Raw genomic sequence first — 55,279 nt, forward strand, 5'->3', positions numbered from 1 at the left:
AGCGCGGCGCGACCGCGAAGTGGGTGCCCGCCAGCATCAGGGTGTTGATCAGCAGGATGAAATACATCATGGGCAATTGGCGAGACAGAGCGAGGTATTGCGCCTTGACCAGACCAGGATTGTCCTTGGGCACGGACATCAAAGTTCGCACGCCGAGCAGTGTTTTGTTCATCAGGCGACGCTCTGAAAATAAGACCAGATAAATAACCGAGCGGATCATCCTTTCCAGCCTGTATCGAGCAGGGCTAAACGCTGCTCTCATTGGGATCGTGTCGGCCGATCCCCAGGTTTCTGCAATCTTTACGACTAGTGGCACTTTGCTTTCGTTCCGTCAGCCGGTCGCGGTAGGTGTAAGCGAGGCAAGCGCCGGTGGCGAATTCAAAAGGCGAACTAGACGTTTTAGTCAGTCGCTTTGCAGGAGCATGCAACCTGACCGGCGTCTGCCGCTTATCGGCAGCGATTAGGAGAAAACGCAAAGCCCGCTTGATTGCGGGCTTTGTGCATTTTGAACCCGCATTTCGACGGGGCCCCGCATGTGTGAGCGGCGCTTTTGATGACGACCTCAGCGTGTCGACCTAATGAAGTTTTATCTGCTCCTATCCAACCGACTCGGTTTTATGTAACAGCTGGGAACTTTATTGATAATGACTATCGTTGTGATAGATGTTTTCGAATATCATCGTTGTACGACCTCTGCCGATGCGTTGCGAAAAAGCTAAAAGGGCTAACGGCGGAAGCCTTAAAAACAATCAAGGATCTTGAGCATGACTCATTGCAAACCCAGGGCTATCCCTACAACTGTGTCCTGGCAGCGAACTGCTACGGCCGCTCTGTTCTGCGCTCCGCTGGTTGCTGTTCCTCTGGGCGCGAATGCTCAGGAGGCGATTACCATCGGTGAGGAGGAGAGCTATCGCCTTGCGCCGATCATCGTTAATTCCCAGGCTGCAGCAAGTGATGACGCCAGCACTGTAGTTGCTCAGGAGCTCTGGGTTGGCGGCAAGGTCGCCACCAGCATTCTCAACACCCCGGCCTCGGTTTCGGTCGTTACCGAGAAGGAAATCGAACAGCGTAGTGTCAACACGACTGAAGAGCTCCTGCAGTACACGCCGGGAATCATCACTGATTACTACGGTTCCGATGATCGGAACGACTACTTCAAGATTCGTGGCTTTCAGGCAACCACCTATCGTGATGGCCTGACTCTGGGCTCGATGCGTGGCGTGCGTGAGGAACCATTCGCTTATGAGCGTGTTGAAGTCCTGCGTGGCGCCAACTCTACGTTGTTTGGCGCGGCTGATCCGGGCGGTTCGGTCAATTTCGTAACCAAGAAACCGCGCTTCGAGAAGCACGGTCAGGTCTACGCGACTTATGGTTCTTTCAACCACAAGGAAACTGGCATCGACGTCGGTGACTCGCTGAACGCGGACCAGACTGTTGCTTACCGCTTCACTGGCAAGCTGCAAGACAGCGACCGTGAATACGATCATTCACGTGACGACAACGGCTTCGTCATGGGTGGTCTGACTTGGGCGCCAACAGCTTATACCTCGGGTACCTTGACTCTGGACCACCTCAAAACCAAGAGCTCGCCCAACAGCGGCGGCTATCCGTTGGATCGGGAGTACGACCGCAGCGATTTCTTCGGTGAGCCTGATTACAACTTCCATGATGTTGAGCGAACCAGCATCAGTGGCAACTTCACCCATGATTTTGACAATGGTTTCGTTTTGCGTAGCAATCTGCGCTACAGCGAGCTGACTGATGACTTTGCCTACCTGTACTTGAATGGCACCGGTACCGGAACCGTGCGCAATCGTGACGCGTTTGGTACTGATACCGACGCCGAGCAGATCAACGGCAACCTGATGCTGCAGTACGACGCCCGTTTCGAAAATATCGACAGCAGCACCATGGTAGGGGTGGAGTATGGAGACTCTACAACTGACGCTAGCTCTATCTACCTTCAGAATGTAGCGCCCATTGATATCGCCAATCCGGTTTACAGCGGTGCTCCGATAGGGTTGCAGCCTTATCGTCTTGAGAAGCGTGACTACACCACCAAGTCGGTATTCTTGCAGCAGAACCTATCGCTCTATGAGCGCTTTATTATCACTGGTGGCGTACGTAACGACTCGATGGACTTGTCCAGTAAAGGGGCAGATATCTTTAATGGCACATCCACGGCTTTCAATAACAACGACAGCTTCTCTGAAACCTCTTACCGTGGCGCGCTGACCTATATCGTTACCGACGAGGTTTCTACTTACGTCAGTATGGTGGAATCCGTTTCGCCGCCTGAAATTGGCGCTACTCCAAAGCGCGGAAAGCAATATGAAGTTGGCGTGAAATATTCCCCAATGGGGATGAATGCGCTGTTCTCGGCTGCCGTCTACGACCTGACGCAAGAAAATGTCACCATTGCTGTAGTCGTGCCTGGTGGTGGTATTCAGCAGCAAAATGTCGGTGAGACAAAGGTGCGAGGTCTGGATCTGGAAGCCAAGGCCGAACTTACTCAGAATCTGAGCCTTGTCGGCGGCTACTCCTATATGCAGTCTGATGTTGTTCGCGGCACGCTCCGGAGCGGCACTTCCTTAAAGGGGAATGAATTTGAGGTTACACCCCAACATTCCGCGTCCCTTTGGAGCTATTACGACCTGCCAGGCACTGCCATGAGCGTAGGGTTGGGCGCACGTTACGTTGGCTCCTATTACTTTGACGCAGCCAATACCAGCAAGAGCGATGGCACGACATTGTTCGATACCGCCTTCAACTACAACATTGCCAAAGGCACCGATCTTGCCGTCAACGTCAGCAACCTGCTGGACGAGCAACACGTGGTCGGTTCTGGTACTGCCAACTACTACAACCCTGGTCGCGAAGTTACTGCCAAGGTGAGTTACAACTGGTAAGTCGGTGCATATTCGCCCGAGCGGCTTTGTAACGCTCGGGCGACATTTCATGATTGCCGCTGGCTTCTTCTAAAGCGCGGCAAAATAGGAATGCACCTCTCTACAAAAAAAGGCGCAAATCGTTAATCGTTTCGCGGCTTTTTCATTTTTTGGTTGCTATCAGCGGCGTTAACAGCCGCCAGCATCAGCCAAAAACATGCGCAGAGATAAGCTTGGAAATTTCCACGATCGCCGTTTTGCCGGTGAACTCGAACTTCACTTTGCCAAGTGACGAAAAATGGATTTCCAGTTCCGAGTCCAGATCGAAAGTGCCGGAGGTTTCGATCGAATAGGCAACGATATTCTTGTAGGGCAGGGAGGTGAAATCCTTCTTGCTGCCTGTGAGGCCCTGCACGTTCACCGCGATGATGCGCTTGTTGGTGAACACCACGCCGTCGCGCATGGATTTGTAGGCGTCGATGACGTGCTCGTTTTCAAGCAGCAAGGCGCTTACGCGCTGGGCGTACTCGTCGTTTTGTTTGAGTTTGAAAAAGCCTTTGTTGTTGAAATCGATCATCCAGGGATATCTCTGTGAGGTGGGAACACGTCTGAGTCTTCCCGCCTAGAAGACCGCTGCGGAGAGCTTTTGGCAAGCTGCAATGCAGGGCCCTGCGAGAGTCACTTGGGCGTCGGCTCTGACCCTCTGAATGTTCATAAGGTGTCCGGTGCTTCCCGCTCTCTCTGGTCGCCTTAATGACTTCGCTCGACCAACCCTAGAATGATCGCCTGCAGTTCATCCTGAGCCTGTTCTTCGCTGATGTCGCCGGCAACGGCTGCGTCCGAGAGTGAGTCGGCCGCGCCGAGCATGGCCCACATGCCGGCTGACGAAGCGCCCTTGGGGGAGCAGAAGGGCGCCAGGATCGCAGCACACTTTTCGATGAAGGCATGCTGGTACTGCTTCTTCACGGCTGCCAGCTCCGGGGAACCGTTGAGGGCTGCCACGACATCGGATATCTCTCGTCCCTGGGTCAGTACGCAATTGACGTAGCTGGCTGCGATGACGCGACTCTTCTCCTGCAGATCCGCGGCCGCTGCTTCGATGGCGGCGTCGAAGACCCAGGTCTGGCGCTCGTCGTAATCCTGATAGAGCGCCGCCAGCAGCCCGTTGCGGGTGCCGAAGTGGTCGTATACCACCGGTTTGGTCACGCCCGCTGCTTCGGCCAGCCTGCCCAGCGTCAGGGCATCGGTGCCTTCATCACCGATCAGTTGCCATGCCACCTCCAGAAGCTGACGCGTGCGCTCCTCCCGTGGCAGGCGGCGACGTGGCGAGGCGGGTGGCTGCGAACTCATTGATACTCCAGGGCGTTTCAGGATTGCTCGGCGAACAGCTTACGGCCTATCGCCTGTGCCGTCTCCAGATGTGCTTCCGGGAAGCCGGGGTCGGAGGCGAGCAGAAACTGCGATGTGGCCACCGGTGCGCCGCAGTAGTCGAAGATGCCGTGGTCGATCTGCGTCTTCATTGCTTCGTCATAACCGTGACGCGTGAATGTACCTGCGTCCGCACCGCCAACGGCCACCAGGTGAACCTGCAGGCGCTGAAGCTTCTTCACTACTTTGCCGTTCTCGGCCTCTTCATAGGCCCAGCCGTTGGTGAATACCCGGTCTATCCAGCCTTTGAGCAGGGCAGGGAAGGACCACCAGTAGATCGGGTAGACCAGTACCAGCGCGTCGGCCTGCTCGAGCCGCGCGTGTTCGGCGGCGACGTCTGCCGGTGCTGGCGCCTTTTTCTGGAACAGGGCGATGTCTGCCTCATTGAAACGCGGGTCGAAACCTTCGGCAGCCAGATCAGCGATCTCGGCCGAGTGGTTGGACTCCGTGCTGGCAAGCCCATCGGCGATACCTGTAGCGATCGCGTGGGTCAGGGAGTATTTGTCCGGGTGTGCAACGACGATAAGGGCCTGCATGGGTTAGCTCCAATAATGAGTTCCTACTATTGGTAACTTACTTTTGGTAGGTTGTCGAGCGATGGTTGATTCTTGCCGTCGGTGCGCGTCGATGCATGCATTACTTGAGAATCAGCTGCAGTTGGCCCGTATAATCGCCGGTAACTTTTTGTTTCAGAGGAAGTGGTCAATGTCAGCTCATCGAGTAACCGATCTGGCGCGCGCGATTGCCGCGGGTCTTCTGTCCTCCCTGCTGTTCGCCGGTGGCGTACAGGCTGACGATGCTGTGACCCTGACGCTGTACAACGGCCAGCACGAGGCTACCGGCAAGGCTGTTGCGGCTGCCTTCGAGAAGAAGACCGGCATCAAGGTGCTGATCCGTAAGGGCGGTGGCGGCCAGTTGGCCAACCAGATCGCCGAAGAGGGCGAGCGCTCGCCGGCAGACATCATCTACACCGAAGAAGCGCCGCCGCTGATCAAGCTCGGCAGCCAGGGCCTGTTGGCCAAGGTGGATGAAAGCACCTTGTCGCAGATCGATGCCAAGTTCTCTGACGACAACGGCAACTGGCTCGGCATCACCTCACGCGTGCGCGTGCTGGCCTATAACCCGGATCTGGTCAGCGAAGCCGAGCTGCCGAAAAGCGTGCTGGAAGTGGCCGACCCCGAGTGGGCCGGCAAGATTGCCTTTGTGCCGAGCAGCGGTGAGTTTCTTGGGCAGACGGCAGCGGTCATCCGTATCAATGGTCGCGAGGCTGCCGAGGAATGGCTGACCGGCCTCAAGGCGTTCGGTGGCACCTACACCAATAACGTCATCGCCATGAAGGCCGTGGAGAACGGTGAGGTCGGTGCCGCGCTGGTCAACAGTTACTACTGGACGGCGTTGAAGAAAGAGAAGGGCGACCTGAAGTCCAAACTGCACTATTTCGCCGATGGCGATGCGGGCGGCCTGTCGAGCGTGTCCGGCGCGGCGGTGGTCAAGGCCAGCAAGCACCCGAAAGAGGCCCAGCAATTTCTCGCCTTCATGATCAGCGAAGAAGGGCAACAGGCCATTCTGAGCAAATCCGCCGAGTACCCGGTCAACCCCAAGGTGCAGGCCGATCCACTGCTCAAGCCCTATGACCAGCTCAAGCCGCCGGCTATCACCGCCGCGCAGATCGGCCTGGCCGAGGATGCGCTGGAGCTGCAACGCGAAGTTGGAATGAACTGAGCATGCAACCTCAGGCGGTAACCCCTGAACTGCCGCCACCTCCGGTAAGCGTCACCACGCGGCGGCGCAAGGCACCACCGATCTGGCTGCAGATTCCGATCCTGGCCCTGCTGCTGCTTGCCGCACTGCCGCTGTTCTTCGTGGTCGCCCGCGCCACGCAGGTCGGGCTGCACGAAGCCTTCGCGTTGCTCTGGCGGCCGTTCGTATTCGGCCTGCTGGCCAACACCTTGAAGTTGATGGTGCTGGTGACCCTGGGCTGTGTGCTGCTCGGTCTGGCGCTGGCCTGGCTGGTGGAGCGCAGCGATCTGCGCTGGCGCCGACACTGGAACGTGCTGCTGTGCCTGCCGTTCGCCATTCCCTCGTTCGTCAGCGGCTTCACCTGGGTGTCGATCAGCTCGATGTTCGAAGGCCTGGGCGGCACAGTGCTGGTCATGGTGCTGTCGAAGTACCCGCTGATCTACCTGCCGGTGGTCGCCGTGCTGCGCAATCTCGACCCGGCCATGGAAGAGTCGGCGCGGATGCTCGGCTGCAGTCGCCGGCAGGTGTTCTGGCGGGTCACGCTGCCGCTGCTGCGCCCGGTGCTGATGGCCACCAGCCTGCTGGTCGCCGTGCATATGCTGGTCGAGTTCGGCGCGCCGTCGATCATGCGTTACCAGACCTTCACCACCGCCATCTACCAGCAGTTCGAGCTGGAGTTCAGCGGCAGCAACGCGGCGATGTTGTCCGCGCTGTTGCTGGCGCTGTGCATGCTGTTGCTGTGGGGCGAGTTTCGCCTGCGCGGGCGCGGCTATGCGCGCACCGGCCAGGGCGTGGCACGCAGCGCGGCACGGCTGCGCCTGGGGCGTTGGAGTGTGCCGGCTCAGGCGCTGCTGTTGGCGCTGGTCGCCATCGGCTGCGGCGTGCCGCTGGTGATGCTGGGGTTCTGGATCGTCGAAGGCAGCTCGGCCAGCTTCCCGGTGGTGGAAATCGCCGAGACGCTGTGGTCGTCGCTGACCTATTCCTTTGGTGGCGCCTTGCTCAGCTGCCTGCTGGCGCTGCCGGTATGTCTGGTGGTGGTGCGCTACTACGGTCGCATGGCCACGCTGGCGGATCGTTTGCCGTACCTGCTGCACGCTTTGCCGGGCCTGGTGATCGCTCTGTCGCTGGTGTTCTTCGCCCTTGGCTACGTGCCTGCGTTGTACCAGACCAGCGTCCTGCTGCTGGTGGCCTATGCGCTGCTGTTCATGCCCATGGCTCAAGGGCCGATCCGCGTGGCGTTGGAGAAAGCTTCGCCGCAACTGGAAGAGGCTGCACGCACCCTGGGGCATACCCCGATTACTACTTTTCTGAGAGTCACGTTGCCGATCATCTCGCCCGCCATCGGCGCTGGCTTCGTACTGGTATTTCTCGACTGCATGAAAGAGCTGACCGCCACTCTGATCCTTGGGCCGACTGGTCTGGAAACCCTGGCGACCAAGGTCTGGTCGCACACTGGCAACCTGGAGTACGCCGGCGCCGCGCCCTATGCAGCGCTGATCGTGCTGGTGTCGGGGTTACCGGTGTATCTGCTGACCACGCGTGCTTACCGGCGTTCTTGAACTCGGGCCGGGCGGTATGTCGCGGCTTAACGCCCCCGCGTTCAAGGTGTATCGTGCGCAGCTCTCCAGCGCCCGCAGAGGCGTATTCGATCAGACCTGGTTAGCGTTATCGCAGTCCCGCTTCAGGAGCAGGCTTCATGAGTTTCACCCGTAGACAGGTGTTGGGCGGTTTGGTCGGTCTTGGCGTCGTTGGCCTGGGAGCTGGCGGCGCACGTTATTGGCTGGGGCGCCCGTTTGATCGCAAGACTCACGACTACGAGTTGATCGCTGCGCCCCACGATATCGAGCTGGTGCCCGGCCATGTCACGCCTGCCTGGACGTTCGGCGGTCAGGCCCCCGGTGTCGAGCTGCGCTGCCGTCAGGGGGATGAGCTGCGTGTACGCTTTATCAATCACCTGCCCGAGGCCACCACCATTCACTGGCACGGCATTCGCCTGCCACTGGAGATGGACGGCGTGCCCTACGTATCCCAGTTGCCGGTGCTCCCAGGCGAATATTTCGATTACCGTTTCGTCACCCCGGATGCGGGCAGCTACTGGTACCACCCCCATGAGTCGAGCGCCAAACAGCTGGGGCGCGGCCTGGTCGGCCCGCTGATCATCGAGGAGCGCGAGCCCACCGGTTTCCAGCACGAGCGCACCTTGTGCCTGAAGAGCTGGCACGTGGACGAGCAGGGCGCCTTCACCGCATTCAGCGTTCCCCGAGAAGCTGCCCGCGAGGGCACCCGTGGGCGCCTGTCGACCATCAACGGCGTCTCGCTGCCGACCCTGGAACTGCCGGCTGGGCAGGTGGTGCGCCTGCGCCTGATCAACGTCGACAGTACCATCACCTACCGCCTCAACCTGCCCAAGGGCGATGCCCGCATCTACGCGCTGGACGGCAACCCGATCCAGCCGCGCCCTCTGGGTAAGGAATACTGGCTGGGGCCGGGCATGCGTATCGACTTGGCGCTCAAGGTGCCGGACGTCGGCAGCGAAGAACTGTCGTTGCGCAACGGGCCGCTGCGCCTGGCCACCATCAAGTCCGTCGCCAGCAATGAGCCCGCCGCCGAGTGGCCGCCCGCGCTGCCGCCAAACCCGGTGGCCGAGCCGGATCTGCAGCGCGCCGAAACCCTGCGTTTCAACTTCGAGTGGGCGGCGTCACTGGCATCCCCGGCCGATGAAGCCGCTGGCCGTTACAAGTACTGGCAGATCAACGGCCAGGCCTGGGACATCAACGACAAGACCTGCGCTGACCGGCCCATCGCTAGTCTGAAGAAGGATGGTCACTACATCTTCGTGCTGCGCAACATGGCTCAGTACCAACACCCGATCCACCTCCACGGGCTGATCTTCAAGGTGCTGGACTCCAACCGCCGCAAGATCGAGCCGTACTACACCGACACCTTTCTGCTCGGCAAGAACGAGACCGCGCGTATCGCCTTCGTGGCCGATAACCCCGGTGTGTGGATGTTCCATTGCCATGTTATCGACCATATGGAAACCGGCCTGATGGCCGCTATCGAGATCGCCTGACGTGAGTGCCCTTACTTGGGAGCGTTAACTTGAGAGCCCCGTTGATCATCGACCGCAGCCACGACGAACGCTTTATGCGTGAAGCGCTCGAACTCGCCGCTGAAGGCGCTCTGCGCGGTGAAGTGCCGGTCGGTGCCGTGCTGGTGCAGAACGGCGAGGTGATCGGCCGCGGCTTCAATTGCCCGATCTCCACCAACGACCCCAGCGCCCATGCCGAAATGGTCGCCATCCGCGCCGCTTCCCAGGCCATCAGCAACTACCGCCTGCCAGGCAGCACCCTGTACGTGACCCTGGAGCCTTGCGCGATGTGCGCAGGCCTGATCGTCCATTCGCGGGTGCAGCGTGTGGTCTTCGGGGCCAGCGAGCCGCGCGCGGGCATGGCCGTGAGTCGCGGCCAGTTCTTCGACCAGGGCTTTCTCAACCACCGCGTGCTGGTTGAGGGTGGGGTGCTGGCGGAGGAGTGTGGGGCGATGTTAAAGGCCTTTTTCAAGGCGCGGCGGGGGTAGGCCTGCTCGGCTGCTGTCTTTGTGAGCGGCGCTACAGGTTTGCCGCAACAGGCTGCCAATCCATGATCTTGGGATAGGCCTGCTCGCGACAGGGGGGCTGCATGGGGGCGCGGCAAGAGTGCTGCAAGGCAGGTCAGCCGCACACCTGAAGTGGCGGCTGACGAATCTCACCTCACCAGCTGAAATTTACCGAGCCGACCAATTGGCGCTCGTCGCCATAGGTGCAGGTGGCGAACTCGCAGTAGGTGTACTGCTTGTTGGTAAGGTTGTTGGCGTTGAGGCTGACGCCCCAGTTCGCGTCGAGCTGGTAGCTGACCATGGCATCGAACAGGGTGTAGGCGGGCATCGCCGAGTCCATTTCGGAGGCCTGGGTGGTGCCCTTGTAGCGGGCGCCGGCGCCAAGGGTGAGCTGTGGCAGGTTGAGGCGCATGAAGTTGTAGTCGAGCCACAGCGCCGCCTGGTGATAGGGCGTGTCCTCGCTGCGCTGGCCGACTTCGCCGGGGATCACGCTCTCTGTGATGCGCGCATCGATATAGGCATAGGAGGCGATCAGGCTGAGGGCTTCGCTGAGGTCGGCCTTGGCTTCCGCCTCGAAGCCGCGCGAGCGCACTTCCCCAGTCTGCGAGGCGATGTTGGTGGCAGGGTTCTGCTTGAACACGTTCTGTTGGGTCAGCTCGAAAACCGCGGCACTGAGCAGCAGGTTGCGGCCGTCGGGCTGGTAGCGAATCCCCGCCTCGTATTGCTTGCCTTCGGTGGGCACGAAGCTCTGGCCGCCGGCAACGGCCACTGACACCGGGAAGAACGATTCGCTGTAGCTCAGGTAAGGCGCCAGGCCGTTATCGAACTTGTACACCAGGCCGGCGCGGTAGGTGGTGGCTTCATTGTTCTGGCTGGTGCGTACGCCGTTACGATGTTGCTTCTGATCCTGGCCGGCCCAGTCGTGACGCACGCCGAGTACGGCAACCCAGCGGTCGTCGATGTTGATCTGATCCTGCAGATAAACGCCCTTTTGCAGGGTGTCGATCTGTGAACCGCGGTCCAGGCTGCGATCCTTGTTCACCACCACTGGCTGCCCGTAGTTGTAGCGGCTCAGATCCAGTGCCGGCGCGACGCCGCGAAAGTTGTGCGAGTCGTAGGTTATGTCGTAAGCATCGAAGCCCAGCAGTACGCTGTGCTCGGCGCCACCAAGCTGCCATTTGGACTCGATATTGGTGTCGCTGGCCAGGCCGCGGGCGCGCTCGTGGCGGTCGCTGTACTGGCGGCGCAGGATGCCCGTGGTGGCTGCCTGATTGATGGCCGCGGCAGAGGTTTGTATCTGCAGGTACGTCCATTCCACGTCGGTCTGGTAGTAACGCAGCTTGTGGTTGATGCGCAACTGCTCGTTGAAGTGGTGCTCGAACTCGTAACCCAGCGTCGACATCTCGCCGTTCATCTCGTTGTAGTCGGGCTCGCCGATAAAGTCGTGACGGCCTATCTGGTACGTCGCGTCGCCCACACCCTTGACCAGCTGATAGGGCAGCGGCGCGGAGAAGCCCGTTTCGGTCTTCTGGTAGAACGACAGCAGGGTCAGGGAGGTGTCTTCGTTCGGGCGCCAGGTCAGCGACGGGGCAATATATAGCCTGTCGTCATTGATATGATCCTGCGGCGTGTCGCTGTCGCGCGTGAGCATCGTCAGGCGGTAGCTCAGCGTATCGCTTTCACCGAGCGGGCCGCTGAAGTCAGCGGACAGCTGCTTGCGGTCGTTCTGGCCGACCTGCAGGTTCAGTTCGCGCAGCGGCTCCCGAGTCGGCCGCTTGCTCACACCGTTGATCATTCCGCCCGGCGACAGCTGCCCGTAGAGCACAGACGCCGCGCCGCGAATCACCTCGACACGCTCCAGGCCATAGGGCTCCTGAATGCCGTCATAGGAGTTGTTCTGCAGGCGCAGGCCATCGCGTAGCGAGCCGCCGGTGGCGGACTCGACATCGAGGCCACGGATACGAAAACGGTCCGCCGTGCGGTTGAAACTGGTCGGCTGGCTGGTGACGCCCGGTGTATAGCTGAGTGCCTGGGACAGGGTTTCCGACTGGCGATTGCGCAGCTCGTCGCGGGTTACCACCGAGATCGACTGCGGGGTGTCGACCAATGCTGTATCCGTTTTGGTCGCGCTGCCGTTGCGCAGGGCCACGTAACCGGCGAGCGGCTCACCCGGTGCCTCGCCACTGCCCAGCGCGCTTCCAGACACAGTGGTGCTATCGAGCTGCAGCACGCCGCTGGCTGGCAGCGGGCGTAGCACGTAGCCGCTGCCGCCCTGAGCAACGGCTTCCAGGCCGGAGTTCTGCAGCACCAGGGCAAGCCCAGCGGATACCGAGTAGCTGCCATTCAGGCCGGGGCTGTTCTTGCCCGTCGCCAGGTCGTTGTGCCCGGCGAGGTAGATGCCCGCCTGGGCCGAGAACTGATTGAGCACGTTGGCCAGCGGGCCTGGCGCGATGCTGTAAGTGCGCACCTCGCGGCTTTCCTGCGCCGCTGCCGGTAGCGAAACCAGCAAGGCCGGAGCGAGGGACAGCGCCATTGGCAAGGCCAGTGCGAGTGGTCGCAGGGATTGGAAGGAGTGCGCGGTTGGCAAGTGCATGGTGTCCCCTGGAGTTGTTCGAATAGTTGGCTTCTCAGGGATTACCGAGCGAGATTGCAGAAAGGGAACCGCGTCGATGATTTTCTTTTCAGTCAGGCACTGGCTGGCTCGACGCTCACCCACCAGTCGGTGAGCCGTTGGATACGGATCGGTAGGGCCGCTTGCAGCAGCTGTAGTGTTTGCTCGCTGTCGTCCAGCGGGAAGTAGCCCATCACCGGCAAGCTGGCTATGGTCGGATTACAGCCCAGGTGCCCACGGCGGAAGTGCGAGAGTTCTTCGAGCAGTTGCCCCAGCGGCATGCCCTCAGCCGCCAGCACATGGCGCGTCCACGACTCGCGAGCGCTGGCGGCGGGTGTTTGGTCGCCAACCCGCTGGGCATTGAAGCCGACCTGCTGACCAGCCTCGACCCGTCGCGTCTCGCGGCTATCTGCGGTGCAGATTTCCACAGTGCCATCGAACACCGTCAGCCAGGTTTCTTCAGGCGTCTGGCGCACGCTGAAGCGGGTGCCCAGGGCCTGCATGCGGCCATGCCTGTTGTCGATGAACAAGGGCCGGGCGTCTTTCGCGGTGTCGATCAGCACTTCACCGAAACGCAGATGCAGCAGGCGCAGGCTGGTGCTGAATTGGGCATCCACCGCACTGGTTGCGTTGAGCCACAGGTGGGTGCCATCAGCCAGCCTGGTTTCACGCACCTCGCCGGTGCCGGTGGCGAAGTCCGCCGTCCAGCCAGCCAGCAAACGCGGTAGCGGAGTACTGCGCCAAGTGCCCCAGCCAAGCACGCTGCCGGCGCCGATAATCAGCAGGCTCTTGAGGCCCTGACGACGACTGAAGCCCGTCCGGCTTTCCTGACCTAGAGCCTGGCGCAGGGCCAGGGGATCGTCCTGTTGCTGCAGGTTGCCGAAACGCTGGCTGACCCGTTCCACATAGTGCCAGGCGTCACGATGCTCGCTGTGTTGCTCGAGCCACTGCTGCCATTGCTGGCGCGTCTGGCTGTCTGGTTGTTCGTCGTGCAGCAGCACGTACCAGTTGGCGGCCTGTTGCAGGCTGGCATGGCTGAGCGTGCGGTCTGGTTGGGTATGCATCGCCGTCACTCGACCAACAGGCCGTCGAGCTCCGCTTCGAGCAGGGCGCAGTGCAGCAGAGCCTGGGCCAGGTACTTCTTGACCATGCGTTCGGATACGCCGAGCTGCCGGGCTATCTCGCGGTAGGGCAAACCATCGAGCTGAGCCAGTAAAAACGCCTCACGCACCCGGGCAGGCAGGCGCAGCAGCATGGCGTCCACTTCGTGCAGGGTTTCCATGATCAACGCCGCCTGTTCTGGCGAGGGCTGCAGCGCTTGCGGACGGTTGGCGAGCGCACTCAACCAGGCCTGCTCCAATTGCTTGCGGCGCCAGTGGTCGATGCTCAGGCCGCGGGCAATGGTCGCCAGGTAGGAGCGCTCGCCACTGTGACTGTCGAAGCTGCGTGGGCGCAGCAGCAGACGCACGAAGGTGTCTTGCACCAGGTCGGCGGCATCGGCGCCATCGCCCAGGCGGCGGCGCAGAAACTGCTGCAGCCAGCCGCTATGGCTGGCGTAGAGGCTATGCAGGTGGTTGGTATCGAGAGGCGTCATCGAGAGCACGTACCCGTTGGCGTTTACGCGCCTCAATGCAGATAAGAATTAGTCGCAAATTAGAACAAGATGCGCTGATTGCTGCAATGGGTGGTGCTCAATTCAGTTTGCAGGCGCGGGCTGCCGACTTCGCGCAGCAGCCCGTGATGGCTTTGGTCGTGCGTCAAACGATGCGGATCAGGCCACTACTGGAGTCAGCGGGTCGGCCGCTACCAGGGCGGTTTCGCGGATCGCGGCGGGCGGGTAGATCCACTGTGTGTTGATCTCGGTTTTCAGCTGCTTGCCCTTGGTGCCGGTCAGCACCACTTTGCGCTCCCAGCCTTCGGTGAATAGCGCGCCCCATTCGCCGAGATCCAGGCAGGTGACGTACTTGGGCTGGCTGTAGGTAATGGGTGCGACACCGAGCAGGTCGGCCGCAGCGTTGTTACCTGCGGAGCGGCCCAGAGCGATGGCGTGCTGGCAGGACATCAGCGCATGGTTGCCGTGCTCGTCGGCTGCCGCGTAGGCGGTATCACCGGCGGCGTACACGCTCTCCAGCCCGGAGACCTTGAGGTTACGGTCAACATGCAGGCGACCCTGAGCGTCCCGCTCGGCAGTCAGCTCTCGGGTCAGCGGTGAGGCCTGCACGCCAACTGTCCAGATGACCGTCTGGGCGTCGATGCGTTCGCCGTTGGTGAGCGTGACGCCGCCCTTATCTACCGCGCCCACTGCACTGCCAAGGTGCCAGGTAACGCCCTGCTGGGCGCTGGCTTCGGCAACAATGGGGGCGACGTGTTCGCCCAGGCTGGCGCCGATCCGCTCGCCACGGTCGACCACGATCACGCGGATATCAACCTCGTCGCCCAGGATGCTGCGCAGGCGAGCAGGCAGCTCGGTCGCGGTTTCGATACCGGTGAAGCCGCCGCCCGCTACCACTATGGTGTTGCGCGCTGGGCTGTCTGGCAGATCGCGCAGGCTGTGGAGATGACGCTCCAGGGCCAGGGCCTGCTCCAGGCTGTCGACATCGAAGGCATGTTCGACGCCGCTCAGGGCGGGGCGCACCACCTGGCTGCCGCTGGCGAGGATCAGGCGGCTATAGCCCAGCTCGCTGTCGAGGCCGTGTTCGCTTCGGTAGGTCAGGGTTTGCCTGGCGCTGTCGATACCCGTGACCCAGCCTTGCACGAAGCGGATGCCGACCACGGCGAACAGCTCGTCCAGCGGTGCACTCATCCGCGCCACATCCGCCTCGTAAAAGCGTGGCCGCACGTGCAGTTGCGCCTTGGGAGCAATCACGCAGACCTCGATATCCTCGCGTGCCTGCAGGTCGAGCAGACGCGCCGCGCTCAGGGCGCTCCACAGACCGGCGAAGCCGGTGCCGATGACTAGAATTCGTTGCTTCATCAGGTGTTCCTCGAAAGCGGTTGCCTGGCCGCAAAGTACGGCGCAGGAAGGGCGATACGCTTGGAGCGCGATCGCTGCAGTTGACGAGGCGATTCTCTGCTTGAAGTGGATCAGCGTATTGATCCATAAAGTGCCAAATGGATTGATCCAAGAGAGGCGTTCATGGCAGCCAAGAATCAAGGGCCGTTGGTGGTATCACTGCCGCTCGGCGAGCCGCAGCCAGGCGAGAGCCTGCAGCGTTGGCTATACACCGCGCTGCGCGAGGCGATCCTCAGCAGTCGGCTGCCATCTGGCAGCCAGTTACCCAGTACGCGAGCGCTCGCTGAGCATTACGGCATGGCGCGTGGTACGGCGCAGGCCGCCTACCAGCAGTTGCAGTCCGAAGGCTATCTGAATACCGACAGCGGCTATGGCACGCGAGTCTGCGTGGTGTTGCCGGATGCCACGCTGAACGCGGGCTATGTAAGGCGGCCAATCGCCCCGCAGGTAGAGCAACCGCGTGACGCGCCAGATACGCTCTGGGCGCAGCGCCTGCAGGCAGAGAAGCCGGTGTTCATGAGTGGTGGAGCACAAGCTGGATTGCGCCCGTTCTTTCCGCACCGCGGCGACGTACTGGCATTCCCTATCGACCTGTGGCGCAAGCTGCACACCGGGCACCTGCGTTCGTCTCGCCTGCTGGATATGCTGGATGCAGACCCAGCGGGCTTGCCCGTATTGCGCAATGCCATTGCCCAGTACCTGTCAATTGCCCGTGGCGTGCTGGTGGCAGCCGAGCGCATCGTCATTCTTGGCAGCGTCCAGCAGGCGCTGGATCTGACCCTGCGGCTAGTGGTTGCACCTGGCGAGACGGTGTGGATGGAAGACCCCGGCTATCCCGGCGCCCGGCAATTGATGAAGGCCAGCGGCGTGGACATGGTCGATGTGCCCGTTGACCGTGAAGGCCTACAAGTCGAGGAAGGGATTCGCCTGGCACCGGGTGCGCGCATGGCCTATGTCACCCCATCGCACCAGGCACCGCTGGGCGGCGAGCTGTCACCAGCACGGCGTCTTGCGTTGCTGCGTTGGGCCAGTGAAAACGGCAGCTACATCTTCGAGGACGATTACGACAGCGAGTACCGCTTCGTCGCCAAGCCCATCCCGGCGCTGCGCAGCATGGCCAACAGCGACGCTCAGGTGATTCTTGCCGGGACTTTCAGCAAGCTGCTGTTTCCGTCTCTGCGCCTGGCCTACGTGGTATTGCCGCCGCAGTTGGTGGAGCGCTTCACGCGCTTGGTTTCGCTGACTGCGCGGCACGCCAACAGCCTTTCACAGGCGGTATTGGCCGACTTCATCGCGCAGGGGCATTTTGACCGCCACCTGCGGCGCATGCGCAAGCTCTACGCGGTGCGGGCCGAGGCCTTTGCTCATGCCGCCGAGCGACATTGGCAAGGGCTGATCGACGTTCCGCCAATACGCGCGGGGCTGGATGTGGTGTGTGGTCTGCTGGCGGGCGATGAGCTGGACGTGCAGGCGAGGCTGGCCGCGGAAGGCATCGACGTGATGCCTTTGCAGCGTTACTGCGTGAAACCTCGCGCGCCTGGGCTGGTGATGGGCTTTGCGGCCTATGACGAAGCGGCCATCGAACGTGCCGCCAAGGATGTGGCGCGGTTGCTGCAATCGATGAAAGTGCGCTAGCGGGCCACGATGATCACGGTGATGCAGATCATCGCCACCACGCCAAAAACCATGCGGGCGATCCATGGTGCTGTGAGCCATGCCGTCGTGGCGCCGGCGACCTGGCCGACGTTCTTTTCCGACAGCCAGCGATTACTGACCGGCTGGCTCATCGGGTTGCCACATTGCGGGCAGGCGTGAGCCTTGTCGGAAATACGGTTCTGGCACTCGGGGCAGTCGATAAGGCTCATGTCGCTCGTCCTCTGATCAGTGGCGATGGCGAACGTGAGACTTGGCCGGCGCAGCCGAGTTCCACCACAGGGCACAGTTGGCGCGGTCTGTAGCGTTTTCGTGGAGGAGATCACAAAGCGCCCGCAGCGTGCTGCGGGCGCTCCTGGCGGTTACTTGCGGCGCCACTGACCCTGCTGCTGGATGTACTGGCCCGCAGGGGTTTTGTCGATGGCTTTTTGCCCAGCGATGGTTTCCACGTCGCTGAGCTGGATACCGTTTTGCTTGGCCAGTTTCTGGTACTCGGCGCGGCGCGCGTCGTTGATCAGCTTGGCGATCTCGTCGGCCTGGCCGGCGGATTTGACCACGCCGAGGTAGCCGTTGGGCTGCTCGCCGAGTTGGCCGCTGGCCTTGGCATCGCTCAGGGCGGACATCGCCTCGTTGAGGCTGATAGCGTGGGCCGGCAGGCTCAGGCTGAGCAGCAGCAACAGGCCGGCGAAGGGTTTGATCAGGCTCATTTGCGTTTCCTCAGAACAGTCCGCTGGATTCACTGAACATGCTGTCCAGCGCCTTATCCACCTTGATATAGATCTCGTGCTCGATCTTCACATTCAGGTTGATGTTGATCGGCTCGTTGGGCATCGCCAGTTGTACCGTGGGGGTACAGGCTACGCTCAGTAGCCCCAACAGCAGGGCGGTGATGCAACTACGCAAGCGCATGGCGCTTCTCCTCGTCAAGGCTCCTTGGGTGCGGTGTTGCGCTGCAGCATTCGCTGCTGCACGCGCCGCGTGATGATCTCGTTGACCCTGTCCGTCAGTTGCAGGCTGGCGAGCAGGTTGGGGATGTCCTCCTCCAGGTTGATGTTGAAGTGAATCGGTCGGCCATTCTCGATGGCCGGGTTCTGACCTTCCAGGCGCATGGCCAGGCGCAGTTTGCCGTGCTGATCATAGTCGACCGAGCTGTTCAGGGTGGTGAAGTTGAAGTCTTCCAGGGACTTCGTCACCAGCTGCATCGCCGGGTTGCTGCGGCCCAGGGCCTTGATCTTCTCCGAGCTGAATTGCAGGCGCCCGCCGGGTTGGCGGGCGGCGATATGGCCTTGTACCACCTCGATGCCGTTCTGGCCCAGGCGCACCGGCAGGTCGCCATCCAGTGTCCCGCTTCCGGCCAGGCCTTCTGCCGGATAGAGAGTGAAAAGCTGCTGGAGTTCCAGGCCGCGAATCTGGATCGGAAACAACTGATTGCCGGCGGCGAGATCCCATTGCCCTGGTGTGAGGGTGACCTGCCCGCCCATCAGAGCCGTTCGTGCGAGGTTGACCTGCAATTGGCCCTTGTCGGCGCTGGCCAGTGATGCGCTGTAGCGGCCGCGAGCCTCGATCGGGCCGATGGGCAGGCCGGGGTTGGCCTGCTGTATTTTCAGTTCTTCAATGTTCAGGTCGAAGCGCTGGCGTGCCAGCTTGAATTGCAGGCGAGTATCCAGACCGCTGAGTTCGGAGCGGTCGTAAATACCGCCCAGGCCTTTGCCGGTCAGGTTCAGATCGACATTCGGCGCGCTGCTGCCAGCGGCCAGCGCCAGGTTTGCCGTGGCATTCAGGCGGCCACTGTTGAGGTCGAGCAGTTCCGGCCACTGCACCAGGGTTTTGGCCAGCGGGTTGCCGGAGCGCAGGAACAGTTCGCCGAGGGTCGCCTTGAGCAGCAGATCCTGCTTGGCGTCGAGGCTTGCATCCACGTCCAGCTGCAATTCGCTGTCGTTGCTCAGCTTACCGCGTAGGGTGCCGGCCAGATTCGCGGCGCCTACCTGGCTCTGCAAACGCCAGCCCTGAGGCTTGAGGTTGGCCTGCTCCAGGCGTGTGGTGCTCAGGTTCAGCGGGCCCTTGAACTGCCAGTTCTGCAGGGCGCCGTCCTGCAGCGTCAGGTTCAGGGCGCTGCCAGCGAGCTCTACTTGCAGCTTCTGTGCACTCAGGTCGGCGCCTTTGAGGGTGGCTGCCTGAAGCTGGGAGCCTTGGCCAAGGTTGAACTCGACTGCGTTGCCATCGGCGTAGCCGGCCAGTTTGAGGTCGCTGGTCAGCTCGCCTGCTTGCCAGCCAGCCTGGTTGGCCTTGGTAGTGCGCGTGGTCAGGCGTGTATCGGCGAACTGCACGGCCCACGGGGCTGAGCTCGCCAGCGCCAGACGGCCTTGCAAGTCCAGGCGGGTGGCGCCACGCAGTGCAAGCGTCAGTTTCAATGGCAGACTGCGCTCGGCCAGATCGCTACGTAGGTCGCCGAGCGGCGTGTCAGGCTGCACCTGTACACGCAGGGATTCGCTGCGCAGCTCCGGCGGCAGCACGTTCAGCCAGTCGGCACTCGGCTGGGTGAGCTGCAGATCCGCCTCGACGCGCCTGGCGATCCACTGTTTCCCGTCGTTGTGCGCCGCCAGTGTTAGCTGGCCTTGCAACTGGCCGAGGCCCGGAAAAGGCCAAGGCTGAGGCAGGTTGCCCTGTAGATCGAACTGGCCGATGGCTGCCAGCAGGTTGTCCACATCCATTGCGCGGCGCGGCAGGTTCAATTGCCATGAGCCTTGCAGGCTTACCTCTCCTGGTGCCTGAGGCCACTGCTTGCCTTGCGGTACCGTCCAGGCGCTCAGCCAACTCTGCAAGGCGGCCGCCTGAGTCAGTTGCGTCGCATCGAGTTGGCCGCTCCAGTTCAGGCCATCGTCGACTTGATCGAGGCTGCTTTTCACGCTTAGTTGCGGCTGCTGATCGACGGCCAGGGTCAGTTGCAGGTCGAGTGCATCGCTGCGCGGCTGCAGAGTGAGCGAGCCATTCAGTACCTGTGTCTGGTGGTCGAGATTCAGTTGCACGGCCAGGTGATCATCCTCGCTACGCAGCAGGCTCAGGTCGCCTGTGGCGGTGCATTGCCCGCGGGCACAGGGCAGGGCGGCGGCGAGTTGGCGAATATTGAGGCTGCGTGGCAGCAAGGCCAGTGGTGCGGCCAGTTGCTGCAGGTCGAGATCGGCTGGCGGTGTGGCTAGCGCGACTTCTTCACTTGTCGGTAACCAGGTGATCGCCAGGTTGCCTATATCGAGGTGTTGCCAGAACGGCAGGCTGAGGCCGAAGTCGCGCCAGGCCAAGTGCAGATCCTGGCTGTGCAGTTCCAGAGTGCCTGCGCTGCTGCGTTGAGTCAGTTGCAGGTCTCGCACATTCAGGCCTGTGCTGGACAGTGAAACGCCCTGCCAATCGAGTTTGTCGATGCCATTGCGTTGCAGCAGGTAGCGCCCACCCAAATAGAGGGCGGCGGTGAATACCACGAGCAGTGTGAAAACAACAGACAGTCGCAGCCTGGTGCGGCGGCTGAGCATGGGGCGTCATCCATAAACAAGGTATTTGCGACGGTAACCCGAAGCGACACGGGCTGCCAAACACGCTGTTTGCTGAATGTGCCGCTCATAGTTTTATGTCGCAATGGTGACATGGGCATTATTGGTGCGGGGCTAAAACGTCCGCCTGTCATTGCGTGGGCCCCTTAGGGCATGCCTGATGCCCCGCAAAAGGGCGTCCCAGGCAGCTTGCAGATGGACTTGTGCACAATCGCGATGCGGCTTGTCAAGTCTCATATTGGCGCTTGCGTAATTCATTGAATTGTCGTAGGTGATAATTTAAGTATATGAAAAATATGGTTTTTTTATATCTGGTGAAAAAATAGCCAGTTTGACTTCGCCCCCCATTCCATCGGTGTTGAGGGTTCTTTCGCCCACGATATGCACATAGTTATCCACAGCTTCTGTGGATTGTCATAAGCAGGCCTGCAAGGAGTAGGGCGGGCTTTACCTGAGAATAAAAAAGAGTAGAGTGGCGCGCCTCTCTGGTAACCCCTGCTTTTTCTACTATGCCCCGCGTTTTGCCCCATCCCGAGCTTCATCTGCTTCCCGTCCGTGCCCAGGTACCTGTTCGTGTTGCCGCCTGGCTGCTAGACAGTCCGCGATTGGGTCATGCCACGAGCATAAAACGCATCGCTGGTCGGCTGCTTAAGCAGCCGGCACGCCAGGGTGTGGTTCAGGCGCAGAGCCGCCTTGGTCAGATGCTTTGCCGTGATTGCGACAACGCCCGTGATCGCCGTATTGGTGTGGAGCTACTGCGCCAAGCGGCACGTGCGGGTGATGGGGCCGCGCAGTTGGAACTGGGGCGTCTCTACTGTCAGCCGCGTACCCTCGAACTGCAGCAAGCGCGGCACTGGCTTGAGCTGGCGGCGTTGCAGGGGCAGGACGAAGCACGGGATTTGCTCCAGCGTCTGTAGCCTCTTTAGGTTCGCCCACGCGCGTATACTGCCCGGCAGTCTCGCCTGGATTCCCGTATGCCCTTCGATCTCGTTTCGCTTCTGCCGGCCTTTCTGGTCGGCGCTCTGGTTTGTGCCATTCCCCTGTTGCTGCGTACTGTCGCCCTGTCGCGGGAGGCCGAGGAGATGCGTCTGCAATCCGGCCTTGCGCAGGAGCGCATGAATGCCGCGCAACTGGCCCAGGCTGGCTTGAGTGCGCAGCTGGACAGTTGCCGCGAGGAGCTCGCCGAGATTCTCGAGATCAAGGCCGACCAGCAGGCCGAGCTGGCCGCACTGCGCCGCGAAACCCATTTGCTGCAGAACGACCTGCAACTGGCCCGCGAGCAGATCAAGGGCGGCCAGGCGCTGCGTGATCAGCAGGAGATCGAGCTGCGTCGCCTGGATACCGAGCGGGCCGGTCTGGCTGCCGAGCTGCATGAGCAACAGGAAAACCACCAGCAACGTCTCGAAGACCTGCAGGGCGCCCGCGACGCCTTGCGGGCGCAGTTCGCCGAACTGGCGGGCAAGATCTTCGACGAGCGCGAGCAGCGTTTCTCGGAAACCAGCCAGCAGCGCCTCGGTCAGTTGCTCGATCCGCTCAAGGAACGTATCCAGTCCTTCGAGAAACGGGTCGAGGAGAGTTATCAGCAGGAGGCGCGCGAGCGCTTTTCCTTGGGTAAGGAGCTGGAGCGCCTGCAGGGGCTGAATCAGCGCCTGAGCGAAGAGGCGATGAACCTCACCCAGGCGCTCAAGGGCCAGAAAACCCAGGGTAACTGGGGTGAACTGGTGCTCGAGCGCGTGCTGGAGCACGCCGGCCTGCAAAAGGGCCGCGAGTACCATACTCAAGTCAGCCTGAAGAGCGCCGATGGTGAGCGCTTCCAGCCGGACGTGCTGATCCAGTTGCCGGGCGAGAAGCAGGTGGTGATCGATGCCAAGGTCAGTCTGACGGCCTATCAGCAGTGCGTGTCCGCCACCGACGAGGCGACGCGGCAACTGGCCCTCAAGCAGCACGTGCTGTCCCTGCGCAGTCATCTTAAGGGCTTGTCGCTCAAGGATTACCAGCACCTGGACGGGCTGCACAGCCTGGATTTCGTGCTGCTCTTCGTGCCCATCGAGGCGGCATTCGCGGCCGCTTTGCAGGCTGATCCGGGGCTGTTTCAGGAGGCCTTCGACCAGCACATCGTGATCGTCAGCCCCACTACGCTGCTGGCGACCTTGCGGGTGATCGACAGCCTCTGGCGTCAGGAGCGACAAAGCCAGAACGCTCGGGAAATTGCCGAAAGGGCGGGTGCGCTGTACGACAAGTTCGTGGCCTTCATCCAGGATCTGGACGAGGTGGGCATGCGCCTGCAACAACTCGACAAGGCTTATTCCGGTGCGCGCAACAAGCTGGTCGATGGTCGCGGCAACCTGATAAGCCGTGCCGAAAATCTCAAGCTGCTCGGCGCCCGGGCCAGCAAGAGCCTGCCTCCCGAGCTGCTCGAGCGAGCTGCCGGCCTGCCTCTGGACGAGCCAGAGGACGACTGAATCTCTGTCCGGTTGCTGCCCCGCCAGGAGGATTCCGTTTCCTGGCTGGACGTAGCAGAAATTTTGGCTATCTTGTCGGTTGTCATACTTCTTTAGAGTGTGACGATTTCGCCTGGCTGATTATTAAACCTGCTCGATGGTTGGGTTAATTTCAGCTGATTCAATAGATTGGCCATAAAAAGGATAAGAATATGCCGCTCATCGAGAGCTCATCTGCATCAGCGGTGCAGGGCGCGTGGCGCCAAAAAAAGTATGTTGTCATACCACTTGCGCTGCTGTTCAGCGCCTCTGCCCTGGCCCTGGACGCGCCGCACAAGGTTCAGGTACCGACCCTGGCCTATGACGACAGCCAGATCATTCTGGTCTGGGAGAAGCCGGAGAATGCCGCCGGCATCGTCGACTATCACGTCTACATGGACGGCAAGAAACTGGGGGGCGCCAACGCCAACAACGACCAGCATTCGCCAGCCAAGCCGTACATCGATCAGTTCTACAAGGCCGATACGGAAAACTTCCATCACCGCATTTCCATCCACAACTTCACCGTCGATGGCCTGAAGCCCGAGACCGAGTACCGCTTCACCGTGCGTTCGGTAGATGCCGAAGGCCGCGAGTCCGGCGACAGCCCGGTGCTGGTGCAGCGAACCACGGCGACTCCCGAGGTCTTCAACGTCGAGGAGCAGGGTGCCAAGGGCGACGGCAAGACGCTCAACACGGCGGCCATCCAGAAGACCATCGATGCCTGTTCGCTGAACTGCAAGGTGCTGATCCCGGCTGGCGTGTTCAAGACCGGCGCGCTGTACCTGAAGAGCAACATGACCCTGGAGGTCGCCGAGGGCGCGACGTTACTGGGTTCGGAACGCAGCGAGGACTACCCGCTGGAGGGTTATATCCAATATCCCTATTCGACCATGGTGCGCCCGGCGTCGTTGATCAACGCATTGCCGCGTGATCCGCGCCAGCATCAGTCGTTCGAGAACATCCGCATCGTCGGCAAGGGCACCATCGACGGCAACGGCTGGAAGCGCAATGACGACAGCCGTGACGAGCTGGGCAACGCGCTGCCGTTCTATCGCGCCAGTGACAACACCCGTTACATGGAAGACGGCATTCTCGCCAAGGATCAGGTCGAGAAGGCGGTAGCGCGGGGCATCATCGTCAAGGACGCCTATGGGCAGATGCGCTCGTCACTGATGACCCTGCGCAACGTCACCAACGTGTTCTACGGCGGCTTCACCGTGCTCAATCCGGCCTACCACGGGATCATGAACCTGGAGACCGAGAACGTGGTAATGGCTGGCACCGTGCACAAGACCTACGACGCCAACAATGGTGACGGTATCGAGTTCGCCAACAGCAAGGGCGCCATGGTCTTCAACAACTTCTTCGACACCGGCGACGACTGCGTCAACTTCGCATCGGGCACCGGCGCCGATGCCACCAAGCAGCCGCCTCAGGAAGATGCCTGGATCTTCAACAACTACTTCCGTCGTGGCCACGGCATGGTGGTCGCCGGTAGCCATACTGGCGGCTGGATCCAGAACATCCTCGCCGAAGACAACGTTTCCGATGGCACCGATACCGGCCTGCGCATGAAGAGCACCAACTTCATGGGCGGTGGTGCGCGCAACGTCACCTTTCGCGATTCGGCTATCCGCAATACGGTCAAGCAGGGGGTGATCATGACCCTCGACTACCACGACCCCAACGCGATTCTCGACTACAAGCGCTCGACCGTTCCTGGCCAGTTCCGCGACATTCGTGTGGCCAATGTGACGGTGGAGGATGCTGCCGGTGCGGCGATTCAGGTCAAGGGTGACGGCGCCCACGACGCCTTCCACGAGAACGTCGCCTTCGAGCAGGTGCGTTTCAAGGGCGAGGCCGGGGCGCAGATCGACGGCCTGCGCAATTCGAGCTTCACCGACGTCAGCTTCGTCGGTAGCGAGGGCGACCCCTGGAACATCAAGGGCAGCGAGGGGCTCAGCTTCGACCGCGTCGAGCCGCAGCCAAAGCGCTAAGTCGCAAGTAACTGACGCGGGCGACTCAGTCGTCCCGCGTCAGCACTTCCAGCAGCTCGATTTCGAAGCTCAGGTTCGAGTTGGGGGTGATATGCGCGCCCATCGAGCGTTCGCCGTAGGCCAGGTGTGCGGGCACGAACAGGCGACGCTTGCCGCCGACTTTCATCCCCAGCAGCCCCTGATCCCAGCCTTTGATCACACGCCCGGTGCCGATCACGCACTGGAAGGGCTTGCCGCGGGAATAGGACGAGTCGAACTCGGTGCCGTCTTCCAGCCATCCGCGGTATTGGGTGGTGATCAGCGCGCCTTTGACCGCCGCTTTGCCATCGCCTGGGTGGAGGTCTTCGATACGTAAATCTTCGCTCATTGCCGTCATTCCAATGTTCCAGAGGGCCGCGTTTTCGCAGGAAACGCGGTGTTTTGCAACAGCCGCACGCGGCAGCAGATGGTCTGGTGAGGCGTATCTCAAAGGCAGGCTATGGCAGGAACGTGGCGCTAGCGGCCGGTCGCGATCTCGTGGGAGGGGCCGGGCGGCGATCCGCTTTAGCCGCGGGCTCTTTACGCCTAGCTAGGCAAAATCGAGGCTAAAGCCTCTCCCACAAAAGCTCTGCTCACCGTCCGCTATCGCCTTATTGCAGTGGCAGATGGCGGCTGATCAACGCGCGCAGGGCCGCCGGCTTGACCGGTTTTGGCAGGAAATCCAGGCCCGCAGCGTGCACCTGGGCGATCAGTTCGGGGCGGCCGTCGGCACTGATCACCACGCCGGGTACCGGCTCACCCAGGCGGGTGCGCAGCCAGGCCATCAGCTCGGTGCCGGTGTCGCCTTCGTCGAGGTGGTAGTCGACCAGTGCCAGATGCGGGCGCACTTCGCCATCGAGTAACTGCTCGCACTCGGCGCGGTTGCGCGCTGACCACACTTGGCAGCCCCAGCGCGACAATAGGCTGTGCATGCCGGTGAGGATGCTTTCCTCGTTGTCGATGCACAGCACCTGGGTGCCGGTCAGCAATTGGCCACTGCCTTCAGGCCGCAAGCGTTGCAGGGCGGGTGCCTGGCTGCGGGCGATGGGCACGGTGACGCTGAACACGCTGCCTTTGCCTGGCCAGGAGCGCACTTCCAGGCTGTGATCGAGCACTCGGCACAGCCCGTCGGCGATGGCCAGGCCGAGGCCGAGGCCTTTTTCGGCGCGGGTCTGGTGGCTGTCCAGGCGTTTGAATTCCTCGAAGATGGTCTGGCGCTTGTCCTCGGGGATGCCCGGCCCGCGATCCCATACTTCCAGGCGGAGGTACCCGCCTTGGCGGCGCACGCCCAGCAGCACACGGCCTTTGGCATAGCGGAAGGCGTTGGTGAGGAAGTTCTGCAGCACGCGACGCAGAAGCTTGATGTCGCTGTCCACGCGCAGTTTGCTGCCTTGCATGTGGAAGTCGACGCCATATTCCGCCGACAGCACCTTGAATTCGGCGCCCAGGGTGTCGAACAGCGTATTGAGCACGAAGGCGTTGCGATCCGGGGTGATGCGACCATTTTCCAGGCGCGAGATGTCCAGCAGGTCGCTGATCAGGTCTTCCGCGGAGCGCAGCGAGCTGTCGAGGTGGCGCACCAGCTCCTGGGCTTCACGCGGCAGCGCTTCTTCCTGGTGGGAGAGGGCGGCGGAGAACAGGCGGGCAGCGTTGAGCGGCTGCATCAGGTCATGGCTGACCGCTGCGAGAAAGCGGGTTTTCGAGGCGTTGGCCGCTTCGGCGAAGCCCGTGGCGGCGGTCAGCGCCTTGTTCAGTTGCGACAGCTCGAGGGTGCGTTCGGCAACGCGCTGCTCGAGGCCTTCGTTGGCCGCTTTGAGGGCTCGCTCGGCTTCGCGGAACTCTGTGATATCGGTGAAGCTCATGACGAAGCCACCACCGGGCATTGGGTTGCCGATCAGCTCGATGACCCGGCCATTGGGGAACACCCGTTCGTAACTGTGGGCGGTGCCTTGGCGCATCCAGTACAGGCGCTTGGTGACGCTTTCCTCGACATCGCTGCTACCGAGCATGCCGCGTTCGGCATTGAAGCGGATGATCTCGGCGATTGGGCGGCCAACGCAGATCAGTCCGTCCGGGTACTCGAAGATCTCCAGGTAACGGTTGTTCCAGGCCACCAGGCGCAGGGACTGGTCGACCACGCTGATACCTTGGGTGATGTTTTCGATGGCGCCTTGCAGCAGGGCTCGGTTGAACTGCAACACCTCACTGGCTTCGTCGACGATGCGCACCACGTCCTCGACCTGCATGTCGCGGCCTTCGATGGCCGCTTTCACTACTGCGCGGGTCGACGATGCGCCGAGCACGCCCGCCAGCAGGCGTTCGGTGTGGGCGATCCATTCACTATTGGCCGGTTGTGCCGAGTTGAAGGCCTTGCCCTGGCGTGCGGCGAAGCGGCTGAAGGCGTGCTGCGCGCGCTCTTCGCCGACGAAACGGCCGGCGAGCAGCAGCAGGTCGTTGATCTGTACCGCGAGCATGGTGCGGCTGCCCTGTTTGCTGCCGAAGTCGTGGTTGACGAAGCGTCCGGCCTGCCAGTGCTCGGAAACCCGGGTGCGCGAGAAGAACGATACCCAGGCGAATATCATGGTGTTACCGGCCAGCGACAGCACCACGCCGCGGGTCAGGGCATCCACCTCGAAGCCAATGGGGGCATAGAGCAGCGTACGCAGGCCGGGAAAGATATCCAGCGGCCAGCCCAGGCCGCGGGCCAGCACTGGCAGCACCAGGGTGTAGAACCACAGCGCGGCGCCGGTGATCAGGCCGGCGAATACGCCACGACGATTGGCCTGCTTCCACACCAGGGCGCCGAACATGGCGGGTGCCAATTGGCCGATGGCGGCGAACGAAATCTGCCCGATGGTGGCCAGGCTGGCGTTGGTGCCGAGCAGGCGATAGCAGACGTACGCCAGTAGCAGGATCAGTACGATGCTGACCCGGCGCGCGGTGAGCATCCAGTGACGGAAGGCCTCGAAGGGCCGCTCGGTGCTTTTGCGGTGCAGCAGCCAGGGCAGCAGCATGTCGTTGGAAATCATTGTCGACAGCGCCACCGAGGCGACGATCACCATGCCGGTGGCTGCCGAGGCGCCGCCGATGAAGGCCAGCAGGGCCAGTGCTGGATGGGCTTCGGCCAGCGGCAGGCTGATCACGAACGAATCCGGGCTGACGCCGGCTGGCAGCAGCATCTGTCCGGCCAGGGCGATGGGAATAACGAACAGCGCGGCAAGCAGCAGATACAGTGGGAACACCCAGCGTGCCAGGCGCAGATCCTGCGGTTGAGTGTTTTCCACCACGGTGACGTGGAACTGGCGGGGCAGGCAGATGATGGCGATCATCGCCATGCCGGTTTGCACCAGCATGGCCGGCCAGTTCACCGCCACCGCCCAGTATTCTTCCAGTTCGGTGTTGCGCTGCGCCTGGGCGAGCAGATCGCCGAAGCCGTTGTACAGCCCATAAGTGACGAAGGCACCCACGGCGAAGAAGGCCAGCAGTTTGACCAGTGACTCGAAGGCAATGGCCAGCACCATGCCGCGGTGGTGTTCGGTGACGTCGAGGTTGCGGGTGCCGAACAGGATGGTGAACAGCGCCAGGATCAGCGATACAACCAGGGCAGTGTCCTGGGCGCGTGTGCCGTCGGGGTCGCTTTCGGAGCCGATCAGCAGGTTGACGCCGAGCACGATACCCTTGAGTTGCAGGGCAATGTAGGGCAGCACGCCGACCAGGCAGATAAGTGCGACGACGATGGCCAGCGACTGTGATTTGCCGTAGCGGGCAGCGATGAAGTCAGCAATCGAGGTGATGTTTTCCTGCTTGCTGATCAGCACCATCTTCTCGATCACCCATGGCGCGAACAGCAAGAGCAGTATCGGCCCGAGGTAGATGGGCAGGAACGACCACAGCTGTTCGGCGGCCTGGCCGACAGCGCCAAAGAACGTCCAGCTGGTGCAGTACACTGCCAGCGACAGGCTGTAGACCCAGGCGCGTACTTTGGGCGGTAGTGGTTTGCGCCGCCGGTCACCGTAGAAGGCGATGGCAAACAGAACGGCCATGTAGAGCAGGGCGACTGCACCTATGAGCCAACTGGACAGCGACATGCGTACTCCGTAAAACCAAGGGGCGGTTGTATCGTTGCAGGCACGCCTTTACGTGCTCGCGTCGAGGCGTAGAAGATACCGCAGTAGTGTCGCAGCAAAGTACCGCAGCGTCAGGCGCGACCAAGGTCGCACATGCACCGCAGGCGCTGTTTTTTATGGAGAAACCTAATGTTCAAGCCGCAGTTGGTCACCCTGCAACGTGGCGCTCTGCGCATCGAGCCGCTGCTCGATGGCGATATTCCTGCGTTGGTGACGCTGGCCGAAGCCAACCGCCATGAGCTGGCCTACATGAATGGCACCCGGCGCCTGGACTGGTATCGCCAGGCCCTGCACGAGCAGCGTGAGGATCGCGCGTTGCCTTTCGTGATTCGCCTGGGCGATCAGTTGGTTGGCACGACCCGCTTCGCCGATTTCATACCGACCTTGCCCGCAGTGGAAATCGGCTGGACCTGGCTGGACGCCAGCCAGCACGGCACTGGGCTCAACAGCATGATCAAGTACCTGATGCTGCGCCACGCCTTCGAAAGCTGGCGGATGGTTCGTGTGCAACTGAAGACTGCCGGCAGCAATCTGCGCTCCCAGCACGCCATCGAAAAACTCGGCGCCATTCGCGAAGGGCTGCTGCGTAATCATCGCCGCCTGGCTGACGGGCGTCTCGACGATACCGTGATGTACAGCATCACCGATCATGAGTGGCCGTTGGTCAAGGCCGGTCTGGAGGCACGCTTCGGCGTTTGATCCGCTATGGATTCCGGTGAACGCACGCGTTTCTGGGAAAGCTCGGCTCTGGCTGGGGTCGAGCTGCTGCAGGCGCGTTATATCAAACAGCGCTTCACCCCGCATGTGCACGAAGGTTTCGTGTTCACCGTGATCGAGCACGGCGCGCAGCGTTTCCGTCATCGTGGAGCCGACCATCTTGCCCCCGTCGGTAGCATGGTGCTGATCAATCCGGATGAAGTGCACACCGGTTCGGCGGCCCACGAGCAGGGTTGGTTCTACCGGGCGTTCTATCCGGCCCCAGCGCAGGTGAATGGTGTGCTCGAAGAGTTGGGGCTGGCCCAGCGCGGCCTGCCTTCGTTTGCCGCCAGCGTGCTGCAGGATGTGCAATTGCATCAGGCATTCGCTCAGTTGCACCGCCTGCTCGACAGCGACGCCAGTGCGCTGCAGCAGCAGACGGCATGGCGGGAAACGCTGCTGATGCTGTTCCAGCGGCATGCAGGTATCCGTCAGGCGCCGTTGCCGGGCCAAGAGCCTCGTGCGGTGACCTTGGCCAAGGAGCTGCTTGTCTCGCGCCTGGCTGAGCCGCCTTCGCTGGAGGCGCTGGCCACTGCAGTGAATCTCTCGCCCTTTCATTTCGCCCGGGTGTTCCGCCGCTCGACCGGCCTGCCGCCTCACGCCTGGCTGCAACAACGGCGGCTGGAGCAGGCACGGGTGCTGCTGCGCGACGGCTGTGCCCCGCTGAACGTGGCCCTGCAATTGGGCTTCTCCGACCAGAGTCACCTTGGGCGGCAGTTCAAGCAGGCGTATGGCGTAGCGCCGGGCGAATACCGCAAGGGTTGTGCAGGCAGCCCCTGATTGATTTCGCTTGACAGGGCTCGCCTGCGCTAGCGTGCAGCAGCACAGCAAGATTGTTCAATCAAGCCGGCGGGAGGGTTCGTTAATCTGCGGCCTTGGCACACCGTTTAGGAAGCAGGTGGATGATGGACAAAGTGTTTTGGCAGGATCCTTATCAAACGCAACTGGTTACCCGTGTGGCCCAGGTCGACGGCGATGAGGTCAGCCTGGCATCGACCATATTCTTTGCGTTTTCCGGTGGGCAAGAAAGCGATACAGGTACTTTGGCAGGCCTGCCGGTGCTGCAGGCGCGCAAGCATGGACTGGACATCGCCTATCTGTTGCCCAGTGGGCATGGGTTGCAGGTCGGTGATGAAGTGGCTTTGCTCATTGACTGGGGGCGACGCCAGCGCCTGATGCGGCTGCACTTCTCTGCAGAAATGGTGCTGCAACTGGTTTATCAAATGCATCCCGGGATTCAGCGCATCGGTGCCCATATTGCCGAGGACAAAGCGCGTATCGACTTTGCGTTGGACGCCAACATCGCCGCGCTTTTTTCCCGGATCGAGGCACAGGCCGCGCAACTGGTGGCCGAGAATCGGCCGATCATCTGTGAATTTACCGATGTTGCAGCGCAGAGACGCCTGTGGCGTGTAGACGGTTTTGCCCAGATGGCCTGTGGCGGAACCCATCCGCGCACGACCGGCGAGGTCGGTTCGATTCGTTTGAAACGCAAGAGTATTGGTAAAGGCAAGGAGCGCGTGGAGGTTTATCTCGTCGAGGATCGCCAGATCGTCCAAGACGCCGCGGCATTGACTGCCTGACCTCACGTGCTGTCGTGGCGCTGCGCTGGGTTACGCTCCAGTAGGCGCGCTTCCGGCGCAAGGTGCGTGTGGCCTCGCCGGATCGACTGCTTCGTCTTCGCGATTCGTCCCCAAGGTTCCTATAGGTTTTGCTGGTATGCCCCGTCAACACGAATTCTTGCAGGGCCTGCGCGACATGCTGCCGATGCTGCTGGGCGCCATGCCGTTCGGCATCATCTACGGCAGCTTGGCCGGCGCCGCCGGGCTGAGTGCCTGGCAAACCGTCGGTATGTCGGTGCTGGTGTTCGCCGGCTCCGCGCAGTTCATCGCCATCAGTCTGCTGGGAGGTGGTGCCACCCTGGCGGTGCTGTGGCTGACCACTCTGGTGGTGAATCTGCGCCATGCCCTGTACAGCGCCACTCTGCAGCCTTTCGTTCGCCATCTGCCCAAGCGCTGGCGGGTACCGCTGGCTTTCTGGCTGACCGACGAAGCTTTCGCGGTGGTGCAGCAGCGCTATGCGCGAAGCGACGCTTCGCCCTACAAGCACTGGTATTTCCTCGGTGCGGGGCTGGCGATGTATTTCAACTGGGTGAGCTGCACCCTGATCGGCCTGGTATTCGGTCAGGCCGTGCCGAACATCGCCGCGTGGGGGCTGGATTTCGCGATGATCGCCACCTTCATCGGTGTCGTCGTGCCGATGCTGCGCAATCGTCCGCAGGTGGCAGCGGCGCTGGTGGCTGCGGTGGTCGCGCTGGTGTGCCATGACCTGCCGTACAAACTCGGCCTGATGGCCGCTGCCTTCGCCGGCATTGTGGTCGGCGTGCTGCTGGAGCGTTACCCACTGCTGGAGGAGCCGTGCTGATGGAAAACTGGATCTTGATTGTCGGCATGCTGGCGATCACCTTCGCCACCCGCTACAGCCTGTTCGCCTTTCCCGACCTGCGCTTTCCCCACGCCGTGCGCCACGCCTTGCATTACGTGCCGACCGCGGTGCTCACGGCCATCGTGGTGCCCGCCATGTTGCTGCCAGACGGGCGCAACTGGGCACTGAGCTGGGACAACGCTTACCTGCTGGCCGGGCTGGCGACCATCGCCATCGCGGTAGCGACCCGGCACCTGCTGGCGACCATCGGTGGCGGGCTGGTGATCTTCTTCCTGCTGCGCTGGGCGATGGGGCAGTTGCCGATCTGAGGTCGAGATTGTTCCACTTACCGCAATAAAGTAGTGCCAATAACGCGTATTCCTCAACTCGGCATCCTGTCGCAAGCTGGCCTCACGGATCGGGAACTCTCCCGGTCTACCGCCAGCCAGGAGCCGACCCATGAAAATCCATCACTTCCCACTCTCAGGGCATGCCCATCGCGCCGTTCTGTTCGCCTCGCTGCTTGGCCTCAAGCCCGAACTGGTAGAGGTCGACCTCGCTGCGGGCGAACACAAGCAGCCTGAGTTTCTGGCGCTCAACCCGTTCGGTCAGGTGCCGGTGCTGGAGGACGACGGCGTCGTCATCGCAGACGCTAACGCCATCCTCGTTTACCTCGCCAAGAAAACCGGCCGCACTGACTGGCTGCCGGAAGACCCTGCTGGTGCGGCGGCGGTGCAGCGCTGGCTGTCCGTTGCGGCCGGCGAATTGGCCTACGGGCCGTGTGCGGCACGCCTGATCACGGTATTCGGCTACGACCTCAACGCTGAAGAGGTGATCGCCCGCGCCCACGTGCTGCTCGCTCGCTTGGAGCGTCACCTGAGCGGCCGCCAATGGCTGGCCGCTGATCATCCGACCATCGCTGATGTGGCGCTGTACAGCTACCTGGCCCGGGCTCCGGAAGGCAATGTCGACCTGTCCTCTTACGTGCAGGTCAGGGCATTTCTGACGCGCATCGAAGCGCTGCCGGGCTTCGTCGCTATCCCCGAAACGGCCGCAGGGCTGACCGCCAACGCCTGAGCATCCACACCGCCGTCGCCGCCACTGGGAGAACAGCCATGACCGATCACGCGAAAACGCCTGCCACCTGGCATCCGGGCGAAACTCTCATCCAGGAAAAACTCGGCGTCGCCGAGCGGATGGCTGCGGTCGGCAAGCGTGTGGTGCGTGACTTCATGCCCGATCAGCACCGCGAGTTCTATGCCCAGCTGCCGTTTATGGTGCTGGGCAGCGTGGATGCACAGGGCGATGCCTGGGCCGGCATGCTCGAAGGGCAGGTCGGCTTTATCGCCTCGCCGACGCCCGCCACGCTGGATATCGCTGCCCGCCCGCACCCAGATGATCCTATTGCGCAAGGAATGGGCGATGGTGCTGCGCTTGGCCTGCTTGGCATCGAACTGCACACCCGTCGGCGCAACCGTATTAATGGCTTGGTGACTGCCGGTGCGCAGGGCCTGCGGGTCGCGGTCAAAGAGAGCTTCGGCAACTGCCCGCGCTATATCCAGCAGCGCGACTTCACCTTTTCCCGTGATCCGGCAGCGCCGTTCGCCAGTGAGGTCAAAGAGCTGCCGGTGCTGGATGCAGCAGCGCGGACGTTGATCGAAGGGGCGGATACCTTCTTCGTTGCGACCTATACCGATGTCGATGGGCAGCGTCAGGTCGATGTCTCGCACCGTGGTGGCAATAGCGGCTTCGTGCGGATCGAGGCTGACGGAACGCTGACTATTCCGGACTTCAACGGCAACCTGTTCTTTTCCACCCTCGGTAACATCCTGCTCAATGGCAAGGCCGGCCTGCTGTTCGTGGATTTCGTCACGGGCGATGTGCTGCAGATGAGCGGTGATGCCGAGGTCATATTCGAATCACCAGAAATCGCTGCCTTCCAGGGCGCCGAGCGGCTGTGGACATTCCAGGCGCGGCGTATCGTGCGCCGCCCAGGTGCAGTGGCCTTGCGCTGGGCACTACGCGAAGACGGCTGGTCGGACAGTTCGCTGCTCACCGGCAACTGGCAGCAGGCTGCTGACCAGCTGCGCGCCGCCCAGTACGCTACGCAATGGCGGCCGATGAAAATCGCGCGCATCGTTCAGGAAAGTCAGTCGATCCGCTCGCTGCATCTTGAACCGGTCGATGGCGCCGGGCTGCTGCCGCATCTGGCCGGCCAGCACTTGCCGGTTCGGCTGCAAGTGGCTGCGGATGAGAAACCGCTGATCCGTACCTACACCCTGTCGGTGGCACCGTCCGATGGTCTCTATCGGATCAGCGTCAAGCTTGAAGGGCGGGTGTCGCAATTCATCCATGATCAGTTGCGTGAGGGCGATCTGATCGAAGCCCGAGCGCCGGCGGGTGACTTCACCCTTGATGCACAGAAAGAGCGCCCGCTGGTGCTGCTAGCCGGTGGTATCGGCATCACGCCGATGCTGGCGATGCTGCGCCACGTGGTCTACGAAGGCTGGCGGCAGCAGCGGATCAGGCCGGTCACGCTGTTCTACGCCGCTCGCTCGAAAGCCGAGCGCGCCTTTGACCGTGAGCTGGCCGATTTGGTCGCCGCAGCCCAGGGGGCAGTCCGGCTGGTGCGAGTACTTAGCGATACCAGCGGCGCTCAACCGGGCGTGGATTACGACACGGCAGGGCGTATCGATATGGCGCTGTTGACCCGTTTTCTCGCTTTTGACGATTACGCCTTTTACCTGTGCGGGCCGCCGACTTTCACCCAAGGACTGTATGACGGGTTGCGCGGTTACAACATCGCCGACGCACGTATTTATGCCGAGGGATTCGGGCCCGCGTCGCTGGTGCGCAGCATTGATCAACTAATGGCAGCAGCCGTGACACTGCCTCCCGCCACTGAGCCGGTACCTGTTCTGTTCACTGAATCGCTGAAGGAAGCGCGCTGGGCGCCGGGCTCCGGCACCTTGCTGGAGCTGGCCGAAGCACGTGGCCTGGAGCCGGAGTTCAGTTGCCGCGAAGGTTCTTGTGGCACCTGCAAGACCCGGCTGGTGAAAGGCGCGGTGAGCTACCTGAAACAACCTGCCGCCAAGCTAGGCGACAACGAAGTGCTGATCTGCTGTGCAGTACCGGCGCAGCCGCAAGGCGCCGATGCTGAGCGCCTCGAACTGGCGCTCTGACATTCACCACCCACTATCTGTATTTTTAACGTAAATGAGGAGTTCTGCCATGCCCCGTCCACCGCTACCTCCGTTCAATGAACAATCCGCCATCGAAAAAGTGCGTCTGGCCGAAGATGGCTGGAACGGTCGCGACCCGGCCAAGGTGGCGCTGGCTTATACCCTCGACACTCGCTGGCGCAACCGCGTCGAGTTCGTCACCAACCGTGCCGAGGCCGAAGCCTTTCTGACCCGCAAATGGAACCGCGAGCTCGACTATCGGCTGATCAAGGAGCTTTGGGCTTATACCGGTAACCGCATCGCCGTGCGCTACGCCTACGAGTATCACGACGACAGCGGACAGTGGTTCCGCGCCTACGGCAACGAGAACTGGGAGTTCGCCGAGGACGGTCTGATGCGCGCGCGCCACGCCAGCATCAACGAACAGCCTATCGCCGAAGCCGACCGCAAGTTTCATTGGCCATTGGGCCGCCGCCCGGACAATCACCCGAGCCTCAGCGATTTTGGGTTCTGAGCGCCGGTTCACGAGTTTTCTAAGCGTGTGAAGGTCGATGCCGGTAGCAGGCAGGGATTACTTCAAGGCACAAGCGCACATCCAGCGATCTCGTAGGAGGGGCTTTAGCCTCGAGCTCTTTACGCCTAGGCAGGCACAATCGAGGCTAAAGCCTCTCCCACAGAAGCTCTGCTCACCGGCCGCCTCCGCCACGTTCCCGCCAGTGGTTTCCGCTGTCGAGGCCAAGCGTGCGCAGAGCACCCTCGACTAGTAGGCTCCCACGCTGGAGCGTGGGAGCCATCATCGTATGATAGCGAACAGACTCTGAGCGCAAGCGCTCTGGGGTCACTCAGATACGGCATACTGCCCCGCTGCGCTCGTTGCGTAGTCAACGCTGAGCAAGAGGAGCGACAGGCGGATGGATCGTTGGCAGGCGATGCGGGTATTTGTGAAGGTCGCGGAAACTGGCAGCTTCGCCAGTACCGCGCGGCAGATGCACATGAGTGCGCCGGCGGTTACGCGCATCGTCGCGGGCCTCGAGGATCTGATTGGCGCCCGGCTGCTGGTGCGTACCACGCGCTCGGTGAAAACTACCGACGCGGGCAGCCGTTACCTGCAGGACTGTCGGCGCATTCTTGGCGATATCGCCGAGGCGGAACTGGCCGCCGCCGGCCACTATGCCGAGCCTTCCGGTAGCCTCGCGGTCACCGCGGCGTCGATGTTCGGCCATATGTACGTGCTGCCGTTGGTGCTGGATTACCTGGATGCCTATCCGGGTATGCACGCGCGTACTTTTTTCGTCGATCGCCCGGTGAACATTGTCGACGAAGGCATCGATGTGGCAATCCGCATCGGTCATCTGGCGGATTCCGGCTTCACCGCCATTCAGGTCGGCTCGGTGCGACGGGTGATCTGCGCGGCGCCGTCCTATCTGCAGAAATACGGCGTGCCATCTACCCCTGCCGATTTGAAAAACCACCGCATCGTCGTATCGCAAAGCGCCTGGGCTTCGCCCGAGTGGCGCTTTGCAGAAGGGCAGCGGGTGCTTGTCGATCCCGTCCTGCAATGCAACACCAATGAATCGGCGATCGCTACCGCCCGAGCCGGTTGGGGGCTGACCCGCGTTCTGCATTATCAGGTCGGCCCTGCCCTGCAGGAGTGCGCGCTGCAGATCGTGCTCGACGCCTTCGAGGAGCCACCGTTGCCGATCCATGTGCTTTACCCGGAGGGGCGCCAGGCGCCTGCCAAGGTGCGCGCTTTCGTCGATCTGGCCGTGGCGCGGCTGCGCGGCAATCCGCTGTTCAATTGATGGCATCGCACCGCTGAGCAATGGCGTGTCGCACCAACATTAATGCTCTCGGATGTAGCTTTGCCCGAGCAGTTGCAGTCCAATGTTCAGCGACTCACCAATAGGGAAGGTATCGATGAGCCAGCAATCTCAATTTGCCCTGCTGAAAAGCCGGCGCTTCCTGCCGTTCTTCATCACCCAGCTGCTCGGCGCCTTCAACGACAATATCTTCAAGCAGTCGTTGATTCTGGCAATTCTCTTCAAGCTCAGCCTCGACGCCGATCGCGACCTGATGGTCAACGTGGCAGCGATGCTGTTCATTCTGCCGTTCTTCCTGTTTTCCGCACTCGGTGGGCAGTTCGGCGAGAAATTCGCCAAGGATTGGCTGATTCGCCGGCTCAAGTTCTTCGAGATTTTCATCATGCTCGCCGGGGCTGCTGGCGTATTGCTGGGCAACCTGAGCGTGATGCTTGGCGTGTTGTTCGTCATGGGGATTCAGTCGGCGCTGTTTGGGCCGGTGAAGTATTCGATTCTGCCCCAGGCCCTCAAGCCGCAAGAGCTGGTGGGTGGCAATGCGCTGATCGAGATGGGTACCTTCCTGGCGATTCTGGCGGGAACCATCGGTGCTGGCATCATGCTCACCAGCGTGCATTACGGGGTGATCGTCGCCGCCTCGGTGGTGCTGGTGGCAGTGATTGGCTACCTGTCTGCGCGTGGGATTCCACGGGCCGACGCAGCGCTGCCGAATCTTGAGCTGGATTGGAACATCCTGCGCCAGACCTGGCTGACCCTGCGCATGGGCCTCACCCAGCCCAAGGCGGTATCCCGCTCGCTGGTCGGCAACTCCTGGTTCTGGTTTCTCGGTGCGGTGTACCTGACGCAGATCCCGGCCTATTCGAAGGAATGGCTGCACGGTGACGAAAGCGTGGTCACGCTGATTCTCACCGTGTTTTCGGTAGGCATTGCCCTGGGTTCGATGCTTTGCGAGCGGATGAGCGGGCACAAGGTGGAGATCGGCCTGGTACCGTTCGGCTCCATTGGCCTGTCGGTGTTCGGTGTTCTGCTGTGGTGGGCTTCGGGTGGTGTGCCTGAGGCCGCGCAGCCGCACAATTGGCTGGCGCTGCTCGGCTATGGGCATGCCTGGTGGGTGTTGGGCTCGATTCTCGGCATCGGCGTGTTCGGCGGTTTCTACATCGTGCCGCTGTACGCGTTGATCCAGTCGCGCACCGCCGAGAACGAGCGGGCGCGGGTGATTGCCGCCAACAACATTCTCAACGCGCTGTTCATGGTGGTATCGGCTGTGGTGTCGATCCTCTTTCTCAGCGTCGCCGGTCTGTCGATTCCGCAGTTGTTCCTGGTCATTTCGCTGATGAACGTGGCGGTCAACAGCTACATCTTCAAGATCGTCCCCGAATTCACCATGCGCTTCCTCATCTGGCTGCTCGGCCACTCGATGTACCGGGTGTCGCACAAAGGCCTGGATGCCATCCCGGATGAAGGTGCAGCCGTGCTGGTGTGCAACCACGTGTCATTCGTCGATGCGCTGCTGATCGGCGGCGCCGTACGCCGGCCGATACGCTTCGTCATGTACTACAAGATCTACAAGCTGCCAGTGCTCAACTTCATTTTCCGCACTGCGGGTACCGTGCCGATTGCCGGGCGCAGCGAGGATCTGCTGGTGTTCGATGCGGCGTTCAAACGCATTGGCGAGTACCTTCGTAACGGCGAGGTGGTGTGCATCTTCCCTGAAGGCAAACTGACCGCCGACGGCGAGATCGACGAGTTCAAGGCGGGCGTCGAGCGCATCTTGCAGGACAATCCGGTGCCGGTGATTCCCATGGCCCTTGGCGGCCTGTGGGGCAGCTTCTTCAGCCGTGATCCTCAGAAGCGCCTGTTCCGCCGTGTCTGGTCGCGCGTCGACCTGGTTGCTGGTAAGCCCATCGAGGCGACAGAGGCCACACGCCAGGTGCTGCAGGCAGAGGTGGCGGCGTTGCGTGGGGATCGGCGCTGATTTTGAGCGCTTCCCAGGGCGTAGTTCCAGATACTGAGTGATTGCTATCCCACAGCGCTGAACGAAAGAGCCCGCCAATCGGCGGGCTCTTTCGTTTCAACCGTTGCTCATCTTTAGCCCGATCAGGCCGCAGATGATCAGTGCCACGCTGGCCAGGCGTACCAACGCCATGGACTCACCGAACAGGATGATGCCCGCTATCACCGTGCCTACCGCACCGACGCCGGTCCAGATGGCGTAGGCGGTGCCCAGAGGCAGCTCTTTCATGGCCAGGCCGAGCAGCGTCAGGCTGACCACCATGGCGGCGACCGTCAGCAGAGTAGGGATGGGGCGGGTGAAACCATCGGTGTATTTCAGGCCGATGGCCCAGCCGACTTCGAACAGGCCAGCAAAGAACAGAATGATCCAGGACATAGGGCGACTCCACAGTAGATGGGGTCGTCCCCGGCAATCAGGCACTGAAATCCAGGGTCGTCCGCGGAGTGCCCCGATAGCGTGCACGAATTTTGCTCCCGGGGGAAATCCGCCGCAGTATCAGTTGGTGTTCTTGTCGTCCTTCATGCGTCGGTAAATCGTCGCTATCAGCGGGCCTGAGAGGTTATGCCAGACGCTGAACAGTGCGCTAGGTACTGCCGCAAGTGGAGAGAAATGGGCGTTCGCCAGTGCTGCGCCCAGCCCTGAATTCTGCATGCCGACCTCGATGGACAAGGTTTTGCGTTGTGCCAATGGCATGCCAAAAAAACGTCCGGCAGCATAGCCCAGGCCTAATCCGAGGCTGTTGTGCAGCATGACGATGGCCATGATCAGCAGGCCGGACTCGGCGATCTTCGCCTGACTGGCCGCGACCACCGCAGCCACGATCGCGACGATGGAAACCACCGAGATCAGCGGCAGTACATCGATCGCCAGTTTCACGCGCTCACCCAGTAGCCGTCGCACGACCAAGCCGAGGATGATCGGCAGCAGCACCATCTGCAGTATCGAGCTGAACATGGCCCAGAAGGAAACCGGCAGCCATTCGGAAGCCAGCAGCCAGATCAGTGCGGGCGTCACGATAGGCGCCATCAATGTGGTCACCGCCGTGATGCCAACCGACAGCGCCACGTCACCTTTGGCAAACCAGGTGATGACGTTGGAGGCTGTACCGCCAGGGCAGCAGCCCACCAAGATCACGCCCACGGCGATCTCTGCCGGCAACGCGAACAGCTGGCAGAGCAGCCAGGCCAGGCCCGGCATGATGATGAATTGTGCGAGTACACCGACCAGCACGCGCAGCGGATGCCGGACAACTTCGCGGAAGTCTTCGGCTTTGAGGGTCAGACCCATGCCGAACATGATCAGCCCGAGCAGTGGCACGATCCACGCGGTCAGCGGCAGGAACGCGCTGGGCAGGAGGAAGGCCAGAATTGCAAACAACAGCACCCAAATGGCGAAGGTATTGCCGACGAAGCGGCTCAGAGCGATCAAGGCAGGCATGCGTGGGTTTCCGAAACAACGGGAGAGAAGGGCGCCGGGCCTGAGATGGCGGCCCGGTGCCAGGTACTACTGGAGGGTCAGATACCTTGCGGGGTGTCTTCGCCGCCCAGGGCTTCGAACAGTGCCGGCAGGAACTCGATCAGGGTCAGCATCATCAGCGTGAAGCTGGCGTCCTGCTGGCTCAGGTCATCATCGCCGCCATCCTGCTCGGCCTGTTCCTGCAGCAGGTCTTCGAACTTCAGGCGCTTGACCACCAGCTTGTCGTCGAGCACGAAGGACAACTTGTCCTGCCAGGCCAGCGACAACTGCGTGACCTGCTTGCCCGAGCTCATGTGCAACTGCACTTCTTCGCCGGTCAGATCCTGGCGCTTGCAGCGCACGATGCCGCCGTCTTCGTGGGTGTCGCGCAGTTCGCACTCGTCCAGTACGTGGAAGTCGGCAGCGGCCTGCTGGGCCTTGACCCAGTCGGTCATGGTCGCTGTCGGGGCGATCTTCACGGTCAGCGGACGAACCGGCAGCGAGCCGATGGCTTCACGCAGGGTGGAGAGCAGGTCTTCGGCGCGCTTCGGGCTGGAAGCGTTGACGATGATCAGGCCCTGAGCAGGCGCAATGGCGGCGAAGGTGGCTGACTTACGGATGAAGGCGCGCGGCAGGAAGGCCTGGACGATTTCGTCCTTGATCTGCTCGCGTTCCTTTTTGTAGACCTTGCGCATCTGCTCGTTTTCGATCTCGTCGACCTTTTCCTTCACGGCGTCCTTGACCACGCTACCCGGCAGGATGCGTTCTTCCTTGCGTGCGGAAATCAGCAGGAAACCCTGGCTCTCGTGCACCAGTGGCGCATCGGCGCCCTTGCCGAACGGGGCGACGAAGCCATAGGTCGCCAGTTCCTGGCTGGCGCAGGGGCGGGCAGGCTTGGCGGACAGGGCTTTTTCGAGTGCTTCGGTTTCGAAGGAAACGTCTTGGGTGAGGCGATAGACCAGCAGGTTGCGAAACCACATGAGCAGGGTGTCTCCAGTTTGCGGGCGCGCGCTTGGCGCGCAAAAAATCATGAGTCCGGGCGCAAGGCTTCTGCATCGCTGCAGAGCGTGGGCAGTCTGGCGGCAGATGTTCAATACGCCGCGCGACGATCAGACCAGCGCGAGGGCGCATTATTCCTTCCGGCGGCGGATTAGGCCAACCCTGTATCGAGGCAGCCTCAGGTTTATGCGCTGAAACCGTGATGATTCCTAAGCCTTTGGAACGCCAATAATTTTTTTTCACAAAGGGGGTTGCCAAGGTGCAGGTCGCTCTCTAGAATGCGCCCCACTTCGAGAGTGAAGGGTGATTAGCTCAGCCGGGAGAGCATCTGCCTTACAAGCAGAGGGTCGGCGGTTCGATCCCGTCATCACCCACCAATCGAGGTATGCGCAGCGGTAGTTCAGTCGGTTAGAATACCGGCCTGTCACGCCGGGGGTCGCGGGTTCGAGTCCCGTCCGCTGCGCCATATATAGCTTCCAGGGCCCACTGAACACCCGGAAGCAACGCGAAAAGCGCCCTAGGGCGCTTTTTTCGTTTCTGCGTTTCTGTTTTGAAGAATCCCTTCTCTTGCGGCTCAGGCCTTCGCCAGGCCGCAGGAACCTGCAGCGTTCAGATCGCGCCGGGGCGGAAGGGCGGTTCGTCATCCAGGTCTTCGAAGCCATCGATGATGTCCGGCACCTCGTAGCGCTCGACCTCGATTTCGACTTCTTTCTTGCGGCCCGTACCGAGAATGCCAGCCACCGCGCCAAGCGCCAGGCCCGCAGCGGCGAACGCCCAGGGGCGGCGATGCAGCGCCACGTTCAGTTTGTCGGCACCTTGCTTGACCTGATTCTTCACCGACTCGGCGCTTTCCGCGAGGTCATGCAGTTTCTGCCTGGCTGCGTGGGTGCCTTGATCCAGTGACTGCCTGGCTTCGCGCAATGCGTCTGCCAGGGACTCGTGATCGGTCGGTTCGGCAAAATGGTCAGCAGCTGGTTGCGGGCGACCGCGGGTCTGCTCCACAGCCAGCCAGGCCAGGCCGATGGCGGTCATGGCCACGGGAAGCGGGTTGGCCTTCAAGGTCTGGCACAGGCGCTCTGCTATCTCCAGGCCACCACTTTCACGGCCGTAAGCAAGCGCCTGATCGATCAGGCGTTGGGGCGTCAGGCGTGCTTCCACGTTATCGATCAGTGCGTCGATGCGGCTGCGCTGTTGATCGATTTCCTGCTCGAGCACTTCCGGAGACTTGAGCGATTCGGCTGCGATGGTGCTGTGGGTACTCATGACATTTGCCTCTGCACCGCTTCCTTGTCTTTCTGCAAGGAGTCTAGGGTGCGTTCGGGGGTGAGTTGAGAGGGCGTGAACTTCTGCTGGCCGACCTTGAGCATGATCAGGCCGATGATGATGACCACCATCCCAACGATCAGCGCGGCTAGCCAGGGCGCCACCACGGTGCTCAAGCCGTAAACGGCGGAAAGCAGCAGCATCAGCACGCCGCAGAGCAATACGATGGCGCCGCCGGCTACGGCAGCGATCCCGGTCTTGGTGGCCTGCAGGGATGCGTTGAGCTCGACCTTGGCCAGTGCCAGCTCCTTGGTGAAGAGCGTCTGCACTTCACGGGTAAGCTGGCGCAGCAGGCCGAGCAGGGAAGGCTCCACCGGAGGTTGCCGCGGATCTTCGGTCATTACAGAACTCCTTTTCGTACGTGACGTTGCAGCGAACGCTCGCGCTTGAGCAGCACGCGGCTGGCCAGGAAACCTACGGCCAGACCGCCTGCTGCCAGCCAGAACGGATGGGTACGCGCGAAGCGGTCGACAGTGTGCACGGCATGCCCGCTGGCGTTGTTCAGCGCGTCGCGCATGGCGGCGAGCTGGCGGGCCGCTTCACGTAGACGGTCCGGCGATGGCGCTGCGTCGAGGTTTTCCAGGTCGGCGATGGTCGAGCGGGCTACCTGGGCCAGCGCTTCGAGTTCGTCGGTGTGCGACTGATCGGCCTGGATGCGCGCGCGCAGTTGCTCCTGAGCATCCTGCTGCCAGTGCCCGGAGATGATCTTGCCTGGGCGCTTGTGAGGCCGTTCTTTGCTGTCGTTATCCATGTGGCTACACCTGTTCATGCTTGAAAGGGCTGTACGTCGTCGTTATCGACTGTGCTCGCGAGTGGCGAATTCGTCCGCAAGGGGCGTGTGGATATCCATGGGCGCTGGCGTCACAGGGGTAGGGGATACTGGCGTTACCGGAGCGGCGCGAGTGCGGTCTGCCAGTTCTTCGGCCATCAGTACCAACTCTTGCAGGCGCTGTACCCGAGCACGCAGGTAGCGGATTTCTTCCAGGGGATCGTCCGCCGCGCTTTTCACGCTGCAGTGCCCGCTGAGACCGCGCAGCAATAGCAGGCCGCCGGCACTCAGCTGGCGATTACCCTGCTGGCCCTGTTTGCTGGCGCCCAGTGCGGCCAGTAGCAGGCCGCCGCCGATGGACAGCAAGCGCTCCCAGGCTCTTACGTTCTGGCGTGCCGGGCCCTGTCGGTCGGGTTGCGATTGCGGTTCGAAGGCGACCATGGGTTCACTCCTTTCTGGTTATTGATGAAAGCTGGATCAGCGGGCGCAAACCGGATCGGGCTGCGGCTTGTCCGGCAATACATCGTTGTCCGGTTCCTGGGGATGGCCGAGGGGAGGCTGCTCGCCTGGCGTGCCCAGTGTTCCCGGTGCCTGGTTAGGATCCTCTGGTATTCGTTGGGTCATCATGCGCTCCTCCGGTCTCGATGCTCTTGGTGGTTTGAGGGTCGCACGCGCTGCATGTTCGATCTTTTTGCCAAGAGATATCCCCATAGCGCCAGCGCCGCGATCCAGGCCCGGCACAGGCGCAGCGCCCTCTGGCTGGCTCTTTTGCGCATCCGCTGTGGTGAACGTTTCGCTGACTACACGGGCAGGCAATTACCGCATGCCGGGGCAGCGTCACTGTAGCCATTGGGCGGCAGGCAGAGGCTCGCCTTTATTTTGCTGGATATGAGTGTTGCCATTGGAGCTGGCAGCACGGGCCTTTTACCTGAACTCTGCCGCTTGCCGGTCAGTCAGGTGTTACAGGTTCAGGAGTGGAAACCCATGCTCATTTCTCTGCACAAACAGGTCGCACTGGTCACCGGTGGCAGTTCAGGCATTGGCGCCGCATCGGCGAAGGCGCTGGCGCAGGCCGGTGCTGCCGTGGTGGTGAATTATCGATCCGGGCGCGAGGCGGCGGAGCGACTGGTCGAGGAAATACGCAGCGCAGGCGGCCAAGCGATTGCCGTGGGTGCGGACGTGTCCAGCGAGAAGGAGGTCGAGGCGCTGTTCGCCGAAACCCTGTCGGCCTTCGGGCGGCTGGACATCCTGCTGGCCAACTCGGGCATGCAGCGTGATGCGCCGACGGTGGACATGAGCCTGGAGGACTGGAATCAGGTGCTGCAGGTCAACCTTACCGGTCAGTTTCTCTGTGTGCGTGCAGCCCTGCGCCAATTCCGCCAGCAGGAAATTCGCGAAGACGTGTCGCGGGCAGCCGGCAAGATCATTCAGATGAGCTCGGTGCATCAGCTGATTCCCTGGGCGGGGCGCGCCAACTACGCGGCGTCCAAGGGCGGCCTAGACCTGCTGATGCGCAGCGTGGCCCAGGAAGTGGGCGAGCAGCGCATTCGCGTCAATGCCATCGCCCCCGGCGCGATCCGTACCGCGATCAACCGCGAGGCCACCGAAGGCGAAGCCGCCAAGTCACTGCTCGAACTGATTCCCTACGGCCGCATCGGTGAAGCCGAAGACATCGCCAATGCGGTGGTCTGGCTGGCTTCCGATGCCGCCGATTACGTTCACGGCACGACCCTGTTCATCGACGGCGGTATGAGCCTTTACCCGGAGTTTCGTGACAATGGTTGAAATTCAGGGGCGTCAGATGCCCATCGAAGCCCACGGCATCATTGGTGACATGCGCAGTGCAGCACTGGTCGCTGACAGTGGTTGCGTGGATTTTTTCTGCTGGCCGGATTTCGACAGCCCGTCGATCTTCACGGCGCTGCTCGACAGCCCTGAGGCCGGAGTCTTCCAACTGGCGCCGGATCTGCCCGGTGCGCGTCGCCAGCAGATTTACCTGCCGGACACCAACGTGTTGCAGACGCGCTGGCTGGACGATTCCGCTGTAGTGGAATGCACCGATGTCATGCCGATCAACGCCGATGTGGACGATTATCCGCGGCTGATTCGCCGTATTCAGGTGGTCTCAGGTAGCGCACGTATCCGTATGCGCTGCCGTGTTCGTCATGATTACAGCCGTGCTGACACGGTCGCGGAAATGGAGGGCGACGATGTGCTCTTCCATGCGCCCGATCAGCCGAGCCTGCGCCTCTCCGCCAGCCAGTCACTGAAGATCGATCAACATTGTGGTGTTGCCGAGTTCGATTTGCAGGAAGGCGAACATGCCGAGTTCGTGCTGGGCGCGCCAGGCGACCCGCTGGTCGCTGCCGGTGCCTGCGAGCACTGCCTGGAGGCCACCGTTGCCTACTGGCGGCGCTGGATCAAGCAGTCCAACTACAGCGGACGTTGGCGCGAGATGGTGCACCGCTCGGCCCTGGCACTGAAGCTGCTGACCTCACGCAAGCACGGCGGCATTCTCGCTGCGGCCACCTACGGACTGCCTGAGGCGGCGGGCGGCGAGCGTAACTGGGATTACCGCTACACCTGGATTCGCGATGCGTCGTTCACCGTCTACGCATTCATGCGCCTGGGCTTTACCGAAGAGGCCAATGCCTTCATGCGCTGGGTGCGCGAGCGCGTCGACGACTGCTCGGAAACCCCGGCCCATCTGCGCATCCTCTACAGCCTTCGTGGCCAGCATGAGTTGCCGGAGACCTCCCTCGATCATCTTGCCGGGCATGGCGGGGCGCAGCCGGTACGGATCGGCAACGAGGCCCACGATCAGGTTCAGCTGGATATCTTTGGCGAGTTGCTTGACGCGGTGTACCTTGCCAACAAGTACGGTGAGGCGATCTCCCACGACGGCTGGCACCATGTGGTGGGCATCGTCGATCAGGTCTGTGACAGCTGGCAGCAGAAAGATGTCGGTATCTGGGAGATACGCGGCGAGGAGCAGCACTTTCTGCATTCGCGGTTGATGTGCTGGGTGGCGTTGGATCGGGCCATCCGCCTGGCAGAGAAACGCTCGCTGCCGGCGCCTTTCTTGCGCTGGAACGATCAGCGTCAGGCGATTCATGACGACATCTGGAACAACTTCTGGGATGAGGACTGCGGCCACTTCATCCAGCGCATCGGTTGTCAGGATGTCGACGGTTCGATGCTGCTGATGCCGCTTATGCGCTTTGTCGCCGCCAGCGATCCACGTTGGCTGGCCACGCTCGACGCGATCGAACATCAGTTGGTGCGCGATGGCATGGTCTATCGCTACCGCACCGATGACGGTTTGAAAGGCGAGGAGGGTTCCTTCGTTGCCTGTTCGTTCTGGTACGTGGAGTGTCTGGCACGCGCCGGGCGCGTCGAGCAGGCGCATCTGGAGTTCGAGCAGCTACTGCGCTACGCCAACCCGGTTGGGCTGTACGCCGAGGAACTCGACCGACGTGCCCATCATCTGGGCAATACGCCGCAGGCGCTGAGTCATCTGGCGCTGATCAGTGCTGCTACCTTTCTCGATCACAAGCTCAGCGGTGAACGCACCACCTGGCAGCCCTGAACGACTTGCGCTGCCTGGGCGTAGCGGTTATGCCCGCTCTTCGCCTGGTGGCGCGGATTTGCGCACGGGCAGCACGTCGATGATCTCGATGCCGAGTTGCTGGATCAGCTCTCTCACCGAGCCGCTGGCGTGGTCAGCACCTTGTGAAAGATGGCCGGCAGGCAGCTCTGCGTTGAGTACGGTGAATTCCACCGCCTTCATATTGGGAATGAAGCGGGTGGTGAGGGTCTGGAATCGCCTTTCGCCGTTACGCGAATAAATGATCAAACAATCCATGTTCACAATGCCCTGAAGTCCGTTGATATACAGTGCAGGCTATCTGGCTGCGCCAGAGGGCAAGGCGGGCACCGGTCATGGCCGGGTGCCAGTTTCTCTGCGCTGGGCAGGGAGTATTTTTCCGCGCAGAAGTGCAGGTCTGCGCGGTAGGGTCTTGTGCCCGAAGCCGCAGCATAGGCGATAAAATCGCCAGGCGAAAGCTTCTCTGGCAATTGTGGCAATGACGTGAATTCAACTTGGCAAACGACGAATGGCTCGGCCCATGATCAGGCCCCGCCTGGGTTTTCAGCCATCCGGCACAGGTGCACAGATATTGTTCTAGTGGTCAGCTTTTGCTCTTCAGTCCAGCCCAGGCGACTGCGCCGAGAATCAGCAGGCCGCCCAGCAACATGCCGGTAGTCGGTACCGAGTCGAAGATCAGCCAAGCGCCGGCGATGGCGTAGATCGGCTCCATGGCGATCACCACCGCTGCGGTGTGCGTGCGTACATGGCGTAGCGAGGCGATGAACAGGCTGTAGGCCAGCGCCGTGCAAAGTACGCCTAGCGCCGCTAGCTGCCACCAATCCTGGGCGCTGATCTCGGGAAGCTCCTGCCGGCACCAGGGCAGCAGCGTCAGGCTGATAGACAGGCATTGCCACCAGCACGATGACAGCCCATCGACCTTGCTGGCGAAGTGTTTGTTGGCAACCGCTATTGCAGCATAACTGGCGCCGGACAGAATGCCACAAAGCAGGCCTGACGTAGCACCGTCGCGCAGGTCGAAGGAGGGCGTGACCAGAACCAGGCCAGCCGACACCAGCAATAGAATCAAGCTGTCGGTACGTCCCAGGCGCTGGCCGAATACCAGTCGCTCGATCAGTGCAGTAAAGGCCGGGAACGAAGCGAAGCCCAGAGTAGCCACCGCCACGCCGCCGGTTTGTACCGCCATGAAAAACAGAATCCAATGCCCGCCCAGTGCCACGCCGGTGGTCAGCAGCTTACCCGCGGTGCCAGCGCTAACACCGCGCCAGGGACGTAGCCCCAGGCACACACAGATCACGCTCAAGGCCAGCAAGGCAAACGCCGCTCGGCCCAGCACGATCATGCTTGCGCTGACGTTCAGGGACTCACCGAACAAGGCGGATACACCCACCAGCAGGGCTGCTGAGTGCAATTGAAAATGGGCGCTGCGACGGCTCATGGGTGACCTGCCTGACGAGATAGGCGAAGGGTGCCAAGTGCAGATAATCCCGTAAAACGGATTATAGTGTGGGTTGTTATTCGATAATCGAATGGTTAGCTATGGCCAGACAGGATTTGCAGGTCGATTGGTTACAGGCATTCGTCGCCGTAGTCAGCAGTGGTTCGCTGACGGCTGCGGCGGTGGGGCTGTCGCGCTCGCAATCGGCGGTGAGCATGCAGATAAAGAAGCTCGAAGCGGCGGTGGGACGCCCGTTGCTGCTGCGCGGGCCGCGCCACCTGAGTTTAACGCCAGCAGGCGAGGAGTTGTTGGGGTATGCCCGCAAGCTGCTGCGGGTGCACAGCGAAGCGCTGCTGGCACTGCGCGGTGTACGGTTGGAAGGCAAGGTTTCCCTCGGCATTCCCGACGACTATGCCCTGGGTTATCTGACCCCTCTGCTCAACGACTTCGCCACTGGACAGCCTGCGGTAGAGGTGACCCTGGTGTGCGAACCCTCTACGCAGTTGATACCTAAAGTGGAGAGCGGCGAGCTGGATGTGGCCATCGTCACCCGCGACAGGCCGCAGCGTGGTGAACTGCTGTTTCGTGAGGAGCTGGTGTGGGTCGGCAATGCTCGTCAGGAAACCTGGCGGCAAACGCCTTTACCTATCGCTGTGTACGAGTTGGGTAGCCAGGCACGCCGCCGAGTTCTCAAGAGCCTTGAGACCCTGGGTCGCGATTACCGAGTCGTCTACAACAGCCCTAGCGTAGCCGGGCAACTGGCCGTGGCGCAAAGCGGTGCAGCGCTTGGCGTGCTAGCCCGCTGTTGCGTTCCCGCTACTTTGCAGGTGCTTGGTGCGAGCCAGGGGCTGCCGGCTTTGCCGATGCTTGAGGTGGTCGTGATCCGTAGCCGTGCCCCTGTTTTACCTGCCTTGGTCGACGCCCTGCATGAGCAGGTTCTGCAGACCCTGTGTCGAGTATAGTTCGAGGCTCCTAACGAGGAACCCATAGGGGATCGTATGAACTGTGCAGCTCTGGGTATCGACTTTCCGATCATTCAGGCGCCGATGGCTGGCACCGCTACGCCGGCGTTGGCCGCAGCCGTCAGCAATGCCGGAGGTCTGGGTTCCATCTCCATCGCTGCGGTGAAGGCCGAAGCCGGGCGGCAGATGATCATCGAGACCCGTGCCGGCACCAGTAGGCCCTTCAATATCAACGTGTTCTGCCATCGCCCCAGCGTTGCCGACCAGGTCGCAGAGCAGGCCTGGCTGGATCACCTGCAGCCTTACTTCGCCGAGTTCGATGTGCCGGCTCCGCAGGCCATCGGCGATATCTACAGCAGCTTCCAGAATGATGACGGTCAGCTCGAGGTGCTGCTAGAAGAGCGTCCGCCGATCGTCAGTTTTCACCTGGGGTTGCCCTCCCAGGATCGTATCGATGCGTTGAAAAAGGCTGGCATCACCCTGCTGGCGTCGGCGACCACGCTGGAGGAGGGATACCTGCTGGAAGACGCCGGTATCGATGTAATCGTTGCCCAAGGTATCGAGGCCGGTGGTCACCGCGGGGTATTCGATCCGCAGCGTGGCGATCAGGGAATCGGCACCCTGGCGCTGGTGCGTGTGCTGGTGCGGCATCTGTCACGGCCGGTGATCGCCGCTGGCGGCATCATGGACGGCGCCGGTATCGCCGCGGCCATGACCCTGGGCGCCTGCGCGGCCCAGCTGGGTACGGCATTCATACTTTGCCCGGAGTCGGCGGCTAACGAAGCCTACCGACGCATGCTGGGCAGTGAGCGTGCGCAGGTCACTCAGGTGACCACGGTGATCTCCGGGCGTCCGGCGCGCGGCATTCTCAACCGTTTCATGGCCGAGGTGGGCGCGGTCGGGCATCCGCCGGTGCCGGGTTTCGGTATCGCCTACGATGCTGGCAAGCAGCTCATCGCCGCAGCAGCGAAGGCCGGTAATGCCGAGTTCGCTGCGCATTGGGCTGGACAGGGCGCGGCCCTGGCGCGAGCCATGCCCGCGGCCGAGCTGATCGCAGTGCTGCAGCGCGAATATCTGGCTGCGCGTGGCTGAGGCGTTTTATCGCGAGCGGAACGCCCGGCTGGAGATGCTTACGCCATTGCCGTCGGGGTCCTTGCTGTTGGCGAAGCCGTAGCCTTCGCCCTGGTGTATCGGGCCGAACTCCAGGCCATTGCTCAGGGCGCGGCTGCGGAAGGCCTCGAGGTTTTCCACATCGAACACCAGCTTTACGCGGGCCTGGTTGCCTTTCAGTGATACGGCTGCACGGTGCACTAGCAGGATCAGCCCGCCGCGAGGGTGATGCAGTTCGATCACGCCCTGATCTTCCGCGCTGCTCACGAAACCGAAGTGGCGCTCATAAAACGCGCAGGTCTTGCCCGGATCATTGGCATACAGCATGACGCGGGTGCTGGGGGCGCTCATCGATGCAGTTCCTGTAAGAGGGTACGAGCAGGCCGCATCCGCTATGGCGTGCATCTGGCCAGCAAAAAAGAGTTAGTAGGTTTTAATGCGCTGAAGGCCGACAGCTTATACACGTGTCGGCCTGAGCAGGACGTTATCCGGATCAGGCGGTGTGAAGATGGACTTCTTCGATGCTGTCGTGCCGATCCGGAGCTTCGATGCCGGTCAGCTCGCGAATCAGCGCCCATTGCTGATCGAGTTCCTGGCTGACTGCGCCAAGACGGGTAATCATCTTCGAGGCGGCGGAGCGAACGCCGCCATCGTCACTGCGCAGCAGATCGAACGACAGCGCTGTCATTGCCGCCGTCATGTGCGTGATGCTGCGTGAGGTGAGGGTAAGGAGTTCGGTGAGCTGTTGTTCTTTCGGGGTCATCTCGCGCTTCCTTGACTGGACGAGTCGATGCATTGCGTTGGGTAAAAATGCGACAGGCCATCAGATCCTTGATGGTGCACTGTCGGACGCCGTTCACGAATGGAGGTCGTGCTGCGAGCAAAATGATATCACCGTCACTCCAGGCCCTGGCAATATGCTGCAGGGGCTTGGATGCAAATAATTTTCATGTGTGTGTTTTAAATCGAGATGCCGTTTGTCACGCGCCGTCGGGCAGTATGCAGCGGCTGTTCACGGCGCTTGAATGGTTAAATATCTGCGACCCCGTGCGTCCAGATAGCGGCAACGTTTAAACTGCGCCTCACCGACGCCGCATGCGGCTTTTTCGCGAGCGTCTGGAGCCTGGGTTGGCGCTGTAAGAAGTTGTCGCATGCCGGCAATGCTGACCCTCGAGCACCCCCTACAATCTTTCGCATCGCTGGCCCTATCGTGCCAGCGTGTCTTGTCAGGAGAGTTCCGATGTCCGTTCAGCACGACCCGGTGCAACGCGCCGATTTCGACCAGGTGATGGTGCCCAGCTACGCGCCTGCGGCATTCGTGCCGGTGCGCGGTGCTGGTTCGCGCGTCTGGGATCAGAGCGGTCGTGAGCTGATCGACTTCTCCGGTGGCATCGCCGTCAACGTGCTGGGCCATGCGCACCCGGCGCTGGTGAGGGCCCTGACTGAACAGGCCAATACCCTGTGGCACGTATCCAATGTGTTCACTAACGAGCCAGCTTTGCGTCTGGCCAAGAAGCTGGTCGAGGCCACCTTCGCCGAACGTGTGTTCCTCTGCAACTCGGGCGCGGAAGCCAACGAGGCGGCCTTCAAGTTGGCGCGTCGTGTGGCTCACGACCGTTTTGGCGCCGAAAAGTACGAGATCATCGCCGCTACCAACAGCTTTCACGGGCGCACCTTGTTCACCGTGAGCGTGGGTGGCCAACCTAAATATTCCGATGGCTTCGGGCCGAAGATTCAGGGCATCACCCACGTGCCCTACAACGACCTAGACGCGCTCAAGGCGGCGATCAGCGACAAGACCTGCGCCGTGGTGCTGGAGCCCATTCAGGGCGAGGGCGGTGTGTTGCCGGCGGATCTGGCTTATCTGCAGGGAGCTCGCGAGCTGTGTGATCAACACAATGCCCTGCTGGTGTTCGACGAAGTACAGAGCGGCCTGGGCCGCAGCGGCCACCTGTTCGCCTACCAGCACTACGGCGTGACGCCAGACGTGCTGTCCAGCGCCAAGAGCTTGGGTGGCGGCTTCCCGATTGCGGCCATGCTCACCACCGAAGCACTGGCCAGCCATCTGGCGGTCGGCACCCACGGCACCACCTATGGCGGTAACCCGCTGGGTTGCGCGGTGGCTGAGGCGGTGCTCGACGTCGTCAATACGCCCGAAGTACTGGACGGTGTTAAGTCCAAGCATGAGCGCTTCAAGGCGCGTCTGGAACGGATTGGCGAGCAGTACGGCGTGTTCTCTGGCGTACGCGGCATGGGTCTGCTGATTGGTGCGGTGCTATCCGATGCGTGGAAGGGCAAGGCGCGTGCCTTCTTCGACGCAGCTGCCGAAGAGAACCTGATGATTCTTCAGGCCGGGCCGGACGTGGTGCGTTTCGCACCGAGCCTGGTGGTCGAAGATAGCGATATCGATGAAGGTCTGGATCGCTTCGAGCGCGCAGTGGCCAAAGTGGTTGCCGCTGCCTGACCTGCCTTGCTGGCGGCCCGAGTGCCACCAGTGCTTTTGTCCAGCCGAGCGGATGTTCCGGTCGGCTCCATGGATGATGGTTCTCGCCGCCGGGACTGCTGTGCCCGGGCTCTGCTGAAGGAGTGACACCATGCTGGTTATGCGCCCTGCGCGAATGACCGACCTCGCTGAAGTGCAGCGCCTGGCTGCCGACAGCCCGGTAGGGGTCACCTCGTTGCCGGACAACGCCGAGCGGCTGCGCGACAAGATCGCCGCCTCGGAGGCATCGTTCGCGGCTGAAGTGAGCTTCAATGGCGAGGAGCGCTATTTCTTCGTGCTTGAGGACAGCGAGTCCGGGCGCCTGGTCGGCTGCTCCGGCATCGTCGCCTCTGCCGGCTATTCCGAGCCGTTCTACAGCTTTCGCAACGAGACCTTCGTTCACAATTCCCGAGAGCTGAAGATCCACAACAAGATTCATGTGCTTTCGCTGTGCCATGACCTGACCGGCAACAGCCTGCTGACCAGCTTCTACGTCGAGCGCTCGCTGGTGGATAGCGTCTGGTCCGAGCTCAACTCCCGCGCGCGCCTGCTCTTCGCTGCCTGCCACCCGGAGCGTTTTGCCGATGCCATGGTGGTGGAGATCGTCGGCGAGAGCGACGACGCCGGCGAGTCGCCGTTCTGGGATGCGGTGGGCCGGCATTTCTTCGGTATGAGCTATGGCGAAGCCGAACGCCTGTGTGGCTTGCGCAGCCGCGCTTACCTCGCCGAGCTGATGCCCCATTACCCGATCTACGTGCCGCTGTTGCCGGATTCTGCGCAGGAGTCCATGGGCCTGGTGCATCCGCGTGCGCAGGTGTCCTTCGACATCCTTATGCGTGATGGCTTCGAGACCGACCATTACATCGACATCTTCGACGGTGGCCCGACCCTGCATGCGCGGATCTCTGGCATTCGTTCCATTGCCCAGAGCGTGGTTGTGCCAATCGTGCTCGGCGAAGCCGACGGCGGCGGGCGGCCCTATCTGGTCAGCAACGAACAGTTGCAGGGCTTTCGCGCGGTGATCGCCGAGCTGAACTGGGCGCCCGGTCAGCCCGCGGTGCTCGATCCGCTCACCGCACAGACGCTCGGCGTCGCCGAAGGCGGTCAGGTAAGGCTGGTGGCGGTATGAAGGTGTCAGTGATGAATGCCGCCTGGCTGGCTCGCAGTTTTCTGGAGGCATCATGATCGTTCGCTCCGTACGTGCCGGTGACCTGCCGGCGCTGATTGACCTGGCGCGCAGCACGGGCACCGGGTTGACCACCTTGCCGGCCAACGAGGCACGCCTGGCCTACCGGGTCGGCCGTGCCGAGAAGACCTTTCGCGGCGAGGCCGAGCGCGGCGATTGCGACTACATGTTCGTACTCGAGGACGACGACGGCCGTGTGCTGGGCATCTCCGCGATTGCCGGCGGGGTGGGGTTGCGTGAGTCCTGGTACAACTACCGGGTCGGCCTGACGGTCTGCGCTTCCCAGGAATTGAACATCCACCGTCAGGTGCCAACGCTGTTTCTGGCCAATGACCTGACCGGCCATTCCGAACTGTGCTCGCTGTTCCTGCATGCCGATCACCGCACCGGGCTGAACGGGCGCCTGCTGTCCAAGGCGCGTTTCCTGTTCATCGCCGAGTTTCGTGAGCAGTTCGGCGACAAGATCATCGCCGAGATGCGCGGCGTGTCCGACGAACAGGGTCGTTCGCCCTTCTGGGAATGCCTCGGGCGGCACTTCTTCCGCATGGAGTTCTCCCAGGCGGACTACCTCACCGGCGTCGGCAACAAGGCGTTCATTGCCGAGCTGATGCCCAGGTTCCCGCTGTACACCTGCTTCCTGTCCGAGGCCGCGCGCGAA

Annotated in this window: 52 protein-coding genes and 2 tRNA genes (2 of these 54 only partly in view); 28 read left to right on the forward strand and 26 right to left on the reverse strand. The window is 61.8% G+C overall.

Annotated elements, in window-relative coordinates:
• On the reverse strand, window positions 1-172 hold the 5' portion of the coding sequence (locus tag ACZ3GY_RS04705) for a putative bifunctional diguanylate cyclase/phosphodiesterase (RefSeq protein WP_465909107.1). It extends 1,775 nt beyond the left edge of the window; only the first 172 of its 1,947 coding nucleotides appear in the window; its start codon is at window positions 170-172; its stop codon lies beyond the left edge, outside the window.
• A 592-nt stretch (window positions 173-764) separates the two neighbouring features.
• Here ACZ3GY_RS04705 and ACZ3GY_RS04710 point away from each other — a divergent pair.
• Complete coding sequence (locus tag ACZ3GY_RS04710) at window positions 765-2,909, forward strand: TonB-dependent siderophore receptor (RefSeq protein WP_465909108.1); 2,145 nt, start codon at window positions 765-767, stop codon at window positions 2,907-2,909.
• Window positions 2,910-3,093: 184 nt separating this feature from the next.
• Here the strand turns inward: ACZ3GY_RS04710 and ACZ3GY_RS04715 are convergent, their stop codons facing one another.
• The 3 genes from ACZ3GY_RS04715 to ACZ3GY_RS04725 all read right to left on the reverse strand — a co-directional run bounded on the left by ACZ3GY_RS04715 (window position 3,094) and on the right by ACZ3GY_RS04725 (window position 4,852).
• Window positions 3,094-3,465, reverse strand: coding sequence for a PH domain-containing protein (locus ACZ3GY_RS04715; RefSeq protein WP_465909109.1), 372 nt, complete (start codon window positions 3,463-3,465; stop codon window positions 3,094-3,096).
• Window positions 3,466-3,638: 173 nt separating this feature from the next.
• A complete protein-coding gene (locus ACZ3GY_RS04720; RefSeq protein WP_465909110.1) occupies window positions 3,639-4,238 on the reverse strand; it encodes a TetR/AcrR family transcriptional regulator in 600 nt (199 codons plus the stop codon).
• Window positions 4,239-4,255: 17 nt separating this feature from the next.
• Window positions 4,256-4,852 (reverse strand): NAD(P)H-dependent oxidoreductase, encoded by a 597-nt coding sequence (locus ACZ3GY_RS04725; RefSeq protein WP_465909111.1) that lies wholly within the window; start codon window positions 4,850-4,852, stop codon window positions 4,256-4,258.
• Window positions 4,853-5,021: 169 nt separating this feature from the next.
• Between ACZ3GY_RS04725 and ACZ3GY_RS04730 the strand changes: the two genes are divergently transcribed.
• From ACZ3GY_RS04730 to tadA, 4 genes are all read left to right on the forward strand, one after another.
• Window positions 5,022-6,038, forward strand: coding sequence for an extracellular solute-binding protein (locus tag ACZ3GY_RS04730; RefSeq protein WP_465909112.1), 1,017 nt, complete (start codon window positions 5,022-5,024; stop codon window positions 6,036-6,038).
• Window positions 6,039-6,040: 2 nt separating this feature from the next.
• Entirely contained in the window at window positions 6,041-7,615 is a 1,575-nt protein-coding gene (locus tag ACZ3GY_RS04735) for an ABC transporter permease (protein ID WP_465909113.1), read from the forward strand.
• Window positions 7,616-7,752: 137 nt separating this feature from the next.
• Complete coding sequence (locus ACZ3GY_RS04740) at window positions 7,753-9,129, forward strand: multicopper oxidase family protein (protein WP_465909114.1); 1,377 nt, start codon at window positions 7,753-7,755, stop codon at window positions 9,127-9,129.
• A 29-nt stretch (window positions 9,130-9,158) separates the two neighbouring features.
• Window positions 9,159-9,635: a tRNA adenosine(34) deaminase TadA gene (gene tadA, locus ACZ3GY_RS04745; protein ID WP_465909115.1), complete on the forward strand. Its 477-nt coding sequence runs from the start codon at window positions 9,159-9,161 to the stop codon at window positions 9,633-9,635.
• Between the two features lie 172 nt (window positions 9,636-9,807).
• On the opposite strand, the gene ACZ3GY_RS04750 is transcribed toward tadA, so the two are convergent.
• The 4 genes from ACZ3GY_RS04750 to ACZ3GY_RS04765 form a co-directional block, all read right to left on the reverse strand.
• Complete coding sequence (locus tag ACZ3GY_RS04750; RefSeq protein ID WP_465909116.1) at window positions 9,808-12,246, reverse strand: TonB-dependent siderophore receptor; 2,439 nt, start codon at window positions 12,244-12,246, stop codon at window positions 9,808-9,810.
• Window positions 12,247-12,338: 92 nt separating this feature from the next.
• The gene (locus ACZ3GY_RS04755) at window positions 12,339-13,328 is read right to left on the reverse strand and encodes a FecR domain-containing protein (RefSeq protein ID WP_465909117.1); all 990 of its coding nucleotides are present in this window, start codon (window positions 13,326-13,328) and stop codon (window positions 12,339-12,341) included.
• A 5-nt stretch (window positions 13,329-13,333) separates the two neighbouring features.
• On the reverse strand, window positions 13,334-13,858 hold the full coding sequence (locus ACZ3GY_RS04760) for a sigma-70 family RNA polymerase sigma factor (protein ID WP_463564147.1): 525 nt from the start codon (window positions 13,856-13,858) through the stop codon (window positions 13,334-13,336).
• Between the two features lie 177 nt (window positions 13,859-14,035).
• Window positions 14,036-15,238, reverse strand: coding sequence for an NAD(P)/FAD-dependent oxidoreductase (locus ACZ3GY_RS04765; RefSeq protein ID WP_465909118.1), 1,203 nt, complete (start codon window positions 15,236-15,238; stop codon window positions 14,036-14,038).
• 162 nt (window positions 15,239-15,400) lie between these two features.
• Here ACZ3GY_RS04765 and pdxR point away from each other — a divergent pair, with 162 nt between their 5' ends.
• The gene (gene pdxR, locus ACZ3GY_RS04770) at window positions 15,401-16,912 is read left to right on the forward strand and encodes a MocR-like pyridoxine biosynthesis transcription factor PdxR (protein ID WP_465909119.1); all 1,512 of its coding nucleotides are present in this window, start codon (window positions 15,401-15,403) and stop codon (window positions 16,910-16,912) included.
• Here pdxR and ACZ3GY_RS04775 read toward each other — a convergent pair.
• From ACZ3GY_RS04775 to ACZ3GY_RS04790, 4 genes are all read right to left on the reverse strand, one after another.
• A complete protein-coding gene (locus tag ACZ3GY_RS04775; protein ID WP_465909120.1) occupies window positions 16,909-17,142 on the reverse strand; it encodes a zinc ribbon domain-containing protein in 234 nt (77 codons plus the stop codon). The two genes, pdxR and ACZ3GY_RS04775, sit on opposite strands and share 4 nt — an antisense overlap.
• Window positions 17,143-17,292: 150 nt before the next feature.
• Window positions 17,293-17,637 carry a YdbL family probable chaperone protein gene (locus tag ACZ3GY_RS04780; RefSeq protein WP_465909121.1) on the reverse strand — a complete coding sequence of 115 codons (345 nt, stop codon included), beginning with the start codon at window positions 17,635-17,637 and terminating at the stop codon, window positions 17,293-17,295.
• 10 nt (window positions 17,638-17,647) lie between these two features.
• Window positions 17,648-17,839 carry a YnbE family lipoprotein gene (locus tag ACZ3GY_RS04785; RefSeq protein ID WP_042553186.1) on the reverse strand — a complete coding sequence of 64 codons (192 nt, stop codon included), beginning with the start codon at window positions 17,837-17,839 and terminating at the stop codon, window positions 17,648-17,650.
• Window positions 17,840-17,853: 14 nt separating this feature from the next.
• Window positions 17,854-20,454, reverse strand: a complete 2,601-nt coding sequence (locus ACZ3GY_RS04790; RefSeq protein ID WP_465909122.1) for an intermembrane phospholipid transport YdbH family protein — start codon at window positions 20,452-20,454, stop codon at window positions 17,854-17,856.
• Window positions 20,455-20,981: 527 nt separating this feature from the next.
• Between ACZ3GY_RS04790 and ACZ3GY_RS04795 the strand changes: the two genes are divergently transcribed.
• The 3 genes from ACZ3GY_RS04795 (at window position 20,982) to ACZ3GY_RS04805 (ending at window position 24,952) form a co-directional block, all read left to right on the forward strand.
• Complete coding sequence (locus ACZ3GY_RS04795; protein ID WP_463564153.1) at window positions 20,982-21,389, forward strand: tetratricopeptide repeat protein; 408 nt, start codon at window positions 20,982-20,984, stop codon at window positions 21,387-21,389.
• A 57-nt stretch (window positions 21,390-21,446) separates the two neighbouring features.
• Window positions 21,447-22,934 (forward strand): DNA recombination protein RmuC, encoded by a 1,488-nt coding sequence (locus ACZ3GY_RS04800; protein WP_465909123.1) that lies wholly within the window; start codon window positions 21,447-21,449, stop codon window positions 22,932-22,934.
• 191 nt (window positions 22,935-23,125) lie between these two features.
• Window positions 23,126-24,952, forward strand: a complete 1,827-nt coding sequence (locus ACZ3GY_RS04805) for a glycosyl hydrolase family 28 protein (RefSeq protein ID WP_465909124.1) — start codon at window positions 23,126-23,128, stop codon at window positions 24,950-24,952.
• 25 nt (window positions 24,953-24,977) lie between these two features.
• On the opposite strand, the gene ACZ3GY_RS04810 is transcribed toward ACZ3GY_RS04805, so the two are convergent.
• Window positions 24,978-25,319, reverse strand: a complete 342-nt coding sequence (locus ACZ3GY_RS04810; RefSeq protein ID WP_465909125.1) for an FKBP-type peptidyl-prolyl cis-trans isomerase — start codon at window positions 25,317-25,319, stop codon at window positions 24,978-24,980.
• A gap of 262 nt (window positions 25,320-25,581) precedes the next feature.
• Window positions 25,582-29,058, reverse strand: coding sequence for a hybrid sensor histidine kinase/response regulator (locus tag ACZ3GY_RS04815; RefSeq protein ID WP_465909126.1), 3,477 nt, complete (start codon window positions 29,056-29,058; stop codon window positions 25,582-25,584).
• 168 nt (window positions 29,059-29,226) lie between these two features.
• Between ACZ3GY_RS04815 and ACZ3GY_RS04820 the strand changes: the two genes are divergently transcribed.
• The 10 genes from ACZ3GY_RS04820 (at window position 29,227) to ACZ3GY_RS04865 (ending at window position 39,251) form a co-directional block, all read left to right on the forward strand.
• Window positions 29,227-29,796: a GNAT family N-acetyltransferase gene (locus ACZ3GY_RS04820; RefSeq protein ID WP_465909127.1), complete on the forward strand. Its 570-nt coding sequence runs from the start codon at window positions 29,227-29,229 to the stop codon at window positions 29,794-29,796.
• A 6-nt stretch (window positions 29,797-29,802) separates the two neighbouring features.
• Window positions 29,803-30,633, forward strand: a complete 831-nt coding sequence (locus ACZ3GY_RS04825) for a helix-turn-helix transcriptional regulator (protein WP_465909128.1) — start codon at window positions 29,803-29,805, stop codon at window positions 30,631-30,633.
• A 122-nt stretch (window positions 30,634-30,755) separates the two neighbouring features.
• On the forward strand, window positions 30,756-31,436 hold the full coding sequence (locus ACZ3GY_RS04830) for an alanyl-tRNA editing protein (RefSeq protein WP_465909129.1): 681 nt from the start codon (window positions 30,756-30,758) through the stop codon (window positions 31,434-31,436).
• A 136-nt stretch (window positions 31,437-31,572) separates the two neighbouring features.
• Entirely contained in the window at window positions 31,573-32,277 is a 705-nt protein-coding gene (locus ACZ3GY_RS04835) for an AzlC family ABC transporter permease (protein ID WP_465909130.1), read from the forward strand.
• On the forward strand, window positions 32,277-32,606 hold the full coding sequence (locus ACZ3GY_RS04840) for an AzlD domain-containing protein (protein WP_465909131.1): 330 nt from the start codon (window positions 32,277-32,279) through the stop codon (window positions 32,604-32,606). The genes ACZ3GY_RS04835 and ACZ3GY_RS04840 overlap by 1 nt, the downstream gene beginning before the upstream one ends.
• Window positions 32,607-32,736: 130 nt before the next feature.
• Window positions 32,737-33,354, forward strand: coding sequence for a glutathione S-transferase family protein (locus ACZ3GY_RS04845; RefSeq protein ID WP_225830815.1), 618 nt, complete (start codon window positions 32,737-32,739; stop codon window positions 33,352-33,354).
• 38 nt (window positions 33,355-33,392) lie between these two features.
• Window positions 33,393-35,459, forward strand: a complete 2,067-nt coding sequence (locus ACZ3GY_RS04850) for a 2Fe-2S iron-sulfur cluster-binding protein (protein WP_465909132.1) — start codon at window positions 33,393-33,395, stop codon at window positions 35,457-35,459.
• 49 nt (window positions 35,460-35,508) lie between these two features.
• Window positions 35,509-35,973 (forward strand): nuclear transport factor 2 family protein, encoded by a 465-nt coding sequence (locus ACZ3GY_RS04855; RefSeq protein ID WP_465909134.1) that lies wholly within the window; start codon window positions 35,509-35,511, stop codon window positions 35,971-35,973.
• 397 nt (window positions 35,974-36,370) lie between these two features.
• On the forward strand, window positions 36,371-37,261 hold the full coding sequence (locus ACZ3GY_RS04860; protein ID WP_465909135.1) for a LysR family transcriptional regulator: 891 nt from the start codon (window positions 36,371-36,373) through the stop codon (window positions 37,259-37,261).
• A 115-nt stretch (window positions 37,262-37,376) separates the two neighbouring features.
• Window positions 37,377-39,251: an MFS transporter gene (locus tag ACZ3GY_RS04865; protein ID WP_465909136.1), complete on the forward strand. Its 1,875-nt coding sequence runs from the start codon at window positions 37,377-37,379 to the stop codon at window positions 39,249-39,251.
• A gap of 96 nt (window positions 39,252-39,347) precedes the next feature.
• Here the strand turns inward: ACZ3GY_RS04865 and sugE are convergent, their stop codons facing one another.
• The 3 genes from sugE to rdgC form a co-directional block, all read right to left on the reverse strand.
• Window positions 39,348-39,665 carry a quaternary ammonium compound efflux SMR transporter SugE gene (gene sugE / locus ACZ3GY_RS04870; RefSeq protein WP_463564167.1) on the reverse strand — a complete coding sequence of 106 codons (318 nt, stop codon included), beginning with the start codon at window positions 39,663-39,665 and terminating at the stop codon, window positions 39,348-39,350.
• Between the two features lie 120 nt (window positions 39,666-39,785).
• Window positions 39,786-40,727, reverse strand: a complete 942-nt coding sequence (locus tag ACZ3GY_RS04875; RefSeq protein WP_463566210.1) for a bile acid:sodium symporter family protein — start codon at window positions 40,725-40,727, stop codon at window positions 39,786-39,788.
• Window positions 40,728-40,804: 77 nt separating this feature from the next.
• Window positions 40,805-41,725 carry a recombination-associated protein RdgC gene (gene rdgC, locus ACZ3GY_RS04880; RefSeq protein WP_463564168.1) on the reverse strand — a complete coding sequence of 307 codons (921 nt, stop codon included), beginning with the start codon at window positions 41,723-41,725 and terminating at the stop codon, window positions 40,805-40,807.
• Window positions 41,726-42,045: 320 nt separating this feature from the next.
• On the opposite strand from rdgC, the gene ACZ3GY_RS04885 reads away from it, so the two are divergent.
• Both ACZ3GY_RS04885 and ACZ3GY_RS04890 read left to right on the forward strand, forming a co-directional pair.
• A tRNA-Val gene (locus ACZ3GY_RS04885) sits at window positions 42,046-42,121 on the forward strand.
• Window positions 42,122-42,133: 12 nt separating this feature from the next.
• Window positions 42,134-42,210 (forward strand) — tRNA-Asp (locus ACZ3GY_RS04890).
• Between the two features lie 143 nt (window positions 42,211-42,353).
• On the opposite strand, the gene ACZ3GY_RS04895 is transcribed toward ACZ3GY_RS04890, so the two are convergent.
• Genes ACZ3GY_RS04895 through ACZ3GY_RS04915 form a run of 5 tightly spaced genes read right to left on the reverse strand, consistent with a single transcriptional unit; the run spans window position 42,354 to window position 44,460 of the window.
• Window positions 42,354-43,007, reverse strand: coding sequence for a DUF3618 domain-containing protein (locus tag ACZ3GY_RS04895; RefSeq protein WP_465909137.1), 654 nt, complete (start codon window positions 43,005-43,007; stop codon window positions 42,354-42,356).
• The gene (locus ACZ3GY_RS04900) at window positions 43,004-43,408 is read right to left on the reverse strand and encodes a phage holin family protein (protein ID WP_465909138.1); all 405 of its coding nucleotides are present in this window, start codon (window positions 43,406-43,408) and stop codon (window positions 43,004-43,006) included. The genes ACZ3GY_RS04895 and ACZ3GY_RS04900 overlap by 4 nt, the downstream gene beginning before the upstream one ends.
• Window positions 43,408-43,818, reverse strand: coding sequence for a hypothetical protein (locus ACZ3GY_RS04905; RefSeq protein WP_463564171.1), 411 nt, complete (start codon window positions 43,816-43,818; stop codon window positions 43,408-43,410). The genes ACZ3GY_RS04900 and ACZ3GY_RS04905 overlap by 1 nt, the downstream gene beginning before the upstream one ends.
• A gap of 42 nt (window positions 43,819-43,860) precedes the next feature.
• Window positions 43,861-44,277, reverse strand: coding sequence for a hypothetical protein (locus ACZ3GY_RS04910; RefSeq protein WP_465909139.1), 417 nt, complete (start codon window positions 44,275-44,277; stop codon window positions 43,861-43,863).
• 36 nt (window positions 44,278-44,313) lie between these two features.
• Window positions 44,314-44,460, reverse strand: a complete 147-nt coding sequence (locus ACZ3GY_RS04915; protein ID WP_463564173.1) for a hypothetical protein — start codon at window positions 44,458-44,460, stop codon at window positions 44,314-44,316.
• A gap of 360 nt (window positions 44,461-44,820) precedes the next feature.
• Here ACZ3GY_RS04915 and ACZ3GY_RS04920 point away from each other — a divergent pair, with 360 nt between their 5' ends.
• Together ACZ3GY_RS04920 and ACZ3GY_RS04925 are read left to right on the forward strand one after the other, a co-directional pair.
• Window positions 44,821-45,621 carry a glucose 1-dehydrogenase gene (locus ACZ3GY_RS04920; RefSeq protein WP_465909140.1) on the forward strand — a complete coding sequence of 267 codons (801 nt, stop codon included), beginning with the start codon at window positions 44,821-44,823 and terminating at the stop codon, window positions 45,619-45,621.
• Window positions 45,614-47,425 (forward strand): glycoside hydrolase family 15 protein, encoded by a 1,812-nt coding sequence (locus ACZ3GY_RS04925; protein ID WP_465909141.1) that lies wholly within the window; start codon window positions 45,614-45,616, stop codon window positions 47,423-47,425. The genes ACZ3GY_RS04920 and ACZ3GY_RS04925 overlap by 8 nt, the downstream gene beginning before the upstream one ends.
• Window positions 47,426-47,452: 27 nt before the next feature.
• Here ACZ3GY_RS04925 and ACZ3GY_RS04930 read toward each other — a convergent pair whose 3' ends face one another.
• Window positions 47,453-47,701 carry a hypothetical protein gene (locus tag ACZ3GY_RS04930; protein ID WP_465909142.1) on the reverse strand — a complete coding sequence of 83 codons (249 nt, stop codon included), beginning with the start codon at window positions 47,699-47,701 and terminating at the stop codon, window positions 47,453-47,455.
• Between the two features lie 325 nt (window positions 47,702-48,026).
• Window positions 48,027-48,881 carry a DMT family transporter gene (locus ACZ3GY_RS04935; RefSeq protein ID WP_465909143.1) on the reverse strand — a complete coding sequence of 285 codons (855 nt, stop codon included), beginning with the start codon at window positions 48,879-48,881 and terminating at the stop codon, window positions 48,027-48,029.
• Window positions 48,882-48,982: 101 nt separating this feature from the next.
• Here ACZ3GY_RS04935 and ACZ3GY_RS04940 point away from each other — a divergent pair, with 101 nt between their 5' ends.
• Complete coding sequence (locus tag ACZ3GY_RS04940; protein WP_465909144.1) at window positions 48,983-49,843, forward strand: LysR family transcriptional regulator; 861 nt, start codon at window positions 48,983-48,985, stop codon at window positions 49,841-49,843.
• A 36-nt stretch (window positions 49,844-49,879) separates the two neighbouring features.
• Window positions 49,880-50,935, forward strand: coding sequence for an NAD(P)H-dependent flavin oxidoreductase (locus ACZ3GY_RS04945; protein ID WP_465909145.1), 1,056 nt, complete (start codon window positions 49,880-49,882; stop codon window positions 50,933-50,935).
• Window positions 50,936-50,941: 6 nt separating this feature from the next.
• On the opposite strand, the gene ACZ3GY_RS04950 is transcribed toward ACZ3GY_RS04945, so the two are convergent.
• On the reverse strand, window positions 50,942-51,304 hold the full coding sequence (locus tag ACZ3GY_RS04950; protein WP_465909146.1) for a VOC family protein: 363 nt from the start codon (window positions 51,302-51,304) through the stop codon (window positions 50,942-50,944).
• Between the two features lie 142 nt (window positions 51,305-51,446).
• Entirely contained in the window at window positions 51,447-51,716 is a 270-nt protein-coding gene (plzR, locus tag ACZ3GY_RS04955) for a PlzR type 4 pili assembly inhibitor (RefSeq protein WP_465909147.1), read from the reverse strand.
• 477 nt (window positions 51,717-52,193) lie between these two features.
• On the opposite strand from plzR, the gene ACZ3GY_RS04960 reads away from it, so the two are divergent.
• From ACZ3GY_RS04960 to astA, 3 genes are all read left to right on the forward strand, one after another.
• Entirely contained in the window at window positions 52,194-53,417 is a 1,224-nt protein-coding gene (locus ACZ3GY_RS04960) for an aspartate aminotransferase family protein (RefSeq protein ID WP_465909149.1), read from the forward strand.
• A 130-nt stretch (window positions 53,418-53,547) separates the two neighbouring features.
• Window positions 53,548-54,564: an arginine/ornithine succinyltransferase subunit alpha gene (gene aruF / locus ACZ3GY_RS04965; protein ID WP_463564183.1), complete on the forward strand. Its 1,017-nt coding sequence runs from the start codon at window positions 53,548-53,550 to the stop codon at window positions 54,562-54,564.
• A gap of 52 nt (window positions 54,565-54,616) precedes the next feature.
• Window positions 54,617-55,279, forward strand: the 5' portion of a protein-coding gene (astA, locus tag ACZ3GY_RS04970; RefSeq protein ID WP_465909150.1) for an arginine N-succinyltransferase. The gene runs 354 nt beyond the window's last position; only the first 663 of its 1,017 coding nucleotides appear in the window; the start codon lies at window positions 54,617-54,619; the stop codon falls past the right edge of the window.

Source organism: Pseudomonas sp. PME37.24/006, assembly GCF_055556635.1.

Coding starts and splice junctions, on each gene's coding strand:
- ACZ3GY_RS04710 (WP_465909108.1), top strand. CDS start 765: ATGACTCATTGCAAACCCAGGGCTATCCCTACAACTGTGTCCTGGCAG.
- ACZ3GY_RS04715 (WP_465909109.1), bottom strand. CDS start 3,465: ATGATCGATTTCAACAACAAAGGCTTTTTCAAACTCAAACAAAACGAC.
- ACZ3GY_RS04720 (WP_465909110.1), bottom strand. CDS start 4,238: ATGAGTTCGCAGCCACCCGCCTCGCCACGTCGCCGCCTGCCACGGGAG.
- ACZ3GY_RS04725 (WP_465909111.1), bottom strand. CDS start 4,852: ATGCAGGCCCTTATCGTCGTTGCACACCCGGACAAATACTCCCTGACC.
- ACZ3GY_RS04730 (WP_465909112.1), top strand. CDS start 5,022: ATGTCAGCTCATCGAGTAACCGATCTGGCGCGCGCGATTGCCGCGGGT.
- ACZ3GY_RS04735 (WP_465909113.1), top strand. CDS start 6,041: ATGCAACCTCAGGCGGTAACCCCTGAACTGCCGCCACCTCCGGTAAGC.
- ACZ3GY_RS04740 (WP_465909114.1), top strand. CDS start 7,753: ATGAGTTTCACCCGTAGACAGGTGTTGGGCGGTTTGGTCGGTCTTGGC.
- ACZ3GY_RS04750 (WP_465909116.1), bottom strand. CDS start 12,246: ATGCACTTGCCAACCGCGCACTCCTTCCAATCCCTGCGACCACTCGCA.
- ACZ3GY_RS04755 (WP_465909117.1), bottom strand. CDS start 13,328: ATGCATACCCAACCAGACCGCACGCTCAGCCATGCCAGCCTGCAACAG.
- ACZ3GY_RS04760 (WP_463564147.1), bottom strand. CDS start 13,858: ATGACGCCTCTCGATACCAACCACCTGCATAGCCTCTACGCCAGCCAT.
- ACZ3GY_RS04765 (WP_465909118.1), bottom strand. CDS start 15,238: ATGAAGCAACGAATTCTAGTCATCGGCACCGGCTTCGCCGGTCTGTGG.
- pdxR (WP_465909119.1), top strand. CDS start 15,401: ATGGCAGCCAAGAATCAAGGGCCGTTGGTGGTATCACTGCCGCTCGGC.
- ACZ3GY_RS04775 (WP_465909120.1), bottom strand. CDS start 17,142: ATGAGCCTTATCGACTGCCCCGAGTGCCAGAACCGTATTTCCGACAAG.
- ACZ3GY_RS04780 (WP_465909121.1), bottom strand. CDS start 17,637: ATGAGCCTGATCAAACCCTTCGCCGGCCTGTTGCTGCTGCTCAGCCTG.
- ACZ3GY_RS04785 (WP_042553186.1), bottom strand. CDS start 17,839: ATGCGCTTGCGTAGTTGCATCACCGCCCTGCTGTTGGGGCTACTGAGC.
- ACZ3GY_RS04790 (WP_465909122.1), bottom strand. CDS start 20,454: ATGCTCAGCCGCCGCACCAGGCTGCGACTGTCTGTTGTTTTCACACTG.
- ACZ3GY_RS04795 (WP_463564153.1), top strand. CDS start 20,982: ATGCCCCGCGTTTTGCCCCATCCCGAGCTTCATCTGCTTCCCGTCCGT.
- ACZ3GY_RS04800 (WP_465909123.1), top strand. CDS start 21,447: ATGCCCTTCGATCTCGTTTCGCTTCTGCCGGCCTTTCTGGTCGGCGCT.
- ACZ3GY_RS04805 (WP_465909124.1), top strand. CDS start 23,126: ATGCCGCTCATCGAGAGCTCATCTGCATCAGCGGTGCAGGGCGCGTGG.
- ACZ3GY_RS04810 (WP_465909125.1), bottom strand. CDS start 25,319: ATGAGCGAAGATTTACGTATCGAAGACCTCCACCCAGGCGATGGCAAA.
- ACZ3GY_RS04815 (WP_465909126.1), bottom strand. CDS start 29,058: ATGTCGCTGTCCAGTTGGCTCATAGGTGCAGTCGCCCTGCTCTACATG.
- ACZ3GY_RS04820 (WP_465909127.1), top strand. CDS start 29,227: ATGTTCAAGCCGCAGTTGGTCACCCTGCAACGTGGCGCTCTGCGCATC.
- ACZ3GY_RS04825 (WP_465909128.1), top strand. CDS start 29,803: ATGGATTCCGGTGAACGCACGCGTTTCTGGGAAAGCTCGGCTCTGGCT.
- ACZ3GY_RS04830 (WP_465909129.1), top strand. CDS start 30,756: ATGATGGACAAAGTGTTTTGGCAGGATCCTTATCAAACGCAACTGGTT.
- ACZ3GY_RS04835 (WP_465909130.1), top strand. CDS start 31,573: ATGCCCCGTCAACACGAATTCTTGCAGGGCCTGCGCGACATGCTGCCG.
- ACZ3GY_RS04840 (WP_465909131.1), top strand. CDS start 32,277: ATGGAAAACTGGATCTTGATTGTCGGCATGCTGGCGATCACCTTCGCC.
- ACZ3GY_RS04845 (WP_225830815.1), top strand. CDS start 32,737: ATGAAAATCCATCACTTCCCACTCTCAGGGCATGCCCATCGCGCCGTT.
- ACZ3GY_RS04850 (WP_465909132.1), top strand. CDS start 33,393: ATGACCGATCACGCGAAAACGCCTGCCACCTGGCATCCGGGCGAAACT.
- ACZ3GY_RS04855 (WP_465909134.1), top strand. CDS start 35,509: ATGCCCCGTCCACCGCTACCTCCGTTCAATGAACAATCCGCCATCGAA.
- ACZ3GY_RS04860 (WP_465909135.1), top strand. CDS start 36,371: ATGGATCGTTGGCAGGCGATGCGGGTATTTGTGAAGGTCGCGGAAACT.
- ACZ3GY_RS04865 (WP_465909136.1), top strand. CDS start 37,377: ATGAGCCAGCAATCTCAATTTGCCCTGCTGAAAAGCCGGCGCTTCCTG.
- sugE (WP_463564167.1), bottom strand. CDS start 39,665: ATGTCCTGGATCATTCTGTTCTTTGCTGGCCTGTTCGAAGTCGGCTGG.
- ACZ3GY_RS04875 (WP_463566210.1), bottom strand. CDS start 40,727: ATGCCTGCCTTGATCGCTCTGAGCCGCTTCGTCGGCAATACCTTCGCC.
- rdgC (WP_463564168.1), bottom strand. CDS start 41,725: ATGTGGTTTCGCAACCTGCTGGTCTATCGCCTCACCCAAGACGTTTCC.
- ACZ3GY_RS04895 (WP_465909137.1), bottom strand. CDS start 43,007: ATGAGTACCCACAGCACCATCGCAGCCGAATCGCTCAAGTCTCCGGAA.
- ACZ3GY_RS04900 (WP_465909138.1), bottom strand. CDS start 43,408: ATGACCGAAGATCCGCGGCAACCTCCGGTGGAGCCTTCCCTGCTCGGC.
- ACZ3GY_RS04905 (WP_463564171.1), bottom strand. CDS start 43,818: ATGGATAACGACAGCAAAGAACGGCCTCACAAGCGCCCAGGCAAGATC.
- ACZ3GY_RS04910 (WP_465909139.1), bottom strand. CDS start 44,277: ATGGTCGCCTTCGAACCGCAATCGCAACCCGACCGACAGGGCCCGGCA.
- ACZ3GY_RS04915 (WP_463564173.1), bottom strand. CDS start 44,460: ATGACCCAACGAATACCAGAGGATCCTAACCAGGCACCGGGAACACTG.
- ACZ3GY_RS04920 (WP_465909140.1), top strand. CDS start 44,821: ATGCTCATTTCTCTGCACAAACAGGTCGCACTGGTCACCGGTGGCAGT.
- ACZ3GY_RS04925 (WP_465909141.1), top strand. CDS start 45,614: ATGGTTGAAATTCAGGGGCGTCAGATGCCCATCGAAGCCCACGGCATC.
- ACZ3GY_RS04930 (WP_465909142.1), bottom strand. CDS start 47,701: ATGGATTGTTTGATCATTTATTCGCGTAACGGCGAAAGGCGATTCCAG.
- ACZ3GY_RS04935 (WP_465909143.1), bottom strand. CDS start 48,881: ATGAGCCGTCGCAGCGCCCATTTTCAATTGCACTCAGCAGCCCTGCTG.
- ACZ3GY_RS04940 (WP_465909144.1), top strand. CDS start 48,983: ATGGCCAGACAGGATTTGCAGGTCGATTGGTTACAGGCATTCGTCGCC.
- ACZ3GY_RS04945 (WP_465909145.1), top strand. CDS start 49,880: ATGAACTGTGCAGCTCTGGGTATCGACTTTCCGATCATTCAGGCGCCG.
- ACZ3GY_RS04950 (WP_465909146.1), bottom strand. CDS start 51,304: ATGAGCGCCCCCAGCACCCGCGTCATGCTGTATGCCAATGATCCGGGC.
- plzR (WP_465909147.1), bottom strand. CDS start 51,716: ATGACCCCGAAAGAACAACAGCTCACCGAACTCCTTACCCTCACCTCA.
- ACZ3GY_RS04960 (WP_465909149.1), top strand. CDS start 52,194: ATGTCCGTTCAGCACGACCCGGTGCAACGCGCCGATTTCGACCAGGTG.
- aruF (WP_463564183.1), top strand. CDS start 53,548: ATGCTGGTTATGCGCCCTGCGCGAATGACCGACCTCGCTGAAGTGCAG.